Source organism: Pedobacter nyackensis (genome assembly GCF_032678475.1).
Classification (GTDB): Bacteria; Bacteroidota; Bacteroidia; order Sphingobacteriales; family Sphingobacteriaceae; genus Pedobacter; species Pedobacter nyackensis_A.
The window spans coordinates 1,787,818-1,845,488 of the sequence record NZ_JAVTSF010000001.1; the positions used below are offsets into that span (position 1 = coordinate 1,787,818).

The 57,671-nt window shown below is 39.9% G+C and carries 42 protein-coding genes (2 of these 42 only partly in view); 12 read left to right on the plus strand and 30 right to left on the minus strand.

Annotated features, from left to right (window positions below):
- From R2Q84_RS07145 to R2Q84_RS07165, 5 genes are all read right to left on the minus strand, one after another.
- Positions 1–423, minus strand: partial view of a hypothetical protein gene (locus R2Q84_RS07145; RefSeq protein WP_316815847.1) — the start only. The gene continues 2,010 nt to the left of window position 1, outside the view; the window shows 423 of its 2,433 coding nt (coding positions 1–423); the start codon lies at positions 421–423; the stop codon falls past the left edge of the window.
- A gap of 45 nt (positions 424–468) precedes the next feature.
- Positions 469–2,547 (minus strand): hypothetical protein, encoded by a 2,079-nt coding sequence (locus tag R2Q84_RS07150; RefSeq protein WP_316815848.1) that lies wholly within the window; start codon positions 2,545–2,547, stop codon positions 469–471.
- 45 nt (positions 2,548–2,592) lie between these two features.
- Positions 2,593–5,061: a hypothetical protein gene (locus R2Q84_RS07155; RefSeq protein ID WP_316815849.1), complete on the minus strand. Its 2,469-nt coding sequence runs from the start codon at positions 5,059–5,061 to the stop codon at positions 2,593–2,595.
- A 535-nt stretch (positions 5,062–5,596) separates the two neighbouring features.
- A complete protein-coding gene (locus R2Q84_RS07160; protein ID WP_316815850.1) occupies positions 5,597–6,586 on the minus strand; it encodes a helix-turn-helix transcriptional regulator in 990 nt (329 codons plus the stop codon).
- Between the two features lie 119 nt (positions 6,587–6,705).
- A complete protein-coding gene (locus tag R2Q84_RS07165) occupies positions 6,706–6,888 on the minus strand; it encodes a hypothetical protein (RefSeq protein ID WP_316815851.1) in 183 nt (60 codons plus the stop codon).
- A gap of 578 nt (positions 6,889–7,466) precedes the next feature.
- Between R2Q84_RS07165 and R2Q84_RS07170 the strand changes: the two genes are divergently transcribed.
- The 6 genes from R2Q84_RS07170 (at position 7,467) to R2Q84_RS07195 (ending at position 11,677) form a co-directional block, all read left to right on the plus strand.
- Positions 7,467–8,108 carry a DUF6266 family protein gene (locus R2Q84_RS07170; RefSeq protein WP_316815852.1) on the plus strand — a complete coding sequence of 214 codons (642 nt, stop codon included), beginning with the start codon at positions 7,467–7,469 and terminating at the stop codon, positions 8,106–8,108.
- Entirely contained in the window at positions 8,105–9,280 is a 1,176-nt protein-coding gene (locus R2Q84_RS07175) for a hypothetical protein (protein WP_316815853.1), read from the plus strand. The genes R2Q84_RS07170 and R2Q84_RS07175 overlap by 4 nt, the downstream gene beginning before the upstream one ends.
- Before the next feature lie 206 nt (positions 9,281–9,486).
- A complete protein-coding gene (locus R2Q84_RS07180) occupies positions 9,487–10,134 on the plus strand; it encodes a DUF6266 family protein (protein ID WP_316815854.1) in 648 nt (215 codons plus the stop codon).
- A gap of 158 nt (positions 10,135–10,292) precedes the next feature.
- Positions 10,293–10,700: a hypothetical protein gene (locus tag R2Q84_RS07185; protein ID WP_316815855.1), complete on the plus strand. Its 408-nt coding sequence runs from the start codon at positions 10,293–10,295 to the stop codon at positions 10,698–10,700.
- Entirely contained in the window at positions 10,619–11,227 is a 609-nt protein-coding gene (locus R2Q84_RS07190; protein WP_316815856.1) for a peptidoglycan-binding protein, read from the plus strand. The genes R2Q84_RS07185 and R2Q84_RS07190 overlap by 82 nt, the downstream gene beginning before the upstream one ends.
- A 72-nt stretch (positions 11,228–11,299) precedes the next feature.
- Complete coding sequence (locus tag R2Q84_RS07195; protein ID WP_316815857.1) at positions 11,300–11,677, plus strand: hypothetical protein; 378 nt, start codon at positions 11,300–11,302, stop codon at positions 11,675–11,677.
- Between the two features lie 5 nt (positions 11,678–11,682).
- Here R2Q84_RS07195 and R2Q84_RS07200 read toward each other — a convergent pair whose 3' ends face one another.
- The 14 genes from R2Q84_RS07200 to R2Q84_RS07265 form a co-directional block, all read right to left on the minus strand.
- Positions 11,683–11,982 carry a hypothetical protein gene (locus R2Q84_RS07200; protein ID WP_316815858.1) on the minus strand — a complete coding sequence of 100 codons (300 nt, stop codon included), beginning with the start codon at positions 11,980–11,982 and terminating at the stop codon, positions 11,683–11,685.
- Positions 11,983–12,231: 249 nt separating this feature from the next.
- A complete protein-coding gene (locus R2Q84_RS07205) occupies positions 12,232–12,447 on the minus strand; it encodes a hypothetical protein (protein ID WP_316815859.1) in 216 nt (71 codons plus the stop codon).
- 55 nt (positions 12,448–12,502) lie between these two features.
- Positions 12,503–12,931 carry a hypothetical protein gene (locus R2Q84_RS07210; RefSeq protein WP_316815860.1) on the minus strand — a complete coding sequence of 143 codons (429 nt, stop codon included), beginning with the start codon at positions 12,929–12,931 and terminating at the stop codon, positions 12,503–12,505.
- Between the two features lies 1 nt (position 12,932).
- On the minus strand, positions 12,933–15,779 hold the full coding sequence (locus R2Q84_RS07215) for an RHS repeat-associated core domain-containing protein (RefSeq protein ID WP_316815861.1): 2,847 nt from the start codon (positions 15,777–15,779) through the stop codon (positions 12,933–12,935).
- Between the two features lie 151 nt (positions 15,780–15,930).
- Positions 15,931–16,230, minus strand: coding sequence for a hypothetical protein (locus R2Q84_RS07220; RefSeq protein WP_316815862.1), 300 nt, complete (start codon positions 16,228–16,230; stop codon positions 15,931–15,933).
- A 231-nt stretch (positions 16,231–16,461) separates the two neighbouring features.
- On the minus strand, positions 16,462–16,776 hold the full coding sequence (locus R2Q84_RS07225) for a hypothetical protein (RefSeq protein WP_316815863.1): 315 nt from the start codon (positions 16,774–16,776) through the stop codon (positions 16,462–16,464).
- A 197-nt stretch (positions 16,777–16,973) separates the two neighbouring features.
- Positions 16,974–17,660 carry an Imm52 family immunity protein gene (locus tag R2Q84_RS07230; protein ID WP_316815864.1) on the minus strand — a complete coding sequence of 229 codons (687 nt, stop codon included), beginning with the start codon at positions 17,658–17,660 and terminating at the stop codon, positions 16,974–16,976.
- Positions 17,650–26,676 (minus strand): RHS repeat-associated core domain-containing protein, encoded by a 9,027-nt coding sequence (locus R2Q84_RS07235; RefSeq protein ID WP_316815865.1) that lies wholly within the window; start codon positions 26,674–26,676, stop codon positions 17,650–17,652. Before R2Q84_RS07235 ends, R2Q84_RS07230 begins: the two co-directional genes overlap by 11 nt.
- 10 nt (positions 26,677–26,686) lie before the next feature.
- Positions 26,687–27,475: a hypothetical protein gene (locus R2Q84_RS07240; RefSeq protein WP_316815866.1), complete on the minus strand. Its 789-nt coding sequence runs from the start codon at positions 27,473–27,475 to the stop codon at positions 26,687–26,689.
- 14 nt (positions 27,476–27,489) lie between these two features.
- Entirely contained in the window at positions 27,490–33,942 is a 6,453-nt protein-coding gene (locus R2Q84_RS07245; RefSeq protein WP_316815867.1) for a hypothetical protein, read from the minus strand.
- 1 nt (position 33,943) lies between these two features.
- Positions 33,944–34,360 carry a hypothetical protein gene (locus R2Q84_RS07250; RefSeq protein WP_316815868.1) on the minus strand — a complete coding sequence of 139 codons (417 nt, stop codon included), beginning with the start codon at positions 34,358–34,360 and terminating at the stop codon, positions 33,944–33,946.
- A complete protein-coding gene (locus R2Q84_RS07255) occupies positions 34,357–35,451 on the minus strand; it encodes a DUF928 domain-containing protein (RefSeq protein WP_316815869.1) in 1,095 nt (364 codons plus the stop codon). Before R2Q84_RS07255 ends, R2Q84_RS07250 begins: the two co-directional genes overlap by 4 nt.
- 1 nt (position 35,452) lies before the next feature.
- Positions 35,453–37,903, minus strand: a complete 2,451-nt coding sequence (locus R2Q84_RS07260; RefSeq protein ID WP_316815870.1) for a hypothetical protein — start codon at positions 37,901–37,903, stop codon at positions 35,453–35,455.
- Positions 37,904–38,122: 219 nt separating this feature from the next.
- A complete protein-coding gene (locus tag R2Q84_RS07265; protein WP_316815871.1) occupies positions 38,123–39,412 on the minus strand; it encodes a DEAD/DEAH box helicase in 1,290 nt (429 codons plus the stop codon).
- 128 nt (positions 39,413–39,540) lie between these two features.
- Here R2Q84_RS07265 and R2Q84_RS07270 point away from each other — a divergent pair, with 128 nt between their 5' ends.
- Both R2Q84_RS07270 and R2Q84_RS07275 read left to right on the plus strand, forming a co-directional pair.
- A complete protein-coding gene (locus tag R2Q84_RS07270) occupies positions 39,541–39,945 on the plus strand; it encodes a hypothetical protein (RefSeq protein ID WP_316815872.1) in 405 nt (134 codons plus the stop codon).
- Between the two features lie 143 nt (positions 39,946–40,088).
- Complete coding sequence (locus R2Q84_RS07275; RefSeq protein WP_316815873.1) at positions 40,089–40,517, plus strand: VOC family protein; 429 nt, start codon at positions 40,089–40,091, stop codon at positions 40,515–40,517.
- A gap of 110 nt (positions 40,518–40,627) precedes the next feature.
- Here the strand turns inward: R2Q84_RS07275 and R2Q84_RS07280 are convergent, their stop codons facing one another.
- From R2Q84_RS07280 to R2Q84_RS07315, 8 genes are all read right to left on the minus strand, one after another.
- The gene (locus tag R2Q84_RS07280; protein ID WP_316815874.1) at positions 40,628–41,848 is read right to left on the minus strand and encodes an ABC transporter permease; all 1,221 of its coding nucleotides are present in this window, start codon (positions 41,846–41,848) and stop codon (positions 40,628–40,630) included.
- 153 nt (positions 41,849–42,001) lie between these two features.
- Entirely contained in the window at positions 42,002–43,756 is a 1,755-nt protein-coding gene (locus R2Q84_RS07285; protein ID WP_316815875.1) for an ATP-binding protein, read from the minus strand.
- Between the two features lie 20 nt (positions 43,757–43,776).
- A complete protein-coding gene (locus tag R2Q84_RS07290; protein ID WP_316815876.1) occupies positions 43,777–44,907 on the minus strand; it encodes a sensor protein KdpD in 1,131 nt (376 codons plus the stop codon).
- 138 nt (positions 44,908–45,045) lie between these two features.
- The gene (locus tag R2Q84_RS07295) at positions 45,046–46,122 is read right to left on the minus strand and encodes a porin (RefSeq protein WP_316815877.1); all 1,077 of its coding nucleotides are present in this window, start codon (positions 46,120–46,122) and stop codon (positions 45,046–45,048) included.
- Between the two features lie 118 nt (positions 46,123–46,240).
- Positions 46,241–46,807, minus strand: coding sequence for a K(+)-transporting ATPase subunit C (locus R2Q84_RS07300; RefSeq protein ID WP_316815878.1), 567 nt, complete (start codon positions 46,805–46,807; stop codon positions 46,241–46,243).
- A 19-nt stretch (positions 46,808–46,826) separates the two neighbouring features.
- Positions 46,827–48,857 carry a potassium-transporting ATPase subunit KdpB gene (kdpB, locus tag R2Q84_RS07305; RefSeq protein ID WP_316815879.1) on the minus strand — a complete coding sequence of 677 codons (2,031 nt, stop codon included), beginning with the start codon at positions 48,855–48,857 and terminating at the stop codon, positions 46,827–46,829.
- A 6-nt stretch (positions 48,858–48,863) separates the two neighbouring features.
- Positions 48,864–50,582: a potassium-transporting ATPase subunit KdpA gene (gene kdpA, locus R2Q84_RS07310; RefSeq protein ID WP_316815880.1), complete on the minus strand. Its 1,719-nt coding sequence runs from the start codon at positions 50,580–50,582 to the stop codon at positions 48,864–48,866.
- Positions 50,583–50,591: 9 nt separating this feature from the next.
- Positions 50,592–50,669 carry a potassium-transporting ATPase subunit F gene (locus R2Q84_RS07315; protein ID WP_084498241.1) on the minus strand — a complete coding sequence of 26 codons (78 nt, stop codon included), beginning with the start codon at positions 50,667–50,669 and terminating at the stop codon, positions 50,592–50,594.
- A gap of 481 nt (positions 50,670–51,150) precedes the next feature.
- On the opposite strand from R2Q84_RS07315, the gene R2Q84_RS07320 reads away from it, so the two are divergent.
- Positions 51,151–52,425 (plus strand): DUF1343 domain-containing protein, encoded by a 1,275-nt coding sequence (locus tag R2Q84_RS07320; RefSeq protein ID WP_316815881.1) that lies wholly within the window; start codon positions 51,151–51,153, stop codon positions 52,423–52,425.
- A gap of 77 nt (positions 52,426–52,502) precedes the next feature.
- Positions 52,503–52,718, plus strand: a complete 216-nt coding sequence (locus R2Q84_RS07325; RefSeq protein ID WP_316815882.1) for a hypothetical protein — start codon at positions 52,503–52,505, stop codon at positions 52,716–52,718.
- A 12-nt stretch (positions 52,719–52,730) separates the two neighbouring features.
- Here R2Q84_RS07325 and R2Q84_RS07330 read toward each other — a convergent pair whose 3' ends face one another.
- The gene (locus R2Q84_RS07330) at positions 52,731–53,786 is read right to left on the minus strand and encodes a DNA topoisomerase IB (RefSeq protein ID WP_316815883.1); all 1,056 of its coding nucleotides are present in this window, start codon (positions 53,784–53,786) and stop codon (positions 52,731–52,733) included.
- An 89-nt stretch (positions 53,787–53,875) separates the two neighbouring features.
- On the opposite strand from R2Q84_RS07330, the gene fmt reads away from it, so the two are divergent.
- Complete coding sequence (gene fmt, locus R2Q84_RS07335; protein WP_316815884.1) at positions 53,876–54,784, plus strand: methionyl-tRNA formyltransferase; 909 nt, start codon at positions 53,876–53,878, stop codon at positions 54,782–54,784.
- A gap of 65 nt (positions 54,785–54,849) precedes the next feature.
- Here the strand turns inward: fmt and R2Q84_RS07340 are convergent, their stop codons facing one another.
- Entirely contained in the window at positions 54,850–55,689 is an 840-nt protein-coding gene (locus R2Q84_RS07340; RefSeq protein ID WP_316815885.1) for an aminotransferase class IV, read from the minus strand.
- A 17-nt stretch (positions 55,690–55,706) separates the two neighbouring features.
- Positions 55,707–56,744, minus strand: a complete 1,038-nt coding sequence (locus R2Q84_RS07345) for an RluA family pseudouridine synthase (protein WP_410478410.1) — start codon at positions 56,742–56,744, stop codon at positions 55,707–55,709.
- Between the two features lie 295 nt (positions 56,745–57,039).
- On the opposite strand from R2Q84_RS07345, the gene R2Q84_RS07350 reads away from it, so the two are divergent.
- A protein-coding gene (locus R2Q84_RS07350; RefSeq protein WP_316815887.1) for a 1-aminocyclopropane-1-carboxylate deaminase/D-cysteine desulfhydrase crosses the window boundary here: on the plus strand, positions 57,040–57,671 show its 5' portion. The gene runs 265 nt beyond the window's last position; the window shows 632 of its 897 coding nt (coding positions 1–632); the start codon lies at positions 57,040–57,042; the stop codon falls past the right edge of the window.

Sequence of the window (57,671 nt, forward strand, 5' to 3'; positions counted from 1 at the left end):
TAGATTCATTACCTGAAAATTAACTCCATCATAATAAACCGCATATACTTTATTAGCCAATAGGTCACCAGCAACCAAAGCTGTACTGGCATCTTTAACTAAAGCCTTTGCCCCTAACCCATTCAAATTTAAAGTAGAAGCACCCGTATTGGCGGTTGTTATTTTAATGTAAAACACCTGCCCCATACTATAAGCAGTTATTGCAGGAGTGATACTGGCAATATAAGTGTTGGCACCCGCAGCAGTTACCGCAGATACTTTGCCCCCATTCTGATCTAAATATTTTGATCCCTGCAATGCCAAAGCAGTTGCAAATTTATCATCATCTGTACCTGTACTGATTTCGGAAGAAGTTGCTTTGACCTGTGCATAACTAATATTTACAATAAGCAGGGCGAAAATGGTAAGAAAGAGCTGTTTCATGAGGTTAACCTAGACTGTGATCAGTTATTTTTATAATTATAATTTCTATTTATTCTTTAATAAGTTCATTTCAGCACTTAGTCCTTCAACCGCCTTTGATAATCTTAGTTCGTTTGTTTTTAAACTCTTTATCTCCTTTTGCTGGTCTATGATATAAAGTGTTAACTCCTCAATTTTCTGAAGTAGTTTCGCATTCATTTCACCAACGTCGATTCCGTCTTTTTTTACCTCAGCTGCATTTGGCACATTAGGTAAATGTTTGTTTTTCGAAACAAATTTTTCCAGTTCATTTAAGGGAAGGATGGGATAATCTTTTTCGAACACATAATCAGGCCATTCCCCTTGCGGTTTAACCTTTACACTTTCTGCAATAATACCACCACCTACAGCTAATTTATAAGTATGCACATTAGTTGTTCCAATGCCGACACTAGTGCTAAAGAGTTTTATTCCAGCTATTGTTTCATTTCCGGTTTTATGAACGGCATTGGCATCCACCGTAGTAACTGAAGCCTGAGTCGCGGCATCAGTAATGCCATAACCTGTAAGCGTTGTGGGCTTACCAGTAACACCAGGCCAGGCCACAGCAGAAGCAGAGGAAGCATTGCCTGTTAAAGCACCTATAAAGGTTGCAGCTGTGACTGTTCCACCAAATATTGCATTACCAGTTTGCCTGGCGATTGATAAAGCTGATCCTAGCATTGTTCCATCATCCGAATGTCTGGTAATAACAAAATTTGAACCTAGGTTACTTCCAGTTTCAGCAATTCCCGTAGTGAGTAATCCCCATCTGTTAACACCTGCTGTTTGTGTATAAAGACCTCTGGTTTGTGGAGTGCTCGTATTAGAAGTAAAGATCGGAGCTGAAGCTGATCCCGAAAAAGTAGCAGATGTTCCGTTAAATGGAACTATAGCTTGTATGTCACTTTGCGCCAGAGTTAATTTAGTAGTGTTATTACTTCCCAGCATTAAACTATTCCCTACGTAAGCTGTCACATTAATATTACTACCTAAAGAGGCTCCCACTCCTATATACCCTTCCCGAACACCTGACTCATCCTGAAACTCCAGAAAGTTAGTTTGGCCAGAAGCTGATTTCTTTAATACCAGTTTATTTCCAACCGCAGATTGCAAAACACCTCCAGTTAAAGGTAAATAACCACTTTTTGTAGCATTAATCTGTGCCTGGGCCTTACCAAATGCTTGTGCAATATTATCGGTGTTAGCAATAGCAGTATTGGTACCCAACACATATTTAGCTATCGGATCTAAGTCAGTGTAACTTACTACCGGTGTAACCGTTACTAACCTTGTAACTCCTGTTGAAGGTATGGCCGCATTAGTTATAGATGTGACTCTGTTGGTCACTACAGGTGAGCCTGTCGAAGCATATGCAGTAGCTATAATTGTTTCTGAAGCACTACCTTGGGGGATCCAAAAACAAATGAAGCCGTTATATAAGAACATGCTTACAGTTTTCGTAATTCCTGTAGAAGTTGCCTTAGCATTTAATATAACATTACCAGCATCATAATTATACCCTTGCGCATCAATGTTAAATGCTGTACTATTAGTGGTATAGTAACCATTACCCTTTATATGGAGCGTGAACATTACATTCGATCCGGACATATCTGTCTGGATAAATGCTCCATTTGTATAATTATATAGGCTATAAGGTTCTGCACTTTGAGCCGCACCTGCATTCATCACCTGAAAATTAACCCCGTCGTAATAAACAGTATACACCTTATTAGCCAACAGATCACCAGCAACCAAAGCTGTACTGGCATCCTTCACTAATGCCTTTGCCCCTAACCCATTCAAATTTAAAGTAGAGGCACCCGTATTAGCAGTTGTTATTTTAATGTAAAACACCTGTCCTAAACTATAAGCCGTTATTGCAGGAGCTATACTGGCGATATAAGTGTTGGCTCCCGCAGCAGTTACCGCAGATACCTTGCCGCCATTCTGGTCTAAATATTTTGATCCTTGCAATGCCAAAGCTGTTGCAAATTTATCATCATCTGTACCCGTACTGATTTCGGAAGAAGTTGCTTTAACCTGTGCATAACTAATATTTAAAATAAGCAGGGCGAAAATGGTAAGAAAGAGCTGTTTCATGAGGTTAACCTAGACTGTAATCAGTTATTTTTATAATTGTAACTTCTATTTGTTCTTTAATAAATTCATTTCAGCACTTAGTCCTTCAACTGTCTTTGATAATCTTAATTCATTTGATTTCAAATCCTTTATCTCCTTTTGCTGGTTTAAAATATTCTTTTGCTGGTCTATGATATAAAGCGTCAACTCTTCAATTTTCTGAAGTAGTTTCGCATTCATTTCACCAACGTCGATTCCGTCTTTTTTTACCTCAGCTGCATTTGGCACATTAGGTAAATGTTTGTTTTTCGAAACAAATTTTTCCAGTTCATTTAAGGGAAGGATGGGATAATCTTTTTCGAACACATAATCAGGCCATTCCCCTTGCGGTTTAACCTTTACACTTTCTGCAATCATGCCCCCACCTACAGCTAATTTGTAAGTATGCACATTAGTTGTTCCAATGCCGACACTGGTGCTAAAGAGTTTTATTCCAGCTATCGTTTCATTTCCGGTTTTATGAACGGCATTGGCATCCAGCGTAGTAACTGAAGCCTGAGTAGCGGCATCAGTAATGCCATAACCTGTAAGCGTTGTGGGCTTACCACTAACACCCGTCCAGGCCACAGCAGAAGCAGTTGAAGCATTTCCGGTCAAAGAGCCTACAAAAGGAACAAAAGCTGTTACAGCTGTAGGTGAAGCTGACAACACTGTAGCATTATTTGGCGCTAATCCAACATTACCAGTTACTGAAGCTAGGAATATGTTATTACTAGCAGGTACACTCTTGCCAACAAATCCTATAGATGTTCCTGATTCGTCAAGAAAATCAATATAGTTTGATTGACTGGCGACTGATTGCTGTAACATTAGCTTACCACCTGCGGTACTGGTTATTTTAACATTACCTGCTACATCTAATTTTTGTGTGGGTACAATGACACCTAATCCTAAGTTGCCATTCATGTAGTTTTGAGCTGTACCACCCATATACAAATTCCATCTACCCGTACCTGCAGCTAAAGTGCCGTAAAAACCATAGTTATTAATGGCTCCAGTTAGCGAATTCTCAGCTAGGAAACCATATTGACTGTTTACTGTTGATCCTGCGCCAAAAGCCCCTTGACTGGCACTATAGTGAGCCAACCCGGTTAATGTGAAGGAGGCAGCCTGTGTGGTTGGTAGTGTCCTGTAGACATAAGCCGTTGCAGTTACACTTGACTGAATTTGGCCGGATGAATAGTTTGCATATGAGGTAGTACCGCCAACTATAGGTGAATTATTATAAAAACCAACGGAATTTGAAAGCGTGCCTACTGCTAATCTTGCTACTGAAGTATTTCCGCTAAAATTAGCAGATGTTCCGTTCAAATTACCCGTTAAAGTTCCACCTGTTAAAGGAAGATAGGCACCACCTGATATAGGAGCAAACTGACTTGTTGCCCAGTCCCGATCAGCTACAGTTTTCCAAGCGCCCCATGCCGATTGTGAAGTAGCACTCTGAAAATACATATTACCTTGACTATGAGCCATCCTATATGCGACAGAACCATTACCACTAACATCAACATAGGGTACGAACGTAGTAGTAGCAGCCCAGGATCCGGCTCCAGAAAGTCCTAATGTAGATGTACCTTTAAAGTCAAATGATATACTAGAACTGAATTCACTCGGTAGTTCATTAACAGATCTTGTATCTAATACCCTAACTGAATTTACACTGGATAAAGTACCTCTACCTCTTTGAGTAAAGTTCAAACCAGCCCATTCTTGCGAAGCAATAGTTTCCCAGGGAGAGAATGTTGTCGCTGTTATACCTGATCTAAATTTAACTGTATTACCATCGCTTGAATTTGCTTTCCAAAAATCTACCTGACCTACAGCAGATGAAGAGCCATTCCTACTTAATGTCCATCCAGCACCGAGGGCTGAAGGAAAATTCAAACTACCTGTAGTATTAGTCCATGGTCTAAATCCAACCACTCCTAAATTGTTGGCATCGGTGTTATTACTGTAACCTAAAGATGATAAAGTCACATTATTACCTTCACTAAGCGCAATATTTCCAGATGCAGCACCCAATGATAATGTTTGAGCTGCCCTTGCCACACCTGCATTCATCACCTGAAAATTAACCCCATCATAATAAACAGTATACACCTTATTCGCCAACAGATCACCGGCAACCAAAGCTGTACTGGCATCCTTCACTAATGCCTTTGCACCTAACCCATTCAAATTTAAAGTAGAAGCACCCGTATTAGCTGTAGTTATTTTAATATAAAACACCTGGCCCATACTATAAGCCGTTATTGCAGGAATGATACTGGCAATATAAGCGTTGGCACCAGCAGCAGTTACCGCAGATACCTTGCCGCCATTCTGGTCTAAATATTTCGAACCCTGCAACGCCAATGCCGTTGCAAACTTATCATCATCTGTACCAGTATTGATTTCGGCGGAAGTCGCTTTTACTTGTCCATAAGAAACATTAAAAATAATTAAGAAAAAACCAAGAAGAAAGAGTCGTTTCATGAGGGGCAATTTAGAAGCTTAATTTTATGAAAATCAATGCCGCACAAGATTAAAAGAAAGAATACACCTCCCCCTTCTAACACTTTAGCAGACAAATGATTGAATTGATAATTTAACTGACTGCGGATCAGTCCGGAACAGACAAAACCCGATAAAAGAAAGAATATTAATGAGACGAAAATTTTCACATTTGAGAGCGTTTCAGTTATTTAATTAAGAAAATCTATATAGATATTTTTATACTATAGGTACATAAAGTCAATCTTAAATTAAAGATATATAAAAATTACTTTAAATGGTAAATTATTTCAATAAATACACCTCCTTCCTTTAGTGGTGTACCGCCCTTTCCGACTAGCATCGTCCGGAAGAAGTGCATATCTTTATTAAAAAAATCGAAGTCATCCTGTATTTTGATCTGGTTTTACCCAAATCTCAGTACATATGGCAAGGGAAATGTCGACTTTTTGGCCAAAATAAGGAATCGTTAAACCCGATTTTGACCAAAAAATCCACCTGTTTGTTGGGAAAAAAACTATTTAAGCGAACAGCGGATGTCGCCCGGACTACATTTATAGTGCTTTTTAAAAGCCCGGCTAAAATAACGGGCATCGTTGTAACCAACATCAAAGGCTATTTCCTGAATAGACTTGCTCGTAGTTTTCAATTCCTGCATCGCTAAACCCATTCGTAGCGCAATGATCTGTTTGCGCATCGGCTGACCAAAAGCAACAGCGGATAAACGGCGAAGCCCCTTTTCAGATACGCCGAAATGTTTGGTTAACCGGTGTACATCATCAACAATCTGATCTGTAAAGTTTTCAGTTATAAAATTGGAGATCATCACCGCTTTTTTACTGCGTGCTGTCTTAGTGGTATAATTGCGATATACCAGCATTTGCTGGTACCGTTCAAGCAGCCAGCTTACAAATGCATTTATAGCAAGATGATATTCGTTACGGTTTGCATATCGAGTTGAAAATGTTCGTTTCAAGGGTTTTAGGATGCTCTTGTTTAACGGACAAGAGGCCAGCGCAAAATATCCAGGCTTTTTATTTAAGTAATGTATCGTAAGCGTTTTAAACTCCCTCAGATGTTCTGCACTTTGAATAAACCATTCAGCACGCAGGGTTAAAAATAAAAACTTATGATCGCCCGCATTTAATTTTACGGTGTAACTGCCTTTTCCAAAATAGGCAAGGTAAAAACAACTACCCTCCATTTCGGCAATCTGCTGTTGTCGTTCATCGTATAAAACGGAACGCCCCCGCAACAAAATCAGCATCACTATCGTTGCTTCTTTTTTAATAAAGTTAAAAGTCAAATCTTCCTTAAGCAGAAAGTTGAACAAATCTGTATGGGCCAGGTAATTGCTAAAAGACTGTTGTAAAATTTGACCTTTAGACAAGGTAAATAAATGAATAAGCGCATATGGGATATGCCAGTTGCAAAAATTGGGGAGCCGGTGTGTGTGGAGAATTTCGGTAAAGGCATTTACCAACTGGAGAATCAGTTGAGATTTCATGAGCGTTAATGAGTTAATTTTTAGGTTTCTATCAAATGTAGAATTATTTTTTAAATTAAAAAGCAGATACAGGATATTGTGAAATAACACCCCGTACCTGCTAAAAATAACAGCGGAATTTATTTCAGTTTAAACGAATCCGGGTCAATGTCCAGATAATTTGCCAGCTCCTTTTTGGTAATGTATTGATGTTTTTTCTTTTTCAAAATAACCCTGAGGAGCTTTAACAGCTTTTGTGAATATCTGATCCCGCGTCCGGTAATCTTACAAACGTCTGAAGCATAAATGCATATTCGTTCCATGTCGTGGTTTTCTTAGTACCGCAACAGATAAAGTGATGCTAGCATAAGGCCAACTGACCTTTATGGAACCCAACTGGCAGTAGGTTTACATTTGGTTTATTGGCTAAAATAATGATTTTCAACCGAATGTATAGTCAATTCAGAATTAATTCAGACAACTTGTATAACCATATCGGGAGTAAACGCAAAAAACGCCTGAAAGCGCACAAAAGCATTAAAACGCGCATACAGTGTACAATTGCAGGCATAAACGTCTAAAAACGAATAAAGCGTCAATTTGCGCCCCAGTCGGTTTTTATAGCTTATATATTCGGCTATGAAACAAAAACAAGCAATCAGGAACAAACTAAAAACCCAATGTAACTCCGGGCAGCCCCTGGTTACTGCTCGGATACGGTTAAGGTCTGGTAGGACTTAGGTAGGACTCTCCTAGGAGTCTGGTAGGACTCTGTTAGGACCCAAAGTCCTTGCAAACTCCTAAACAAGTCCTTCAAAGCTCCTTGCAGTTATACAGTGATAAGCATGAACTCAGTAATCAATAAATAATTAATCAATATTAACCTTTAAAAATCAAAATTATGGCAAAGCTAAAGAAAGGGATTTTCGGCCCGTTATCCGGAAAATTAGGTAATGTGATAGGATCAAGCTGGAAGGGTATTGCTTACATCCGTGAGGAAACAGAAAAAAAAGAAAACCCACCACCCAGATCGCCTGCGCAAATTGCAAATGAGCAAAAGATGAATTTTGTCAATACGCTGCTCATGCCTTTTCACACTTACATTGAAGTGGGGTTTCAACACCTGGCTATTCAAAAAACAGCCTTGAGTGCTGCTTATTCGCAAAATTTTCATCATGCTGTAATCGGTGTATACCCAGATTTGAGTGTTGATTATAGTAAATTCATGATCAGTAAAGGAGCACTTCCAGGGTTAATTAGCCCAAACCTGGAATTAACGGCACCCGATACACTGACAATTGATTGGGAGGACAATACAAATCCGGTAGCTTCTTACGATGATTTGCTCATGTTGGTGGTTTATAGTCCGGAGCTTCATTTTTCCGACGGTTTTATTGGCGGTGTTAAAAGAGCATCGAAAATAGCGGACTTCACTTTTGATCCACAGCTAATCGGTAAAGAGCTGGAAGTTTACCTGGGCCTGGTTTCTTCGAACGGGAAAAAAGTAGCCAATAGTGTATACATGGGGAGGATAACGCCATGAAGACAGAAATGACCACAACGCTTCGTAACCTGGTCGTAAACGATTTGCAGCCTGCTACGAAAGCCCTGACACTGCCAAAAATCAATAAGTGGCTGAAAGAACTTCCCGGTATTGCCGATGGGTTGTTTCAGCTCATGTCGACCCTTGTTTTTAGTCCGCTTTCTGAGCAGCTGGTTAACCGGCACATCCGACAGATCCAACATGAAAGTATCTGTTTGATGAACATCCTGCAAAGTTATCAGAAGGTACCTGCAAAGATGTTGCCCCTGCATAAGGCGGTGCTCGGTATCCTCGAAGCTGTACTTGAGCATATTGAGGCACATTATCCGGCCCATTTTAACCTGGACCTGGCTGTTCCCGATACCCATTTTAAGTTAGCCGTAACAGCGGTGGAAGAGAAAATGAGCTTTATGCTGAACCGGTTGAAAAGTAAAAGCAATGATAAAACCCTGCAGAAACTGATACACGATAGCCTGCTTGATTTTACCACAGCTCAAAAATGTAGCTATTATCGCCTGGCTTATATAAAATCATTGCAGGTTTCGGTGACAGAACTGTGTGAGGATATGGAGCGCGAAGAAGGGGATGAAAAGCTAAAGGAGCTTTTGATTTACCTGAACCTGAATACGGCTGCACATGTTAAATATTACAAAAAGAATATCAACACCGAGCTTGCTGGCATTTTCGACCTGCAGGAACAGGATGAGCTGTTGTATGCTTATCAGAAGCAAATTAAATCCATCAATCCGCAAAGGAATACTGGTTTCACTCCTTTTCAGGACAGCATTAAAACAACCTTGTTGAATTATATCCGTGCCGAAATTAAGTACAGGGAAAAGATACGTCCGGCGGCTTCAGCAGATCCTTACCAGCGTATTGGCGGAATATGGCCAATGCCTCCTGATCCTTATAAAATACAGGTGTCGTTTTCTGTAGATGCCCTTGCTTACTTCTTTAAGCTGATGATCAGGGTGGGACTGGTTAATGGTACGCCTAAAACACAATTGCTGCAGTTTATTTCTAAAAGCTTTAAGACTGTGGCCATGGATAGCATATCGACTACCAGTTTAAGCCGCAAATATGACCAGGTAGTGCAAACTACCGCGAAGGCTGTAAGAGTGGTTTTGCTGCGGATGCTTAAGATTCTGGACGAAGAGTTTAAACTTTTTTGATTAAAATTTTATTGCGGTTCCAGCTTCAGGACGCAGTTTTTGCACTGTTTTACCAGGGGGGTGTAACACCCCCTTACACTGCCACAGGTTATTTTTATTTATTCCCTTTGCATCATCATTTGCAAATAGCCGCTGAGGTGACGACTTCTTTGTGGAACTGCAGATGATAGAATTAACAAATTTATTAACCATTAATTTTTTAAAGTATGGGAATTATTAGAAAAGGAATCCTGGGAGGATTCAAAAACAAAGTAGGCGCAGTTGTAGGTTCATCCTGGCGTAACAGGGATGTAATTAAAAGTTTGCCACGTGTAAGCAACAAGCCACCTACGCAGAAACAGGTAGAACAGCGGACCAAGTTTGGTTTGGTAACTAGTTTCTTAAGTAGCATGACTGAATTTATTGAGGAGGGTTTTAAAAGTAAGAATGGCTCTACCTCGGCAATGAACGAAGCGGTTGCTTACCACCTGAAGAATGCTGTTACGGGAGTTGCGCCAAACTTTTTGATGGACTACACCAAAATTAAGTTTAGCAACGGCAAATTGAGGGTACCCTCAATTTCTACCGTGGATACAGCGGCCCCGGCCTCTGTAGATTTTAACTGGAGCCTGGATGGGGCGGATAGCAAATACAAAGATGCTACCGATATGATCAATCTATTGGCTTTTAACCCAACAAAGAAACAGTTTGTGCAATTGATGGCGGCAGCCCCGCGTTCGGCACTCACTTTTTCTTTGCCACTTCCACTGGACTTCGTTGGCGACTCCGTTCACTGTTTTTTCAGCTTCAGTTCTGTAAAGAAGAAAAAGCTGACCTCTGACAGCGTGTACATCGGGTTATTACCGGTGGCCTAACCCGCTGAAATGTTGATTAGAAGGTTGTTCTGGCCTGTGTAGTTGCAAATGGTAAACACCAGTTTGACGCGTTCCGGAGCACAGGAGCTGAACAGCCTTCTTAAATTTTTCGTCTGAAATGCAGGCGGACAAATCAAATGAATATTAAAAAATAAATTATGAAGACTTTGAAAATTTTAAAAGCAGATCCTTTTAGAAAGGAAGCTGCTGTTGAGGGGCCTCATTTTAAAAACGAGGCGAATTATATGGGCTATCTGATCACAGCAATTTTGTTATTGCTGTGGCCGGTGGCGCAACACCTGTTGATCGGGACAGACCCCACGATTGGATTTATCGACCCGAATATCTGGTTGTTGATTTTGCTAAGCCTGATCTGTTTTATGGTAGTTGTTGGATTGTGCTGGTGGGTTTTACAACAGTTTTGGTTGAGTTTAGGTTTGCCTTTGTTAGGCAATATGGTTTTACAGTTTAGAGAATTATCGTTATGGCAGCAGTTAGGTTTTTACTGGGCTTCTTTTGTTTCATTATTACTGGCAGCCGTTGGGGTGCTGACCGCAATTTTATAAGTGATGGCGGTGCGTATCAGCAGCATAATTATGAATGGATCGGCAAGGCCGACCCCGTTAGAAAGAAAATACTCGCTATTGCAGAAAAGGAGGTTGGTGTTCAGGAAAGTGACGAAAATGCTGGTCCGCGAGTGGATGAATACAATGCGTATGTTGGATTCAAGAAAGTGGCTTGGTGTGCAAGTTTTGTGTCCTGGGTTTTTGGGCAAGCTGGGCATCCGCAACCGCGATCGGCTTGGAGTCCTGCAATTTTTCCCGCTGATCGGATTGCCAAGAATCCGGTCGCTGGGATGGTAATGGGAATTTACTTCCCTAAGCTAAAACGAATAGCGCACTGCGGAATTGTAACGCGTGTTAAAGGTGAACTGATATTTTCAATTGAAGGTAATACCAATTTAAGCGGCAGCAGAGAAGGTAATGGTGTTTATCGCCGCATCAGACATGTGAGAAGTATTTACCGCTTTGCGGATTGGCTCCACCTGCCACCCCTTCGAGCCCGTCATCCCGGCGCAGGCCGGGATCTCTAAACCGAGCACTTAAATAGCGTTTGCGAGGTGCCGCCCTGCGGCCAGCATGACATATATCAAATACTTAAAACGATGAACAAAATATTCTTAATTATACTGCTCTGCCTTACAGGTTGTGCAGTTTTCAAAAAAACAAATAAAGAAAATACAATAGCAACAAAATCAACAACTAACCAGCTGGAATCTAGCCAGCTGGTTTTAAAAAATGTGAATAAGGAAACACAGGTTTTCACTTATTGGAACGATAGTGGTTTTTACCAGTTTCAACAGATTAAAGAGCAAATAGATCAGGCTCAATTGACGGCCTTAAAAACTGAAGAAAAACAAGAGGCAAAGCAACGGAGTACAACTAAGCAAACCAAACCTGCTAATACCTGGGTTTACCTTGTCGTATTGTTAGGTTTGTCTGGCGGTTGTTTGATTTTCTGGCGCCTTTATAAATTGCGTTGAAGCGGTTATGCTGTATCCAGATTAATAATTAATTGTCCTTTCTTTTCTATAACAACGATATGTTTTTGATATTCAAATCCTGATTTACGCAACCATTCACCAGCCAGCGTAATAACCGGAACAAGTGTAGATGATCTTACATGGGCAACAATTTTCTGTTGAATTTTAAGGCGTCGCATTCCGGCAGGAAGTTTCGGCTTTGGTGGATCACAAGCTCCACATGTACATGTTTTGTTGGGTTGTTTAACCTGGTCGACCTTTGGCCGGAGGGTTGAAGCAGCAGTTTGATTTTTCTGTGTTCGCATAATAGAAAAATAAAGCCCAGGTCACCGCGAACACAGTCGGAAACCGAAAAGTTACCGGACTTTCACCGGTTTGCCTGGGATATTGTAAATAAATTATTTGCTGGATTTCTCCAACTGTATTCGCATTATAAATATAACGAAAATCTTAAAATTAACCACAAAAATAGGGTTGATAAAATTACATAGATTTATCGAATTTTAGTTCCGTAAAACTTTTGTATATCCTATTTTAACTCATACTTTGAAAACTCAAGAACATACACGTACCATTAGATTATACTTTTCTAAATTTCTACCTATAAACTCTTTCGAACTTGCTTCTAGCAAAGAAGCATATTCTTCTTTAGAAAGTACTTTACAAGCAACACTTACCTCATTGCTCAAGTTAATTTTATCCATATCTCGTTTAGCATTTCCGCTACAATCTACAACCAAAAGTAGCATCATAGCAATAACTTTTTCCAAGTTGAAGGAACCTACAACGGTAAAGAGCTAAACTGAATCATCTCCCTCGCGATATCTAATCACATTTATTTAATACTTCAATAAAGACTCTCTTAACATCTAAATAATCGTCCTTTAAACTGTAATCCAATTTATCTTTAAATTGAGGAAGATAATGAGTTCGTTTATCATTTCTTTTATTAGGGATAAAAGAAAGGTTATCATTGTCAAGTATAACCATAAAACTCTTTGCTACCTTTTCTATTTTGGTTCCTTTTTTTAAACCTAAAAGATTATAAAAATCAGGGGTTGATAATGCATCCTTTTCTTTTAATTTATTATTCGATGCATTTAGAATCTTTAACAATTTTTCAAAATAGCTAAATGTAGCCTCTTCCTTCCAAATAGTATCAATACTACTAGTTGCAGACCAAATTCCAGACGGCAATTGAGAATAGGTTACTATTTTATATTTATCATTTAGTTCATAAATCACGCTTCTCATATTATTTAACTTGATTAAATTCTACTTTTATTTTTTTCTCTTCGGCATACTTTTTAATTCTCTCAAAAACACCTAGTTGCGCCTTTGAAGCGGTACCTTTTTGATATCCAACATCCAATGCTTTTGAACTATAATCGAGTTCCGTTACGAGTTTCCCTCCACTTGTGCCGGATTCAAACTTATCAAGCGCATCAACATACTTTCTTAATGTGTTATAAAGAATACTATTATTTTTATACGACTTTGCCGTTAAATCAATGCTCTTAATACTAGTCACTTCGCGTCCATATAACCTATCAATTGTAGGGAAATTATTAGGTGAGTTTCCTCCCCTAGCTTTTTCATAAGCAAATCCTCGGTTTGACGCATCCAACTTATAAATTGATATATTTTCTTTAAATGTCCCTCTAAAAAGTAAGGCGGTAGCAGCTAATTGTCCCCATTTTTCAGCATCTTCCGGATAGTAAATTACATCTCCAATAGACCTTACAGGTCCTTCAACAGCTCCTAAAGCAAGAGTTCCAAAATCCTGTCCGTAAGTTAACGGAAATGCATTTTGTTTTGCTGGTTCAGACATTCCTTTTTGATGTACCTGTAAAGGTATCTCTAATATAGCTCCAATTGTAGCTGCCATGAACTTCGCTCCACCTCTAATAAAATCTGATATAATAGCATTTTGAGAGTGCATCATATCAAGTGTAGTTTTATTATCTGGCACATACTGCCCAGTTTTAGCGTCTTTTTTCATAGCGGGATACCATTCTAGTCCATCTAAATCGATCCCATCAATAGGTCGATTAGAAGCAAACTGATATGGTGTTAATTCGGGATACTTTGATGTTAAAGGATCCACACTCAAGAACTTCGCAATCCTCGGATCATAGATCCGCATCCCGTAATCCTGCTGGTTACCTGTCCCTTTTACCTCATTGTCATTCTCCTTACCATTAAACCCGTAACGATATTTAGCAGAACTGAATGATCTTCCCGGCTGGATCATCCCAAAGGGGTAATAATCCTGTCCGCTCACAACCTCAGGAATAGAATTGATCGCCTTATCGGAAATTACTGCAAGTACATTCCCCAGATGATTGTTTAACTCAAAGAACTTCAGTCCGGTGGAATTCCATTTAACCCTCGCACTATCTTTAGCTAAGTTAAAGTTTGGTTTCCACATCCCCAAACGGCTACTGCCATAAAGCTGCTGCTCTTTCCAGTTTGTCACACTCCCTGCATTATCGTAAACACCAAGTGAATTCCCCTGAGCGTCGCGCACATACCAGGTTGTTAAAGTCCCTAGCTTCTTACTAACTCTGTTCCCTGCAGCATCGTATGTATAATCAAGAACGCTATTATTACGCAAGGTAACTTTCTTAATCTTACCATAAACATTCCATTCTATTACACTGGTAGTATCAGCGTACTTATCAGTGATCAGGTTCCCTATAGCATCGTAAGTATAATTTCTTAATCCATTTAACAATTCGCCAGACTGGTTACTTGAATTGCTATCATCTTTTAGCTGCGACAATTTATTGTTCTGCAACTTACCATTGACCTTATTATACGTATAGCTCAGATTATCCATCAAGGTACCTCCTGAACCATTACGCTGTAGCGTCAGGATATTGCCATTTCCGTCATAGGTATAGTTTTCTTTGTATTTTTCTGTACCATTACCACCCCAGACGGTTGTGCTATTACTTAAATCGTGTTGGCGCATCTTTGTCAGTCTGTTCAGCTGATCATATGCGTAGGTATATCCGGTAGGATTATCACCATTGATCCCTTTTATGGCTACCGTACTATTACTGATGTTACCATTAAACAGCGCCTTACCTGTTTCGCCACCAGGTTGCCATTTCATACTATAGGCTGAACCCGAACCGATAGGCATATAGTCATTTGGATAATACCCCAGGCTGTAGGCCATCGCATCTTTGGCTATACCATTGTTACCGTCTCCCCCCTGGTCATTGGCAGGTAACAATGTATTACCATTTACTCCTTTTAACCAGCCCTGCAAAGTATAGGCATAATCCAGCCCTTGTACTTTACCGCCCAAAGGACCTAAATCTACCCTTGCCAATGGGCCATGAAGATAATAACGATAGCTCGCATCCTGTTTCTGGGTAGCCAGGTTCAGTTTGCTGCCGATACCATAAGGTACCATGTTAGCTTCTACCCCACTCCAGGCTTCAGTCAAGCGGTTTTCCTGGTCATATTTATAAGCATAGTAAAACTGATCAAACTGACCCGGTTGATAAGCTACGAAGTTCACTTTTCCACTGGCAAGATCATATTCATAATTTATCTTTTTTACCCCAAGGCCATGTACCTGCTGATACAAGGTTTTCACGTTCCCGGAAAGGTCGTAATCATAATAACTTGCATTGATGCTGGTATCACTGTCATTTTCTCTATAAATACTTGCGGTTACACGTTTACGCAAATTATCTTTCAAGAGGATATTCGGTATACCATTTCCTACCGGAGGCTTTGCATCATAAAAAGTTTGGGTAAGCTGGCTATTGGTACCCGAAGACAAAAAGCTTAAGTAACTACTTTGCGGCAAATAATCTGGAAGATCTTGCAAAGCAAGATTTCCATTTAACTTTTCACCAACTTCTGTAATACGCCCCAATGAATCATATTTAGTGTAACTGTGTTTATTTAAGGGCGCTTGTTTCGCATTTTGCGAGATCACCAACCGGCTCTGTAAATCATACCAGAACCTACTTACTCCTGCATCCGGAGTTTCCTGTTTGATAACTTGATTGGCACTATTGTAGGCGTAGGTAGTGGTTAAATCATTTAAAAGGAACATAGGATTAAATTGCGTTTCCACATTAGTACCTTCTGCAAGTGTAATACCTCCGGCAAGTGGTACATTGAGACGATATTTATTTGTGACGATATTATCAAAGAAGACTAGAAAAGAAAAAAGGCTACTTTATAAAAAATAGCCTTATGATTCCATGGATGAGAAATCAAAACACTTAGGCCGTATCCAGATTAATAATTAACTGTCCTTTCTTTTCTATAACAACGATATGTTTTTGATATTCAAATCCTGATTTACGCAACCATTCACCTGCCAACGTAATAACCGGAACAAGTGTAGACGACCTTACATGGGCTACAATTTTCTGTTGAATTTTAAGGCTTCGCATTCCGGCAGGAAGTTTTGGCTTTGGTGGATCACAAGCTCCACATGTACATGTTTTGTTGGGTTGTTTAACCTGGTCGACCTTTGGCCGGAAGGTTGAAGCAGCAGTTTGATTTTTCGGGTTTCGCATAATTGAAAAGTTTCAAAAAGCCCAGGTCGCTGCGAAACCCGCCGGATACCGGAAGAATTGCAGTACTTTCAGCTGCTCGCCTGGGATATTGTAAATAAATTATTTGTTAGATTACTCCAACGGATTTCGCATTATAAAGATAACGAAAATCTTAAAATTAACCACAAAAATAGGGTTGATAAAATTACATATAGTTAACGAAGAGGGATCAGCTTATAGTCGTTTATCCAGTTATGCAAACTGCTTCGTTATATTTCTTTTGTTATAGGTGGGCAAAATATCATTCTCAAAATAAAAATAACTAAATAATTCTAAGGCTTCATCAACATTTAACACCTCATGACCAAGCACTCTTATTGGCCCAACTTTACATTCAATTGTATGCCAAACATTACTCATCTCTTTTTTCCCTATAATAAAATGCTTAAATGAATCTCCCTCATAAAATCTTGCTTCGACCACTAGACTTTTAATACCTCCGGCACATTGTATAAAATCATTGTTATTAAGAGAAAATATTACATAAGGACTTACATTAGACTCCAAATTTATTATACTGTTTCTAATAATATCAATCGTTACCCTTTTAATATTTTTTTTTCTCCTTGATCTTCAAAGTTTAGTTCCATCAGTTTGTTTTTATTTCCTTTGTTCTATTTAAATGTTTCTATTCAAAGAACTTTTTTCTGCCACATGAAGTTAGCATCACTTCGGGATACTATGGATTTCATTCACGATAAGAACTATCTAAACATACCAGCTTTTCTAAAGGCGGTCACAAGAGCTTTCGCTTTATTTGAATGTTCAATAATTTGCGGATTAAATGGTTCATGAGAAGTGATTAATAACTTGCCACCAGTTGAAAGCTCTTCAGTAATTATGTTTTGTGGAATTTCTGGCAACCTAATTGTTTTAGAAAAGTAGGTCATCCAACCAAACCAATATTCATCTATAGTTTGACCAAGTTCTTCTTCTATGTAGTCAATTTGTGTAATTACTCCCCAATCTGGCTTAAAATAATTTATACTGGTTTTAAAAAGCTCTGGAACATCTAATAAATGCAGATTTCGACCTTCAATAATTATATTGTTTGAGGCATTTTCCTGACAACCTCCAATTGCGATTCTAAAACTAAGGCCTTCAGATCGAAATGAGACACGGCTACTTACCTTTTCAGTAAAATCATCAGGAATATCTTTTTCCTTATAATGTTTTCTAATCTCTCGTTTTATTTGTTCAAGAATAATAGAAACAGTCTCAGATGAAGATTCCATTTTAACTTCTTTACCTTTTTTACCGTCAGCAATCTTCAGTTTTGCAACCGGCAAAAAACTTGCGATTGACTTCAAATAACCACTTATATCTATTGCCCGATCAATTAAACTTAGTTCATTACAAGCCCAATACAAATATATTTTATTAATTCCCACTTTTTTCAAATTTTATTGGTGTATGCTTAACGTCTATTCCTTCAATTTTATTTTCCCTTAATACCCTTGAAAAGTCATCTGCAGCTTCCTTTTCCGCAAAATGCCACTCAAGCTTTTTACCCTTAGCTGCATCTACCTGTCTCTCTGCTTGGTTCAGCAAATTATCCAAAACATTATCTCTAGTCTTCTCATTCTTCAAAAGTTTTTTATAACCTAAACCCTTTGCTTCCAGCAAAACCCCATCCTTCATACCATCAAAATGGACTTTATTCAATCTATAATCAATATCTCCCGCTAATCCACTAATTTGACTTTGGTATCTCTTTGCAATATCAGACATATAATGCGCCTTTTTCACAAATCCATCTAATAGATTCTTTGCCGCTTTTGTGCTCTGTGCCTTACCCTCAGTCTTCACGGAAAGGAAATCTGTTGCATCTATTTTTGATCTTCCAGCAATATTTACAAGATCTAGTGCCGTCTCCAGGCCTTCAACCAAAACTCCTTGTCTAGGAACTAGTTTGAATACCGTCTCAAATATTGGGTCTCCATTTTTGTTGACTTTATAAGTTGCAAGCCATTTTTTACCAGGATCTTTTGGAGTATAAAACTTATTCAATACTATATTCTCAATAGAATGTTTAGTATCATACCAAGTTGTAAGAACTAATTTTCCAATAAAAAATGGATCTTCACCTGGATTATATTCTTCTGCCCCATCCAAATCAACAAATTTAATGGGATTGTTTCCCGCAAATTGATAAGGAGTATACCAAGGGTACTCTTTAGTTAAAGGATCCACACTCAAGAACTTCGCTATCCTCGGATCATAGATCCGCATCCCGTAATCCTGCTGGTTCCCTGTCCCCTTCACCTCATTATCATTCTCCTTACCATTAAACCCGTAACGATAAGCAGAAGAACTGCCAAGCGTATGCGTTCTGCCAGGCATCATACTACCAAAAGCATAATAATCCTGTGCATTGATCACAATAGGAGCATAATTCCCACTACCTCCGGTACGGTCGTCGTTAATTACCGACATCACGTTACCCAGGTGGTTATTCAATTCAAAGAACTTCAGGCCGGTAGAATTCCACTTGAACCTGATACTATCTTTAGCTAAGTTAAAGTTTGGTTTCCACATCCCCAAACGACTGCTGCCATACAATTGCTGTTCGCGCCAGTTAACCCCTCCAGATTTGTTGTCATATACCGCAAGTGAATTACCCTGTGCATCCCGAACATACCAGGTGGTGATATTGTTGATCGTTTTACTAACCCTGTTACCTGTCGGATCATAACCATAAACGATGTTTTCTGCTGGATTGGTTTTATTGACCTTAGCAATCTTTCCATAAACCGTCCAGTCGAAACCCGCAACCAAAGCACCATCTTTTTTCTCCTCAATTAGGTTACCAATTTCATCATAACGATAGTTGTTTGTCCCTTTTAACTCATCAGTAGTATTACTACTAGCTCCATCAGTTAAAACACCTAACTTATTGTTCAACAGCTTCAAGTTTGCATCTCTGTTGTAACCATAAGCCAATTGATCCATGGTAGAGCCTGCACCATTTCGCTTCAGCGCAAGTATGTTTCCATTTCCATCATAATCAAAATCTTCACTGTAATTATTAAGGCTAATGGTGCCCGCAGCCCAGGTGCCAGTGGCACTACTTAAATTATGCTGACGCAACTTTTTCAATCTGTTCAGTTGATCATATTTGTAAGTATAACCAACGGTATTACCAGCGCCAACACTCTCTATTGCATAAGTACTGCTACTAATGTTACCATTGTAAAGACTTTGCCCGGTAATATCTCCTGCACCTGGCTGATAATTCATATTAAATGCGGTGGAACCTGCTCCGCCAATCGGAACATAGTCACCCGGGTAATAGCCTAAACTATAAGCCAAAGCATCTTTTGCTATAGTAGCCTTATCATTCCCAACATCTATGATTCCTGCTCCGGAGAGTTTATTCCCGTTTACACCTTTTAACCAGCCTTGTAGCGTATAAACATAGTCAACTCCTTGTACTTTCTGTTCCTCGCGACCAAGCTCCATCCTGGCCAATGGACCATGTAAGTAATATTCATATTTAGCATCCAAACGTTCATGTCCGGTGAAAATAGTACTTCGGAAACCATAGGGATCCAGATGTACGGAATCGCTGGTATAAGCAGCAATCAACCTGTTTTCAGCATCGTAATTATATTTGTAATAAAACCGGTCTCTTTTACCATGTTGATAAGCCAGTAAATTTACTTTTCCACTAACCAGGTCATACTCATAGTTCAGCGTTCTTGTGCTGTCTAAACCTGCAAGCTGCTGATAAAGCGTTTTTACATTACCCGATAAATCATAATTGTAATAACTGGCATTGATACTGGTACTGGTTCGTGTTGGCCTGTACACAGATGCTGCTACGCGTTTACGAAGATTACTTTGCGCCACACTGACGTCAATCCCCGGGCCAACGGCCGGAACATCGTAAATGGTTTGCGTAAGCTCGGTATCGTTACCTCTGGTTAGAAAACCTCTGTAAAAAACATCAGTTAAATATCCCGGAGTTGCCTGCTGTTCAGGTGTAGTTAAGGTCGCATCAGTAACGGTTTTCTCTCCGACTTCTCTAATCCGTCCTAGATTATCGTAATCCGTATAGCTATACTTTCCTCCTATTGTTTGTTTCGCGTTCTGAGAGATCACCAACCTGCTCAGTTCATCGTACCAAAAACGACTTGTGCCACCATCAGGGCTTGCCTGTCTGATTACCTGGTTGGTGCTGTTATATGCATAAGTAGTGGTTAAACCATTTAAAGGGAAAGTAGGATTAAATTGCGTTTCCACATTAGTACCTTCTGCAAGCGTGATACCTCCGGCAAGAGGTACATTGAAACGGTATTTATTTGTGATGATATTATCAAATATCCGGAAACAACCACTCTCTGCATTTTCCTTGATCTCATTGGCCGTCAGTAGACGACCGTTGTACATCCGCAGATGCTTTAAGTTTGCAATATTTTCGGGCAATTGTAAGGAAGGCAAACTCGTTATAGTCCAGGTACTGCCAGAACCAGGCGAGGTTGCTACTACCGGGTAGCGTTTCCCGTTGACCCATAATTCCAATGAACCGGAGGCGAGTTTATTTCCCTGTACAACAATATGGGTCCAGGGCACTAAAGGTAGAAGTGAAGCAATATTTACCTGTGCATGATTAGAATGAATAATACTCACAGATGTGGCATCATCCTTACGCAGCGTGTAAATATCAATGCTCAGCAGTTTATCGTTAATAGAGGCCTGGAACATATACTTCGTGTCCGTCGTAGTCACAAGCATCTGCCTGCTCAGGTTATCATTTTGGTGAAGCCACATTTCCACCGCAGCATTTCCATCATATGCTAATGTATTCGACAAGCTTTGAAAAGCATCCGTCTTAATTGCATTAGCCGTCGGACCATTGTATGTGCATAAATCAGGTTCAAATTGTCTCGCTTTATCTACCAATGCCGTTTCAATATCCGACAATGGGTTTACACCCTCCGGAGGTACTGTACGGATGAGGTTTCCAGCCAGATCGTAATAGTACAGAGTATAGTGGTATATCTTTTCTTTAGCAGTAAGGTCGACCGATGGTTTTGCCGCAGCACAATCACTTACATAGGCATTTCTAAACTTATCACGTTCTTCATTAATGTAGGCCAGATATTCCCGGGTAGCTTGTCCATGTGCCACTTCAATGGCAGTTTTAATGCAAGCGTAGGGATCTTCTTCGAAGCTTGTAAAGAGCGCCTCATTACATAATTTCTGTCTGGTTGGAGTGTTTGCAAAATCCTGATATTGATCGTAGCTAAAGGAGAAACCCCACTTAAAATTCAAATAGTTTGTTACAATAGTTTCGTAGTCGTACCAGGTTGCACTTGGCACATCAGAGAAGTGAAACGATAATGAATCCATCGCGTTTGTATACTCTGTTCTGGTGATACATCCTTTACCTCCGGGGATTAAAAACTGGGGCAATTGGATATCTTTCTTCAGTAAAAACTTACAATTACCACAGCCAGCTAAAAGCGCATCGAAATCATCAAAATTCAGCGTCATTGCAGCACCGTATTCTGTCTTTAGGTGGTTGTAAAACTGCAGGTTTGTTGCCCCGTTCGGTTTTAACTGGTTTATCGCAGTGCAAAGTTCATTACTCGTACTTGAAATTATTTTCTCGGTAGCATGTTGGACGGGTGTGTACGGATAAGGAGACTCAATTAACCAGGGGTTTACGTGCCTGGTAAATTTTTGTATCCCAAAAATGACCTTAATGATCTCCCCAAAGCTACTGCATCGAATACCGTTTACCAGAATTGATCCTGATTTTAAACTACTTGCTCCGAATGGGTGGCTTGCATCTCCTCCCATCGAACATAGTTCAATCAGTTTCAATCGTAACAATGCAGTATCTACTTGTGAATTATTAATCACTGCTGTATCCAATCGCTTCATCCACATATCAGCATTATTTTTGCAGAACGAAGCAATCGAATCTTGTAATTCCGACTCAGCATTATTGAAAACTTCTAAAGCATCTATATTTGACGAAGGAGTAGTTCTGTTTACCGAAGTAAAATGGGACTTCTTTGTTGATAACACTGCGGGGCAAGGAGCCTGAAGCGCATTAGGAGTAAAAGGCAATGCCGCTTCCTCTATGTTCTCAGCTTTTAAATTTTCAGGGCTTAAATAGGTTGCTACCCAGACATTTTTCAATTTTCTAAAAGCTTTATGGGCTATTTCTATAAGGAAGGTAGACTTATATTCATACGGGGAAAAGCTTATTTTAGATACCGGCTTTGCATATGGCAAAACGGTTGTTGTATTGATAGAATCGGCATTTATTATACTATAAATTTGATTATTGTGTATATTAGTAATTATAGTTTCATGTGCTTTTTTATCAGCATCGACAAAATTATTACTCTGAAAAATTTGAGTCGGTAACTGAGTATTAGCTGTTATCGTGTCTAATGAATCTGGACTAATTGAGCTTCGATTAAAACTTCTATCACATGTTAAAAGCCAAACGTTTGTGTGATCTTTCAACAATTGGCCGTAAAGATTGTAAAAGCTTAAACAAGAGTAAAAATTTATTGTTGGAAACCTGCCATTGCAACTAGATGTAGATGGATATACCTTAGATACAAAATAATCAACGTTAATAACAGAATTCGTATATTGATAATTACCCGCACCATCATGATAGTAGTTATGATCAACATGATAGGTCAAAGGCTCTTCGCAATTAGGAATATCATAACAAACATGAATCCATACATCTCTATAACTAGCTAACTCATTACCAATATTATCATAAACAGTATAACAGTTGTAAAAATATAAATCAGAAGAATCATCGCAAGACTCAACATTCGGCCGATTATTTTGGCTATATCCAGAAATGATAGTATAATGATCTCTATTAAAATTACCATAAGGTCTAATTACATAAAATTTATTATTAGTAATCGGACTACTTGAAAAGACGGAACCTTCATTGGCACAAGGTGGTGGAATCGTTTCTGTACAGATAAACCGCCAAACATTAGTAAATTTCCTATAAGTTCCATTCGGCATGAGAATAGATAGGCAAGGATAAAATATGGGAGTACCATTACTCCCGCTACAAACATTTGGCACACCAGGAGTTACACCGGGTGTTCCTTTTACAAGCGTGTATGTATTTCTTGTAGTACCAGACTCAGCAACAAATTGATTTGCATTCAATTGTTTTCCAGCGGCGCCCAAAGTTAAAACAGTACTACATTCATTAACCGTATTTCCTTTGGGAGGTAAGCTTACCGGAGTACCAACCACACAAATGTTTTTACATGTACTATCACTCCTCGACTGTTCAAAATACTTCTGTTTTAAATCCAGGTACAGATCTCTATACAACTGCCATTCCCTATCCCTTACACGACACTCAACTTTAGGTGCACAATTTGTCCAGCGATCGGATGTGGTCTGATAAGTAGTCGCCGTTGAATCTGCACAATACAACTGATAATCGACAAACTGGCTTAAGCCCTTACCGACAGCTTTAGCTAAACTCAGACCTAGAACATTGCTGCTATAATTATTCAGATCAGCCCTCATCGCTGGCAGATAAGGTGCGCCTTTAACAGTCTTAAAAAATGGATCGGCGGTAAGTAACCAATCACTCAGTGTATTGCTAAAAACGGCTGGACTTGCAACCGAAGGGATATCAGCATGGGCATCGGTATTTCTTAATTTTTCATCCCAATTCATCGATACCGCATTCTCATTACAGAATAATAGCTTACAATATTCCGGATGAAAAGGTAAAAATAGTTCAGCCCATTCCGGCCGCCAGTACTTTTTAAGATCTTCAATGCTAAAATTACTATCGTATGGTGTAGCAGTGGTACCATTATCTTTTGTAACTATATATATAGAATCTGTAGTTGTAGTCCCATTATTAAATACCCCATTCTTAAAATAACTGGTAATTACATTAACTTCTGGTTCGATAAAATTGCCCAATGCATCCATTAAAGCATATTGTCCACCGGGAGAAACATCAGCAAGCATTGGAGTGCGGTAAATTTCACAGGGAGATACCGGAGCCGAAATACATTTCATTTCCAGTGTATCTACCTTTCTGGATAAACTTTGATGAAGCTCACTTATATAAGATGTATAACTATTAGGTTCTTCCTCTCCCAGATCAATCAGTTTGTTCTTAAACATTGTAGAAAAATCAGTCAATGTTCCTAATTTCTTTCTGGCCGTTTTACAATCAGCAAAACAATCTATAAAACTTGCATCCCTGAAATGCTTTACAATAAATTCCTGTTTTTTCTTAATTACACCTGCATCTTGTGCACTTGTTATGTAAGTGTCCGTAAAATTTTCAATTACGGTTTTGTCCAGCGCAAATTCAAAGGTGATGTAGTAAGATCCGATTGATGTAAAATTCACAACCAGCGTTTCTTCAGCAAGTCCATTATCATTACAATTTGCGGTGTCAGAGCCTATACTGATGGGCATCACTTTGTTAAGTGCTATAGGGTTTCCACAATCATCATTAACCGTAATGGTGAGTTTATAATGGCAGTTGCTGCAAGGTTTAAAATTCCCCTGCTGTCCATAAAGACTAATCAGTTTTTTTACACTATACTGCAAAGTATCAGAGCCTGTTACTGCAGCCATATAGGTAGTAGTTGCACTAAGCTTAAGTGAACTTCCATCAAAACGAAATTGTTCTGGCTTTAAGATTCTTGTTTTTCTTCTCTTTTCGCCCGCAATAGTGCTTAATGAATCTACATTATCGGGGCTTGATCCAGTCAAAGCAGTTGCTATTGTTTTGCCCCCGGCATTAAGATAACTAATGCTAATCTGCCCGTTAGGATCAACCACCATGTTCTTTAGATAATGTTCTGCATAGCCTACATCATTACCAAACAAACGATCGATCTCCCATTGTTCTGGTTTGCCATAAAAATATTTCGTAGTACGGCTTTGACCTGGGGTTCCAGGTTGAAACACTGGTCCCACCCCACCCTGGATCTTGATTCTACCTGTATTGTCTGCAGTATATTGGGTAACACTTAGTGGATAACCTTGCGCATCTGGAATATACATATTGTAAGGACGAAGCGCTTTGAAATCATTCCCACTGGAATAATACTTAGCGGCCCCTGAAGTAACTTTTAGCACCTTGGGATTAGGTTCGCAAAGCGCAGAATTCAAGTCAAGAAAATTATAAGTACTATCCTTGCTATTTAAGTTGAGGTTATGAAAATATTGTAAGCTCGGGACACCGCTTCCCTTTACAGGGGCTGGTAAAATACTAGCCGCGGCACGTCCAAACTGGTCATAAATATTCTCCTGAACCACAGCCACAGTTTTATCGCCATCAACTACATCGACTCCACTATTGCTTAAAGTTACCGTTTGACGTCCACGCAGGGATCCATCAAAATAACTGACAACCTCTTTCTTTTTTCCTCCTTCGGCATAAGATGCGGAATACTGCCAGTTGAGTTTTTCTTCATGCCATGTTGAAAGTTCCCAGATAGCATATTTATTGTCTGTTTTCTTATAAAACCAGTCGCCCGGAATCCTAATCCCATCCACATAATGCGCTTGTCGCATGCGCACAGCAATATAATTTGCATTATAAATTAGTGAGATGAGATAGCTATGCTCCGTGGTGGTGATCCTTGCTGCATTATTCCGAAACATCTGCCCAATTCGAGCATCATAGGAACCTAGCTTATTCGTATTCATAGAGTCTGCGAGCAGCGACCATTCGGAACCTTGATCTATAGTAACCCACTCCACATCGAACTCTTCATCACCCACAGCTCCAGCCCAGGTTAAAGACAAATTATTGCCATTTACAGTTCCGGTACTCACACTCCTTAAGCCGGCATTTGTTCCACTACCCGAAAGCTCACCGTTTAATTCGAGAGGCAAAAATGGTCTAAAGACGTACTTTCTATCTATGACAATCTGACTGCTAAGCTCTAAAACCGGTGGTATTTCGGAACCAAACTCTGGCGAATTAATGTCAATTACTGTAATCTTTACGGCATAACCATTTATGAACTTATAAACGTCTTTCCCCTGGTAAACTGCCCCGGCTTCCTTATTATAGTTAACGTTTAAGCTTACAGAATCTATTAATGTTGCTTTTACTTGTTCGGGATCAGAGAAATATTCGATTTTGAGTTTTAGTTTGCAACTAAAAGAACGACTAATTGCCTCTTCATCCAGAATCCTCAGGGCAATGGAATTCTGTACAGAAATATTAGTGATATCTGCCCAGTTGAATTGCGGATTTTTGAACTTTTCATCTTTAACCTGCAAAGAATCATTCTTACGAATTTGTCCTTTTATAAAGTTTTCATAAGGTTCTACACCGGCAAAACATTCGCCAGCAAAAAGTAACATCAAACAAAACAAACTGAGTATACTGCGGAAAGCGTTTGGCATCATATGATCTTTATTAAAGCGTATTGATTAATTCGTAATTTTTAAATGCAGGGCCTAACGACCATGATTTATTTCCTTTTATGACGATATTTTGGGCGATATATCTGGCTATTTCTGAATCGGTGGAAGAGCGTTGAATCCTGAAGTCGATCACGTTATCTTTTTTGTTGTTTTCAGGCTCTTCACCATCGCTCAACCGCACATAAAGTTTACTGGGCGCTAAACTTTGTTTGTTAAAAGTAACCGAATATTCTTTGCAACTCAGATGATCAGGATTTGTGAAACTGATCCGCTCGTTTTCACCATTGATTGTACTATTTAACCTAAATCCCTCTTCAGTAACTGTTTTTAAAACTGTGGATAATTCGGGCATAGCAAAACCTGACACTACCTGTTTCTCTTTTGCCAGCAACACTTTTTTCATCCCATGATCAACATAGAGATAAATGCCATTGGCATTAAAGGTTTCTGTAGCACCCATTTTAAAGTAAAAGGAAGTTCCTTTTCTGCTAAAAACATATTGCGCATTTTTTAAACGATCTGTGGTATCCGCACCGTTTTTTGCACTCATACTTCCCGTAATCAAGAACTCACTTTTATTTAAGTTGAGCTTACTGTAAACACGCTTTAACAAAGCTACTTTTGCAGTATCTATTTTGTAGGTGGCTACAGAATCTACGACAGCAGACTTCCCTGTAGCTTTAACAAATGAAGTTTTATATTTTGCCCATCCCAGAAAACTGATACTCGCAAGTACCAATACAAGCGCAACAAGACCGGCTTTTTTATTTGCTTTAATCATAATTCATTCTTTTATTAAATACCATTTTTCTTGTAGGAAGATCTACTCTCCTTTATGGTCATGATTCCTCTTTCCGTTTCTTTTTTCACCCTGACCAATGAGCCTTCATCATCATATTCATAGAAGGTAGCAAAGGCATTTTCATCAAGTTCGGCCATGAGTTTAAAGTTCTTATCATCGTATGCATAAGTTTTCATATGGGCTGCTTTTGGATGAATACGGACATCGTCGATGTTAACTATCCCACTGTTGGATTTCATGGTCAACTGCAACTTATTTCCCGAGGTAATGTCTCCGGTGTTGAACTCACCCTCCAACAACTTCCAGCCCTCAACAATTGCTTTGCATGTAAGAGAAACCGTTTTAGAAGACCCATTTTCTCCTTTTATGGCAACCGCAATATTGATACTGCGATTACCTGGATATGCGTCTTTTACCCATGTGCTGATAATATACTTTTCGGCAGGTAAAGGAGCAAAGCCTTTTGGATATAGACCCAGGGTGTCTTTCAGTTTATAGCCTGTAGCATCAGAAGTGAGATAACTTATTGTTTTGTGGCGTAGGCTATGAATATTGGTATTCAACAAAATACCATTTGAATTTAAATTGAGGCAATAATTCCCAGAGTGTGACAGGCTTGAATTGGCTAAAGAAACCATATTGCTACCTGCTGAAGCATTGCGGAATTCACCAACTACAGTTGAATCATTAGCCAATCTAAATTTAGTATCTTCAAAACTGTTTACATAAATCTCCCGATTCATTGCATTAGAAGCAACTGCAGAAGGAAGTTGCCCGTTAAAATCAAAATTTGCTGCACTGTACCGACCTAACGCATCTTTATTCTCCAATTCCTGTCCGTATTTATCATATAATGTCACTGTATTCGCAGTTGCCCATTTGACAGATGGATTTTCAATCCATAATCCATTTTGGTATCTCCACCATGGATTGAAACTGTTTAAATACCCAGCGGTTTTAGTATCCATGCTTTTACTGGCATGGTTAAAAATATCAGCATATTTACGAGTCTCTTGGTATACTTTAGTTTGAGAAGGACGCCAGTTACCAAGGTAACCGTGAAAGTATGGATTTATAATATTAGCGGTAGCCGAAATGGGGGGAGTGCATATATCGATAGGACCACCAGAGAATGAATAGTGTCGATATATAAGAGGATTATCTCGCCAACTAAATAGATCCGTTTTACCTTTTATTTGCGCAGTACTAAATATTCTGTTTATACCGGTTCCGTTTCCATCGACATTTATTAGTTCATTGACTGTATTTCTATAAACCTCGACCCCTCCTTTTCCATTGAAAAAATCAATCTGAAGTTTATGTTTACCGGCTGAAAGAAATATCTCAGGGTATAAATTCCAAGTATAAAAATCGCGAGTTGGCGGAAAATAATAATTGCTATAACCTGCCAAAAAATTATCATCTATTTTCACAAATGCTTGACAGGCTCCTACAGAATAATATCCATCTTGAGGTATAGTTAGGCAAAAATCAAACCCAGTACGTGAATGTGAAATATTTGAAGTAACTACTACGCTGTCAAAAAAGTTCTTATTCTTCCAAAACTCATTTTCTATAAAACCATCAGGACCTTGGGGTTTATTAGTAAATTTGAAATTTGAGCCATTTGGAAACTCTACTCCAACATATACAAAAAATGGAACAGTTTCAATTAGGCCGTTCTCAATTTGAGCATTTTTGTATATAGCCCACTTCTCATCAAACAAATTCGTTGACGTACTGATCACCTTCAAACTGCTCAAGTCGCCATTACCTGCTAATTTAAACTGACTTGCCTCTATCGGATTTTCCATACAAACCAAAGTTGAAGTTGGTGGTTGCAGCATATTCCTATAACCAGACCTGATCACTTTTGCCATTTCAATACTCACAGTCTTAACTTTTCCTTCCCTATCTATCAATCGCTTTGCTCCGGCTGTTTCAATCACCCAATAGTGCCCACCCAAACTAACATCGACCAGCTCATCCCCAGCCATTAAATAACCAGAATATGTGCTGTTTGTAATTACGCCATTGGCTCCTGTATTTAAGTTTTGTAACAGGCCTCCCAATGTCTGATAGGCTGGCCCCATCCCTTTATAAGCCCAATAAGCTGGCAGATTTACAGAATAATAACTCTTCTTAAATTCATTCTGGGTTTTAGTCACTAAAGCTTCTCCGGTTACCCCATCATAAGCTACGTTTTCAACGGCAATAGATGAGCCGTTCTCTGTTTTCACCACTTTACTAATCAGCCCGGTTGTTTGAATTACCTTTACCGCACAAGCCGAGCGAAAGAGTTTGTACTCATTGTTTCCATTTACAGGCCAATGTGGTAAAGGGATAGGAAACCAAAAAGCTGGGATAACATCGAGACCAATGTTAATTGCGTCTCCGCTATTGCTTGTTTCCTGCTCCCTAAAATCTGTGAAAAACTCAATATCTCTACCAATTATCTTATTCTCCACCTGACCCGACGGGCTGATCACTTTAACCCGATTGTTTAAAATCGGCTCTTCTGTGTTTAAACCATCAGCCTTATAAAAATATTCGGTAGACGAGATCTCGGATCCTGATCTGTTATAAATACGATTGGCTTTTGCTTTGCCATGCATATCATTCAATTCAATGCTATAACCTTGCGATAGGATCATCTCCTCCACACTTTGCGTTTTAATCAGCGAATAGGTACTTGACGGCCTTGGGTTATGTCGCTGCATAGGTGAAACCTTTATACGAACAGGAAAGTCTTTTGCTGTATAAAACTCATTAACAATAAAACCTGTATTTGGCGTTTCTTTTCCGATAGGATCAAGGTCACGAACAGTAACTTTACTATAACCAACCGCGGGAGCAGGGTAAAAAGATTCTCCAATTGGCTCTTCCAGCTCAAAGTAGTTATTGATAGCACCCTTTATTTTTTGAATATATGGGATAGGTTGTTTTAGCGCATTCTCATCATTCCCAATAGAAGGTTCATAAGTGGCTACACCGCTACTGATTTTTTTACCATTGTCAATGGTCGTATAATCATAACTTTGACCATAATGCTGTTCCTTACGTAATTTATCACCTGTAAACTCGTCCCAGTTATCTTTTATGATGACATTTTTAACCCGGACCCCACCACCAATTTTAAATCCTGATGTTTTGACAATTTTAGCAAAACTCTTGGTCAGATTTATGGCTGTTGCATACTTCTTTCTATTGGCCTTTTTATAAAAGTTTTCCTTAAGTTCACTTAAATTCCCTGCAGCACTGAAGATTGCTGTTACTGCAGCCTCTAAACCATTAACCCCATCACCCACTTTATTATTATAGCCCGGATAAGCATAACGTGGATATTCGTTTTTTAAACGTTGCCAGGCAGCAAAAAGAATAGGATTTACTTTTACGCCCGCAGCATCAGACTTTTCAAACATGACTTTTGCTACTCCGTTATTCACCGTTACGCAGGATACTTTACAATAAGAAGGGATAAACTCATAATCCATCCCCGAACTCCGCGCATTCTTATTACTGATCTTTACATACGATTTGGTATAAATGTAATCCGATCCGTTTAAATAAGTGCGTTTAAACCATTGGGTTAAATCTGCGTTACACGAACTCAAATTCGTAATTCTTGAAGGGGGAAGCTCATCCAATGCGATTTGTATTCCTTCTGTACCATCTAAAGATTGGCTATTGTTATCCATTGTAAACGGCACCATCACCATTGCCCGCTTATTTTGCACATAAGCGTAATCATCAGCTTCGTAATTCACTTCTATTTTACCGCCTGAAGGCAACTGAATCGATTTAATATGCCATAATGCTGCAGCGGCATCTGCACTGTCTTTAAGCTGGGTACTATAGGGAAATTCTTCATTCGTCAACCCATTCAAATGATTCCCAACGGCCTTGTAAGTTCCCCAGCGATCAGATTTCATGTTGGCATAGCTCACAACCACATTATTGTACTTATTGTTATAAGTAAAACTATAGGGGTGATTGGCTCCTTTTTGGGTCAGTCCATATTCAAACCATACCCTTTTTAAAGTAAGCTTACCTTTTGTTGCCGCATCGGAATTTGGTGTACCTGGACAAAGCTCATAATCATAATCAAACTTCACCACTTTAATTGGTTTAGAGGTATTGAACTTTGAGTATAAACGAATCTCTTTTAAGCGTTTCTGTCGGACACCAGTTTTCATATCTCCATTTAAACCATTTACTCCTATAGCATCCTGACGATCCTCTGTGATAAAATACGCAATCTTAGTTTTCGACTCAATGCTATGCACATAGTAGATTTCTTTTTCACCGTAAACAATACTGCCTTTGTCATCCTCCGGATCCGCCAGCAAACCTCTGTTTAATGCAGCTGTTTTTCTAATCGTTTGGTCATTGAATTTATTGTTGTAAGGTGTTCGCCATTGATAATTCGATATTTTGGAGTAACGAAACCGAATTGCTGTACCCTGATCATCAACGCTGGGGCTGTCTATGTTTTTAGCAGAATGATCTGCTGAGAGAATGCCGGTTAGTAAATAGCTATAAGCATAAGGGGCTTGTGTTTCTTTATGATAATAGTGGTCTATCCCTTTATTTCTCACAATACCGTTTTCACCAATTGCAGCTATTCCGTCTTTACTATCATAACCTTCGCCCATCGCAAAAGAATATTCTTCATGTTTAAGGTTATAAACAGGTAAGCCATAAACGGCCCTTTGTCCGTCACTACCAGTTACTGTGATCTCCGAAATATGGTGTTTTTTCTTTACCGGATCATTTTTCCTGACTATCGAATCGGTTCTTTTAACTGCATGCTTATTCTTTACCTGGAATAATCCAAGTTTATTAAACTCGTAGCTATCAATGGTTTTATTTAGCCCTGCAACTGCAGCTTCATTGGCGGTTAAATAAGAGATTGCCGTACTTTGAACCTGCGGCCGGTCTTTAACAATTTTCTGATTAACAGCCTTGAGGTTGCTACTATAGTTATTTCGGATCAAAAAAGATGAATTTGCAGCATTTCCGGAAGTTGATATGGATAAAAGGGACTGACTATGAAGTTTATTCACATTTAACACCGTATCTTCAATATTCTTCTCGTCTGCTTTTCTGAAATAAACATGCTGTTGCCTTGGATCAGTTTTAGATGCATTTTGAAAATCACCTTTTTCAAGATAACGATTTGAATTACGCCATTTAGATGTTTTGTTACCGGTCTGTTGTTCAAAGTGGCTTATGCCACCATGGGCATAAGCTCCAAAACCGACATCACCGCCAAAAGTTTCCACCGTTGACTTGTCTTCCGCCTTATTATCGAAGAAAATACCTGTTCCACCTCTGTACAATCTAAATTGGCCAGAGCCAGTCTGACTGTTATAAGTAAAAATATCAGGTGTATGAACAGGCAGTGCTAAATTTGGCAATTCCGGAATAACCGGGTTCTCCTTTTCTCTTGTAAAATCCATAACGGCAGCACTATTGTCTTTACCCAGCTCCGCATACAAAAACCCATATCCAGGTTTTTTTTGTATCGGTTTCTCAACCTCACGAATACTTCGATAACCTGTACCGCCAACTCCTCCAAAAATACCAAAAGCCACTCCACCCGCATCAAAACTAAATGATCCGTACTTTGATTTATAGGGTATTTGTATTTTAGGCATTACAGGCTCAGTATTGAAAGACAATGACATACCTGGACTGTTATAGTTACTAAAACTTCCTCCGAAGCTTAAACTCTTTAAACCTGAACGACTATTATACCCCAAAGAAGAAGTGAGGCTGGCAATATTTGTCGTTTTTTCCTTTGAATTTTCCATGATGGAAAGGGATACATTAGGTGAAACATCAACACCGCTTGCCGTATTAGAAAGTACTCCGATCCCTAATCCAGAGGTTAATAAGCCGCTATTAGTTAAGGAAAAAGACATACCGGCATTTGCTCCAATCTCGGCACCAATGCCTGTATAATTATCACTGAAAATCCCAAAGGAAAAAGAACCTCCTATTTTCGCATTACCAAATTTTTCTAATTTGGCAGTAATTCTTCCGCCTACAGTTATTTTCTTTTTTGTATAGTGTTCTGTTTCAATCTCGTCTCCAGCAAAGTCATCGGGAATCCCTCGCAATTGCCTGCTGATAGCACCGACATTTAAATTCCAGCCCAATCCTACCCAGCTTGCCTCGTCGTCCATACCTACCCCCGACTGGTAATTGAGGTTCAACGGATATCCATCCACATCCAGTAAAGGGATATTGTATTTAAAATCTCCGGTACCCAAATCCACCATATCCGTAATTCCCACTGGTTGGAAAGATTGGGATTCTGGTTGCCCCGGACCTGATGTTAGGGCAAAAGCGGTTAAAGGCTGCAACAAATTAATGGTGAGAACGCCAAGCATCATGATGGCTATACGTTTGTTGGTTTTTCTGTTAAATGTACAGTTCATGCTATTTAAAAATCAGTTTGTAGGTTGTAGCATTAATATATTTACTATCGTAAAGCAATTCATTGGGCTCCTTATCATTCGCCTTTCCTGGAAACACGATCAGGTATTCAAAACAGTTTTTAATCCCATTCGGAATTGGGATAACAGTCTCGGGAAATTCCTTTTCCACGCCCCGGATTTTATAAAAACAGCTATCGATCTGATAAGCCATTTGTTCGTTCACTTTCTTATCTACCGACTCTCCATACTTAAGCTCCGGGTAGATCCGCACCTTGTATTCCAGATCTGGCTCAGCTGAAGAACCTTCCTGGCAAGTTGCCTGAATCAATAGGTCTTTATCTTTAATTTCAACTACAGCAACGGATTTGGAACAGGAAATAAAAAATATGGCAACAGCTAGTATTTGTAAATATCTCATTGTACATCTTTAAAAATAAACCTTAAACTTTTCGACATCCCATCAGGCAGCGTGGCCTTTAGGATATAAGAATATCCATCCATAAAAGAAAAATTTGTAGAAAAGTCAAGATTGATCTTGTTCTTTCCTCTTTTAAGTTTAACTTTTGGTAATCGCCTTATTTTTTGCTGAGGATCGGTAACACAAGTAATCGTATACTTTAAAGGTTGCTCATCATAAGAGTTAACCACTGCAAACTTCACCACCCCATGCGCTATATAGAAATTGCCTTTAAACAAATCTTCAATATCCCGATAGCCATTGTCATCTTCTACAGGTGCCTCTTCTTCTTTACAGTCCAGCTTAAACGACCAAACCTCCGACCTGTTGATAACCGTCTGGTCTTTATAAGCCGTTACCTGCCATGCATATTGTTTACCCTCAACAAGATCTTTAGATGATGGTGGGTATAACAACATAGGCGTCATGATTCCTTTTTGTTTTACAATAGGCAGGTTATAGTTTAGCGCCTCAACAGGACTTTGCCTGTCTTTTATTTCGACCATCAACAGTTCGTACATTGTACCAAGAATGGTAGGCATAGATGGTTGCCAGGTTAGTAAAGGTCTTTTTTCGCAGATTTTATCTTCGTTATATGGCTCAATCAAATCCAGTGGTGCCGGAGGTAATACCTCCTGTTCAAAAATCTGTTCAATAATCACTTCTTCTACAACAGAGATCGCTGAAACAACACTGTAATTATACTCGTAATTCCCTTGTGGCAGGTAACCGTTCCTGCGCACATAATTTGCAACAGGGCTATTCCCCATTTGCACACTGGCCGACCGCACTGCTGTTACCGGAACAGGGTTATTACCGGGAACAATGGTAAAAGGCTGAGTAATGATGCTAACTACTTTACCAGATTTTTCTTCCTTAACAGTAACGGAAAGCCTTACTGATCTTTTTTCAGCCGCATTTATGATATTTGCCGTAAGCAGGCCATCCATGCTTCGTCCATAAACTTCGGGGATAAAATGAATACTTACCTGGGCAGATACCTTGCACGTAAAAGCAATACATGCCATTAATATTAAAACTCTATGTAGCATCTTATTTATTTAAAAAATATCTTATAGACAACTCTCCTCTTCCTGTTGCAAACAACTCTGGATAAAGTGGATCGATCAGGTTTTTCCTGAAGTCGAAAAATGCACTGACATCAAAATTTTTGAGCATAGACACTTGTACGTTTTGCCGGATACCGACTTGCTTTGCGATGTTCTGATTATCGAGATAAGTTACCGCTGAAGAAACACTGAAGTTTTTTAACAAGGTATACTGGCACCCCACATCGGCATTGAGCATGTCGCCCAAAATACGAACACCGTTGAGCTCTTTATTGTAGAAAGCATTACCTGATAAAGAGATGTTTTTCATCATCAGATTTTGGGAGTAAACGATGGTCATAAAACCTATTTTGGTTAACAGTGATGGGTTTAGCATTTCTTGCCGGCCAACGGATAAACGGCTAAAACCGTAATGTGTGCCCATTTTGTAATTGGCATTCATATCTACCTGTAACTTTTGCGACGAATAAACTGCATTACTGCCTCCGTCAACCTTGTCCACACCGTTCTCGGCATATTTCAGGCTAAAGTTATATTGCTTTGTTAATTTGATCCTGCTGTCCAATTGCAGGTTGTAGTTTCTCCAGTGTGCTCCGGAAACCGCACTCATTGGTGTATTTTTAATATCTGTACGTGCGTTTAAAACAACTTTGTTTTTTAAAAAGCTCTTTTTCACATTCCCTCCAAGGCGCATTCCCATATTACTATAGCCTTGCTGTCCTGGATTCTGATAGCCTAAGCCTGAATAACTGAAAAAAGTATTTCCGGACAGCCCCATTTTCTTAAGCTCAATGCCATGTTTTAGTCCGATGGAAACGGTCTCTAAAAAATCATCCCTGAAATAGTTCCCCATTTTTAGGTCGTTGTTAAGTACCAGCTTATCGGTCTCGTTTCTGGAAAGGTTTTTATATTGTGTACTGGACTTAGACAACTCCACTGTAAATCGGCCGAAGTTGTTCATGTTCATATCCTGGCTCACCATAAATGCGAGGTTATTTTTGGGCAGGGGATTGAGCTGAGTAAAACCACTTGTAGCCTGTTTATCAAACGAGCCAACCCAGGATAGTTTACCCCTCCCGAAAGCAAAATTGGTAGTCGGAATACTTACATAGGTTAACAATTTAGGGGAATCGTATAATGATGTACTGAAACCGGCATCCTTAGGCATCCCTATATCTTTGTTTAACCCAAAACCTACATTTACCGGCCCTCTGTCAGTTCTGACTACAAAATTGGCTCCTTTCATCAAGAGGTCCTTATTCATAATACCGGGCACACGCTGACCAAAACTACCGGTTTGAAAACCTTTTATTTTGGAATAGAATTTACCCACCTGGCTTTGATTTCCTCCCTGGTTCATTTCGTTTTCAAAAACGGCTTCTAAATCTTTTAAACTTCCTTTGTTGGCAACAAATTTCTGTAGCAGCAAAAGTTGCTGTTGATCCAGTCCATTTTCTTCAATCTTTTGTTTAAGCGAAACGATAACTTCGGTAACTTCCGCTTTCTTTAATTCTACCTGATCCTCTACCTGCTTCTTTTTACTCGCCAGCAAGCTGTCGGCTTTGTAGGTAAGAGACTCCTTATTAGGAACTATACCCACTGTTTTATTGGATATGCTATCTGCTTTTCTTTGCGCAAACCGCTTCTGATCTGACAGGAGGTCACTCACTTTTTCTTTAATCTGGTCTTTGTTTAATTTGAGTAATCCTGCCAGCTGCTCCTTATTGTTCAACAAGGTATTTAAACGCTGAAACCTGGATGGGTCAATAAGTGTGGCAGCGTTCAGCTTACTGGATATATCCTTTTTTAAATAAGAGCCTACATCCATTCCCGACAATTCCATTTTTTGAAACCGCGTTACTTTTTCTATATCGGTTTTGTAAACCTGCGTGAGCTGGGATTTGTCGAGGTTTACCTTAAACAGTGCATCTCGTAAAGGGTCCAAACTAGGGAAATCACTCGAATTGTTTGAAAGATCTATTGCAAAAGGGAACTTAAAAACCTGGACCTGACCATAAAAACTGGTATTATTGAGTAGCGGCTGTTTTTTGAAAGAGCGGTTAATGCCATTGACCATTGTGGAATTTTCAATAGCCAGGTTGGTTAAACTAAATGCTTTATTCTTTTTGATAGAATCAAGAACAGCCTGTTTTTTATTGTTGAGTTCGGCTAGTTTTTTACTTCCAAATGCTTGTGTTGCAGACTTCCTATTCGCAGTATCTGTAAATTTAGAGGTTTGTTCTTTTAGCTTGTTTTTGAAGTCCTGCTTCTTATCCTGAACAATAGATTTGAGCATCTGCTTACCCGCAGAATCAACTGACTTAATTATAGGTTTTTCCTGAGCTGACGAAACATGAGCTAAGATACTTCCTGTAAAAAAAACGGCAAACGCAATACGGCGATTAAAGGAGAAAAGAGCTTGTGTTAATTTCATGTGGAGCAGCATTAAAACTGCTTCTTAAAACATCCACTATCCGACCACGTCTATACAATTTTGAGAAGCGTTTTTAGGTATAAATTTCTAATTTTAATTGAAGGTAAAGTTTAAGAATTAAAAAAGCAAATCTGCGCTACATTTTAATTACTATTTCTCAATTATTTCTGCATATACGCAATAAAAACCGCCCTATTGTATCGTTAATAGGGCGGTTTTTTAACCATGCTTTTTCTTCATGGTCATTTTGGCCTTTTGCCCAATACCGTAATTATAGGTTTTAGAATTACTTTCTTTCTTTTCATGAAATGCACCACCGCCCTTCGGGCCTTCGTCAACCACTTTCTTAACTTTAACGGCAGTAGGTTTAACAGCCTTATCAATCACCAGGTCTTCAGGTAAATCTATCACCTCGATTTTTTTACCCATAGATTGTTCAATCTTCCGCACTTCTGCAAGCTCAAGATCGGTCGCAAAGGTAATGGCCACCACCTCTTCTTCCCCCTCTTTCACTACCCTGCTTAAAAATGTTTCTTTTTCTTCAGGGACTTCAAAATGGAACATGAAATTGATTCCGGAAAGGTCTAAACCTGAGAAACCTTCATTGGCTATGATTAAAACACGGGCCTCTGGTGTTTCTTTAAAATCATCGATATGATCAAAACCTTCTTCGTCAAAAAACAAAGGGTTCAGTACTGAGATTGCTCCTGGTTTTCCTGAATGAAGATTTTTAGACAGTTTTTGTGCCGTTAACCTGGTATTTACAAAAACAACCACCTTATCAAATACCTCATCGTCTCTCAACATCAGGTTCAGCAGGTTCACTTTGGTTTTAAAATTAGGTACCTGGTACAACAAAAGCTCATGAGTTTCAGCTGTACTTTCGCCAAGCTCTTCCACTTCAATCGTAACCGGGAAGTTCATAAACTGATCGATCATCAGGTTCAGCTTATCGTGGACTACCGTAGTAAATATAAGATGTTGCACTTTACCTGCACTTCTGGCAAGTTCGGCCACTGGCAACTGCATGCCCTGTTTTACGATAACTTCGGCATCATCAACAATTAAAGTTTGCAGCCTGTTTAAGTTTAAACCTAGTTTAAGATAAACTGCACGTGCCCTTGTAGGGGTTGCAACTACAATATCGATCCCGTCGAGCAGTTCATTAATCTCTTCTTCCATGCCTCCGGTACCATACAGACCTATAATGCGCAAGTTCCTGTTTTTACTCAACAGCATAAATTCGGCGATCACCGCTTCTACGCGTTCTCCATCAGGTACTAGGATCAATACCTTGGGTGCTTCGTCGGTACTGTATTTTAGCTTCATTAAAACGCCTAGTACGTAAGTAGTAGTTTTACCGCAGCCCTCCGGGCCTACCGCAATAATGTCCTGCCCGCCAATAATGCGTGACATTATTTTTGCCTGAATTTCTTTTGCAGAGATGTATCCGGCATCATTCATTGCGGCTACCAGCGACTTGCTTAGTTTTAATTTATCTAACGACACAGTATCTTTATTTTTTATGTTGCTGCAAATTTACTGATTTTAGTATGGACTAAGGCTTTCTGTAAAAAAAACATATCAAATTGTAGCATTTAATCATAAACCTACGTATTGGCTTCAAAACCAAAGCTATGAATAAAACTATACTAATGCTCCTGTTGCTGGCTGGACTGGCGGGGTGCAAAAAAAACAACACCAAACCAGTTTTTAATGGAACTTACAGCGGCAAGTTTACACATGGGATGGAAAAAAACCGAGCTACTACAGACTCAGAAATTAATTTCAGTGGCAACAGCTACACCTCTACACTGGGCTCAGGTACCTTTACTGTACAAAAAAACAACGTTATTTCGTTCGAGGATAAGAACTTTTACACAACAGAATTTGACTGGAACATGATCCTAAAACAGGATTACACTTATCAAATTAAAGGAGATAGCTTAATTCTAACCAAAAAATTTCCTCAGGTTGCTAAGCCGGGAGAGGTCAAGGTAACGGATTGGCTTTATCAGTACAGATTAAAAAAGAAAAATTGATCCATGGCTGGTCCTATTGGGTTGGTCTTTGTAAAGATGTCGCAGACAACCCCTGATATTGGCGTATTGACACCCGCGTAAATCAGGTAATACAGGCTAAATTTGAATAAGAATTTTAAGTCTAACCATTAAAAACTTACAAAATGATAGCGATTAACCCTTATTTAAACTTTCCCGGAACCAGCGAAGCTGCCTTTAATTTTTACAAATCAACAATTGGTGGAGAGATCACAATGATGATGCGTTTCGGCGATATGCCGGATGACCAGACGCCGGGAGCGGATAAAGACAAGATGTGTCACATCTCTCTACAGCTTCCTAACGGCACTATACTGATGGCCACCGATGCATTAGAATGCCATGGACAAAAACTTGTTTCAGGAAACAATTTCCACCTGTCCCTGGGAGTAGAAAGTAAAGCTGAGGCCGACCGTCTGTTTGCTGATTTATCGGCTAAAGGAACTGTTCAAATGCCTATGGAAAACATGTTCTGGGGAGATTATTTCGGCATGGTTACCGATCAGTTTGGCACCCAGTGGATGATCAGTTACAATTCTGATCAGCAACAGTAAAGCCATTTTTCGGAAACCACCGCAGCGGTAATTTTGCAAAAAGATCAGCACATCCTGCTGGTCTTTTTCTGTATAAAAAGTGTTAACTGCCAGGTTCTGCCTTTCCAGGTTTATTTAAACCTGATGGCCTTTAACGGGCTAATCCGGGTAACCAGCATAGAAGGTACGATCAGCACCACTACACAAATCACAATGGTAGCCACGTTCAGAATCAGTACATCCACAAAGTGAAATTCTATAGGTACGTAGGATAAATAATAAGATGTCTGATCCAGCTTATAGATATGTGTATATTTCTGTAGAAAGCCCAGTCCAAGTCCCAGTACATTTCCCAGTAACAAACCAAAACCAACCAGATAAAGTGCATTGTAAAGAAATATTTTCATTACGCTCCTGTCCGGCATACCAAAAGCTTTCAATATGCCAATCATGTTTGTGCGTTCCAGGATCATAATCAGCAATGCGGTAACCATATTAATTACCCCTACCAGCATCATCAACACCAGTAATACCTTCGTATTCACATCAAGAAGCGACAACCAGGTAAAAATAGCGGGAAAGTAGTCGGCCACAGATTCAGATTTCAGGTTCAACTCCATATCGTTGTAGATCCCGTCCGACACAACTTTTAACTTAGAAAAGTCCTTGATCCTGATTTCTATTCCTCCTACTTCATCTGCTTTCCAGTTGTTTAATCTCCGGATAAGGTTCAGGTCTCCGATTACAAAACCTTTATCTATTTCTTCTACACCGATATCATAAATACCAACTATTTTAAATGGTCTTTTTCGTGGGGGATTCTGAACAAAATACATGATAAAATCATCCCCTACCTTAAGCTTTAATCGATTTGCCGTAAACTGAGAGATCAGGATTTGTCGGGTTGCTTTGGCACTATCAGCAAAGTCAATAACGTTTCCACTCACCAGGTGTTTACGGATATAGTCCCAGTTAAAGCTTTTATCTATGCCCTTGAAATTAATACCTTCTACCTCGTCGTTTGCCGAAATGATAGCCGGTTTAGTGGCATATGGTTGAAAGAATTCTATTTCAGGGTTATTCTTAAGTTTGTTTATAGTCTCCGTACCAGGTACAAAGGGCGTAAGTTCAAAAGAGTTATTGAGGCCGTATTTAAAGATCCTCACATCACCGATATACCCTCTTACTTTTTCCCTTATTTCAGTTTTAAATCCTTTTATGATGGCTACAGAAAGCATCATTACCGCAAGACTGAGCATCACCCCCGCTATAGCGATCCTGACAATCAACTTCGAAAAAGTACGTTCAGATTTTATGGCGATCCGCCCTGCTATGAAATATTCTGTATTCAACCTTTGTGCAATAAATTATTTTGTCTCTTTTTTCAATGTGATTTTGCAGCGTAAAAGTGCAACTTTTTAGCAACATATTATCAAAAAAACAGTTTACTGACAAATAACCCAGACTACGATAGTACTAAACAACTTTGGCTTGCAAATAAAAACTTACTCAGCTATCGGCAGCATAAAACAAAATTTGCTTCCTTCACCGATTTCACTTTCCACCCAGATCTTGCCGCCTTCAGCCTCAATAAAATCTTTAGAGATCGCAAGGCCAAGGCCTGAGCCCGATTTGTTGTTACCATCGGTAGGTACCTGGAAATATCGTTCAAACAGGCGTTTCTGATATTGTTCGTCTATGCCCTTCCCAAAATCCCTAACCGAAAATTCGATGTTACTCCCTATTTCAATAATCTGAATAACTACTTTTGATTTCTGTGAACTATAGCGCAAAGCATTCGACAAAAAGTTAACCAGTACCCAGGCAGTTTTTTCGGTGTCTACATTTACCTTGGGTAAATCATTTCTTGAGATCAGTTCCAATTCGATTTCTTTTTGTTCAGCCTGTAAGCGTACGGTATCCATCGCGTAAACAGCTACCTTTCTGGGATCTGATTTCACAAAATTCAGCTGCAGGTTTCCAGTTTCCACCTGCGAGAGGTCCAACAGTTCACCGGTGATTTTTAGCAGACGTCCACAATCTTCCTTAATGTGCTGCACCAGTTCTTTTTGCTCGTCGTTCATATTACCGATCCGCTCATCATCCAGCAGTTTAAGGCTCATTTTGATAGAAGATATCGGGGTTTTTAGCTCGTGCGATACCGTAGCGATGAAATTAGTTTTGGCTTCGTCCAACTCCTTATACTCGGTCACATTTTTAAGGACATAGACCTCCCCTGCAGTTTTTCCGGATTCCCTGATCACCTTATCGAGCTGGTCATCGAGCACTGGCACAATGATCTCCCGACGTTCCAGTTTGAAATAAGACTCTTTGCCATCGGCATAGATCTTCATCGGCTTAGTGTTTCCCTTTGATTGGATTATGCTGCTCAACAGGTCATTCTTTTTCATCAGTCCCAGTGCTCCCGCCCCCACCACATCCTTTTCGTTCATATTCAACAATTGCCCTGCAACCTGATTTAAGAACAGAATTTCTTTTTTCTCATTCAGGCCGATAATCGCATCCTGCATCTGACCGATGATCGCTTCTATTCTTAATTTTTCCGATTGCAGCTTGGCCAGGTTGCTGTTTTCCCATTTATTGAGCTGTGCAGTCATGGCATTGAACTCTTCAGCCAGTTCAGAGAACTCATCATTTCCCTTAAATTCCAGGCGCTGTTTATAATTCTTACGACCGATGGCTTTAATGGCTTCCGAAAATTCCTTTAAAGGATTGGCCACAAAACCAGGAAAGTTTATACTGAAAGAAAATAAGACGATAAAACACAGTGAAGCTGCAAATATCAGATAGGTTGCAGCTTTTTCAACACTCAGCTGCGCGGCATCATTCTTCCTTACAATAGCCTGCATATTCACATCGTCGATAACTCTAAGCTGCAGATGTACCTTTTTTAAAGCCAGTCTTTGACTGGCCAGGTCAGCTCCGGGGGCTGTAAGTTGTCCATATGCTGCTGCCAGTGCAGCTACCGCTACTCCTTCGCCTTTCTCTGTCACATTCTTCTTTTCCAGGTCGAGTTGCGTAGCAAACTTTGCAGTTATTTTTTCAGAAAGTGGCAGCTCATTGTCATCGAGTATCGTTCGCATCTCCCGCGCATACCTCAGGCTTTCATAATTGTCCTTTAAAATGACTTTAGAGCTTACCGAGATCTTGTTCATATAATATAGGGAAATTGCCCCAAAGAAGATGACCACCACGAATAGAAAGCCGAATCCAAGGCGTAGTTTTGTTTTTATTTTCATGATTTCATGGCATTAATTATTTAGGAGAGAATAACCAGATCAGTTTCTGTTTTTGCTATGTTTTTTAAAAGTTTATTAAATATGGCTGTCCGCATAATTAACTGGAACAAATTCAGGTGCGGCTTGCCAATACAGATCGTGGTCACCTCTTTTTCTGCTGCAATCCTGGTAATCGTTCCGGTTACGTCTTCACTTTTTACCTTCAGTACTTCGGCCCCAAGCTCTGTGGCAAGTTTGAAATTATTAATCAGGTGGCGCTGCAGGTCGAGTTTGATCCGGTCTCCGCCTTCATGGCTCCGTTGCACATACAACACAATCCAGGGCGATCGGTAATAAGAGGCCAGTCGGGCAGTTTTGCGGATGATGATCTTCGCGGTTTTGTGGTTGGTCGATATACAGGCCATGAATTTTTCGGGCCGGAGTTTGATCTGTTTCGGCACTTCCATATTGATCTTTCGTTCCAGGTGGTGTGCGACCTCTTTCAGTGCCATTTCCCTCAATTGTAATATCCGTTCAGGCTGAAAAAAATTGTCCAGTGCACGTTTGATCTTGGTCTGATCATAGATTTTCCCTGCTTTCAGCCTATCTATCAGCTCATCGGCTGTTAAATCTATATTAACAATTTCATCCGCTGTCTCCAATATCTTATCTGGTATCCTTTCGTTGATCGGTATTCCTGTAATGGTCTCAATCTCTTCGTTCATGCTCTCCAGATGCTGGATATTCACGGCAGAGATCACACTGATCCCCGCATCCAGGATATCGGCCACATCCTGCCATCGCTTGCCATTCTTACTACCTTCAACATTGGTATGCGCCAACTCATCAACAATAACAACCTCAGGATGCAGATTGATGATGGCCTGCACATCCATTTCTTCCAGCTCCTTACCTTTATAAAAGATTTTTCGTCTTGGAATTAATGGGACCCCTGCCAGGAGCGCATGGGTTTCTGCCCGGTTATGGGTTTCAATATAGCCGATCTGTATGTCAATACCGTTCTTTAACAGCTCATGGGCTTCCAGTAGCATGCGGTAGGTCTTGCCCACACCCGCGCTCATGCCAATGTACACTTTAAATTTACCCCGCCTGGATTTTTTAACCAGGTCGAGGAATTTTTTTACAGATCCCGCTTTATCGTCTTCTTCCATAATTTATTACTACCATTCTAAAATAACATATCCTTTTTCTACCAGGTACCAGATAGTTGCAAAGACTAATCCTGCGATTGCACACAGGATTAATCTAGCGAAAGGGTTCTTTGAAAATTCAGATGCCATTCTGATTACTTAAAATGAAACCGCAATACTTGCGGTCAATGCCGCATTGTTATCTACCGGGTTCAGATTTCTTACAAAGATCTTATCCTTACTATTGTACATTTTACCTTCCAGCCTTACTACTGCATTGCTGATTGGCGCATAATCTAAATTTAATGAATATCCGGTGGTTTTAAAGCCATTTGGAGTTCCGGTGGCAATCAGCACCCCGTTCCTGTCTTCATAATATTCAACTCTACCGGCAACAGCCCATTTGCTGTCAATCTTATACTGGGCAATGGCTACTGGAGAAAACACTTCATTTTTACTATTGTTTCCTTTTGCCTGCTGCTGTGTTCCATAATCAAAACCTAAGGTTAAGCCAAACTGATCTGTAACCTGGAATACACCGTATACATTATGATAAAACCGTTTTACACGTACCGAATCTACCCCCTCTGTCCCAAGGTAATTGCTATAATTGACAGTAATCTTTGACGTTGGCTTCCAGGTCAGCTGCAAACCACCCGCGGGCTGACTGTTCCCATTCTGACGGGTTATCCTCTGCCAGCCGTTCAGATACAATGCAGTGGCGGTAAATTTCCCGTCAGTAGTACCATAAGTCAACTTTGCTCCTGATTCATAATATGGTGTATTTTCCGAAGAAATGTTCCTGGTCAGCACCCAGCAGTCTTTAGAGATTGCACTTTCAAAGCCAATATGAGAAGCAAATACTCCGGCATCCAGCCAAAGGTTAGCAGTTTTGGAAAGTTTCACTCCGGCATTAGCTTCAAAAATATTTTTCAGCACACCAGGTTCTGCTGCAAGATTGGCATTGGTATAAGTTCCTGCCATAACAGCCAGATTCGCCCTGATCATTCCACTTTCATAACTTCCCTTAATAAAGCCCAGGTTTAGATTGGCCTCATTGTGGCGGTTATGGGAATAGATAAAGCCTGGTCTGTTGTTATCAGCCGGTTTATTAAAATCGTATCCAAAGTAAGTTTCCAGGTAACCGCTTATTTTAATTTTTGGCTGTTCATCCTGGGCATGAGCATACAATCCTGTTGACAATGCTGCTGCGAATACTAATAGTTTTTTTTTCATATATTTATTGTAATTATTTATTCTGTAAATAAGATTCCGCTGAGCTGCCTGTTCCTGAAGGTCGGCAAACGCAAATGGTCCAGGCAGCGGTTCGGAATTTTGTATAGAGGTTAATTGGTTATTTTTTCAGTTCGTCGAGCGCAAGATTGAGTTTCAACACGTTTACCTTTGAAGGCCCAAACATACCTAACAAAGGTCCTTCAGTGTTTTTGACCAGCAGTTCGGCTACGGTCCTTTCATCCAGTTTACGGTAAGCCGCAACTCTTTTGATCTGGATAATAGCTCCCTGCTCAGAAATATTCGGGTCAATACCACTGGCCGAGGCCGTTACCATATCAGCTGGAACATCCGCTTTTTTAAGGTATGGATGATATTTCAATAAAGTATCGATCCGATCAGACACCTGTTTTAAATAATCGGCATTAGAAGCACCTTTATTGGATCCACCTGATCCGGCGGCATTGTAGCCGGTAGCCGATGGTCTTCCCCAGAAATATTCCGGCCTGGTAAAAGACTGACCTATCAGGGCATAACCTTTTACTTGTCCATTCTTTTCGATCTTTTCTCCTCCTCCATTTCCTTTGGAAAAACCTCCGGCAAAGGCAACAATTAATGGATAGATAACGCACAGCAGTACCAATAAGACTGCCGTTAAGCGGATAGATTGTAAGATGTATTTTTTCATGATCTTTTATTTTTAATGCTTATACAAATAAGCCTACCATTAAATCAATTATTTTAATCCCAATGAACGGAGCTATCACACCACCCAATCCATAGATGAGCAGATTCCTTCGCAATAAAGCGCTGGCCCCGATTGGTTTATACTCCACGCCCTTTAAGGCTAGAGGGATCAGAATAGGTATAATGATCGCATTGAAGATTATTGCTGATAAGATTGCACTTTCCGGACTATGCAACCCCATAATGTTCAGGCTCTGCAACGCAGGAATAGAGGCGATAAATAACGCCGGTACAATTGCAAAGTATTTGGCTACGTCGTTGGCAATAGAAAAGGTGGTTAGCGTGCCGCGCGTAATTAATAGCTGCTTACCAATCTCCACAATCTCAATCAGCTTGGTCGGGTCATTATCCAGGTCTACCATGTTACCAGCTTCTTTCGCCGCCTGGGTACCACTGTTCATCGCTACACCTACATCGGCCTGGGCCAGTGCCGGAGCATCATTGGTCCCGTCACCCATCATAGCCACTAGCCTACCCTGTGCCTGTTCTTCTTTGATGTAGTTCATTTTATCTTCCGGCTTGGCTTCAGCAATAAAATCATCCACACCAGCTTTCCGGGCAATAAATTTTGCAGTAAGCGGGTTATCGCCTGTTACCATTACCGTTTTCACACCCATTTTACGCAAGCGCTCAAAACGTTCGCTGATGCCCGGTTTAATAATATCCTGTAGTTCTATTACACCCATGGCCTTTTCATTTTCGCAAACCACCAGGGGCGTACCGCCATTTCCGGCAATTGCTTTCACATGATCTTCAATATCCATAGGAAACGGGTTCCCTGCTGTTAAAACAATATTGCGAATGGCATCAAAGGCACCTTTACGGACTCTCTTTCCATCAGTTGTATCCATCCCACTCGACCTGGTTTCAGCTGTAAATTTGATAAACTTAGATCCTTCCGGTGCGGCTAACAATTTATTGTCCTGCGCAATGGCCAGTTCTATAATTGATTTTCCTTCAGGGGTCTCATCTGCAAGTGAACTCAGCACACAGGCATCCACAAAAGCTTTTGGATCGGTTCCCAAAGTTGGATAAAAACTGGTTGCCTTACGGTTACCAATGGTAATGGTACCTGTTTTGTCCAAAAGCAGTACATCAATATCACCTGCAGTCTCTACTGCTTTACCCGATTTGGTGATCACATTGGCCCTAAGCGCCCTGTCCATACCTGCAATACCAATGGCCGAGAGCAGACCACCAATAGTTGTGGGGATCAGGCATACAAACAAAGAGATAAGTGCTGCGATTGTAATCGGGGTATTTGCGTAGTCTGCAAAGGGCTTTAGGGTTACGCAGACGATAATGAATACTAAGGTAAAACTGGCCAGCAAAATAGTCAGCGCAATTTCATTCGGCGTTTTCTGACGTGATGCCCCTTCTACCAAGGCAATCATTTTATCCAGGAAGCTTTCACCCGGCTGGGTATTCACCTGTACCTTAATCTGGTCCGACAATACTTTGGTACCACCGGTTACAGAGGATTTATCACCTCCCGATTCCCTGATCACGGGAGCAGATTCTCCTGTTATAGCCGATTCATCGATAGTAGCAATACCTTCAATGATCTCTCCGTCTGCCGGAATGGTATCGCCAGCCTCGCAGACAAACACGTCTCCTTTTTTTAACAGTGCAGAGGAGCGTACTTCTGTTTTTCCATTGTCAAGGAGAACTTTGGCGGGAGTTTCCTCACGTGTTTTTCTTAAAGAATCAGCCTGTGCTTTACCCCTGGCCTCTGCAATAGCTTCCGCAAAGTTGGCAAAAAGAACAGTAAGCAGCAGGATCAAAAAGATAAGGAAATTGTAAGCGGGTGAACCTTGTCCCGGATTACTCATGGAATATATGGTCACATAAGCCATAATCAAGGTTCCGATCTCCACGGTAAACATCACCGGGTTTTTGATCATAACCCTTGGGTTAAGTTTGATGAAAGATTGTTTTAGCGCAGTCTGCACTAAGGCAGGTTCAAATAATTTATTTGATGAGTGTTTCATTATAATCTATTTAAGCATGGTAAAGTACTCTGCCAAGGGCCCCAGGGTCAAAGCAGGGAAATAAGAAAGTGCATTCAGGACAATGATTACCGCAAAGGTCATCAGGCTGAACGTCAAAGTATCTGTTTTCAATGTACCTGCCGATTCAGGGATGTATTTCTTCGCGCCCAATAAACCTGCAATGGCAACGGGGCCAATGATGGGCAGGAAACGGCCCAGGAATAAAACAAAGCCAGTCGAGACATTCCAGAAAACGTTATTATCACCCAGGCCTTCGAAACCAGAACCGTTATTGGCATTGGATGAGGTCATCTCATAAAGCATCTCTGAGAAACCATGAAAGCCCGGGTTATTTAACCAGTTCTTCGGCATTACAGACCAGGCTGCATCACCGTGATAAGTAATTACATAACTGGCAAGTGCTGTTCCCGATAGGATCAGAAAAGGACTAAGCAGGGTAATCATTGCAGCAATTTTCACCTCCCTTGCTTCTACCTTATGGCCAAGAAATTCGGGGGTACGGCCAACCATCAGGCCGGAAATAAATACGGCAATAATCAGGTAAATAAAGTAATTCAGTACCCCCACTCCACAGCCGCCATAAAATGAATTGATCATCATGCCCAATAGCTGCCATCCGCCGGTAAGCGGCATACTGCTGTCATGCCAGCTGTTTACGGAACCTGTAGAAATAATGGTCGTTACCGTACTCCAGTATGCACTCGCCGTAGGCCCAAACCGAACCTCCTTGCCTTCCATAGCTCCTGTAGCTTGTGAGATTCCCATTTTTGCGATTGCCGGATTCCCGCCCAGCTCGGAACTTATGGTCGGGATCAGCAGCAGCAGCATACCTACAGTCATTACCCCAAAGATCATCCAACCTAGTTTTTTGCGCCTGATGAAAATACCAAAGGCAATCACCATGGCAATAGGAATGATGACCTGGGCTACCATCTCTGTCATATTGGTAATGTAGTTCGGATTTTCAAGCGGATGGCTGGAGTTAGCGCCAAAATATCCACCACCGTTAGTACCTAAGTGCTTAATGGCCACAAATCCGGCGGCAGGTCCTCTGGATACATTTACCGTATCACCCTGTACAGAAATGAACTGGTCTTTGCCTTCGTAACTGGTTGGTGTACCATTAAAAGCAAGAATGATTGCTATTACTAACGAAAGAGGTAATAGTAAACGGGTAATCGATTTTACAAAGAACTCCCAGAAATTACCAAGTTTAGTGCTGGTTTTATCACGAAAAGCCTTAAAGAATACCACTGCAGCGGCTATACCCGTGGCGCAGCTTACAAATTGCAGAAACATCAGGACAAAGTGCTGTGTCAGGTAGGTAACGCCTGTTTCTCCTGAATAATGCTGAAGATTACAGTTCACCACAAAACTGATGATGGTATTAAAAGAAAGATCAGGTGTCATCCCGGGGTTTCCATCAGGATTTAAGGGCAGTTTATCCTGGTACATCAACACAAAGAAGCCGTAAACCAGCCAGACCAGGTTAATGGTCAGCAACGCTTTCATGTGCTGCTTCCAGTTCATCTCTTCTTTAGGGTTAATTCCCGAGAGCTTATATATCCCGGATTCAATTGGTTTTAAAAAGTCTGTCCAGACCTTTTCTCCGGCAAATACCTTGGCCAGGTATTTACCCAGTGGAATAGCGATCACCAGCGTAAGCCCATAGGTGGCTATAATTCCAAGTAATTCTGTGTTCATTTTGTTTGATTAAAATTTTTCGGGTTTGATCAGCACGTAGATCATATAGATGAATACGGCGATGGCGATAATGAATAGTGCGGTCATAATTTCTAGATTTTTTCGAACCAGTCAATCGATTTGTAACATACCCTGCTTAAGATCAGCAGGGCGAGAAATAGTACGGTTATTAACATGATGTTTTTATTTTTTGTTTTGCCTATTCCAATAGGAATGCCATTTTCACAAAACCAAACACAACAAACTACAAACCAACATCTTACAGACAAAAACACTAAAAACACTTCTTTTTTAAACATAAATACCCTTCCATAATGGAAGGGTATTTATCATATTGGAATGTTTACTGCTTAGATTTTTATTTTATTCCTCAATCTTAATATTCCTATTTTATTTCTACGAATATATTGCAGGTTTAATTTACAATACTTCCAGGATTAATGGCTTAAAAATTAACCATTTTTTGGTTACCTTTAGCCCTGTAGATGTATGGCGGATCAAGTGTGAAGAAAATTAAAATGCTCATTTGATTTTGACTTAAAGTATATAAAGTAAAAAAGGTTCTTAAATGATACGATCCCTGATACACATGTTAAATACAGTATTAATTGCTTTCGTCCTTCAGGCTTGTAGTCCTTCGACCACAATCGCCTTCAACCCGGGTGTACCAAATCCATATAAAGTGAAAGCTGAGGACATCGATAAGCCTAAAAATGAAAAATTACTTACCGGTGCCGAACAAACTGATCTGTACGTCCCCTACCTGAAAGGGAAACGCGTGGGTATGGTAGTGAACCCAACATCCATTATTGGCAAAGAAACAACTGTGGACAGTTTACTTAAGCTAGGCGTAAACATTGTTAAAATATTTGGACCGGAGCATGGTTTTAGAGGAAATGCCAGCAATGGAACACATGTAAATGATGAAATCGATACTAAAACGGGCATCAAGGCTATCTCATTATATGGCAAAAATTCGACACCAACTAAAACGCAGTTAGCTGATGTGGATGTAATGGTGTTTGACATCCAGGATGTAGGCGTACGCTTTTATACTTATATCAATACTTTGCAGCATGTGATGGAAGCTTGTGCAGCCAACAATAAGGAAGTATTGATACTAGACAGGCCAAACCCTAATGGCTTTTACATTGATGGACCTATATTAGACCCTAAGTTTAAATCGGGTATTGGACTAAAGCCTATTCCAGCGGTACATGGCTTAACCGTTGGTGAATATGCACAGATGTTAAATGGTGAAAACTGGCTGGATAATAAACTGCAATGCAAAATCAAAATCATTAAGGTTGCGAACTATACACATGATACGCCTTATGAACTTCCTGTAAGTCCTTCACCAAACTTAAATACCGCACAATCTATTTTATTATACCCAACCATGTGCTTGTTTGAAGGAACTTACCTGAACTATGGCCGTGGTACGCAATTCCCTTTCACTATTGTAGGTGCACCTGCGTTAAAAGGCAAGTATAGCTTTTCTTTTACACCCATAAGTATTAAGGGAATGTCTGAAAGCCCTTTGTTTATGAACCAGGTTTGTTATGGTTTAGACCTTAGAGATTACGACACTGATAATTTCAGAAAAACAAAGCAGATTAACCTGGCCTGGATGATCGAACTATATAAAAACTCACCCAATAAAGCAGATTTCTTTAATTCCAGCCTGAGTAAACAAATGGGCGTAATTGAAAGGCTGATTGGTGTTGCCGATTTCAGACAACAGATCATTGCTGGCAAATCTGAAAAAGAAATCAGAGCGAGCTGGGAACCTGGATTGAGTAAGTACAAAACAATGCGCAAAAAATATTTGTTATATCCATAGTAGATTGTGTGGGATTCCGGCCTTCGCCGGAATAACGAAGCTTAAAAATCTGCCAGAGTTAAACTCAAGGATATAAGATGATGAATAGCGAACCTAAAAAGAAGAACGAAAGTCCCGGTAGTAATTATATGGAAGAAGTCCCAAAGGATAGAATTCCTGAAGGTGATAAAGTCGTAAAAAAGCCGGAAGACAAAGATTACAACCAGGAGGAGGCACATTTTAAAAACCCTGCTAAAAAAAGGGAAGAAGGCGAGCAACCAGTACATCCTGTAAAAAAAGCACCTGAAGAATAATAAAGGAGGCATCTAAACTTTGTTTTGCTTATGCGCTGCCTTTAAAAACTGCATAAGAACCTTTTCGTCGTTTTCCAATGCTTTAATGGTATCTGACTGATCTTTACTAACCTTTTTGAGGTATTTACCAAGTTGGTCAGCTTCAAATGCCTGCAATAACAAGGGATATACGTATGAACTTTTGCAGACGGACCGGGTATTACCTAGTCTGCTGGCAACGCAATCGAGTACCTCTACAATGACTCTCTTTTTAGATTTATTGTTGTCGGTACTATCCTGACAAAGCGCAAACTGTCTCAAGGCTTCCAGTGTACCTCCCCATGTACGGAAATCCTTGGCGGTGAAGTCGCCACCGGTAATCTCTTTAATATAGTTATTTATCCTTCCTGAATCGATAGGACGGTGTTCTGTACCATTTATATAAAACTGGAACAAATCCTGGCCGGGAATATCTCTGCATTTTTTGACGAGTCTGGCCAGGGTTTTATCATTCAGGACAACTTCGTGCTTCACCCCTTTTTTACCTATAAAACTCAGCATCATTCTATGCCCGTTAATTTTTACATGCTTATCTTTTAATGTACTTAAGCCATAGCTTCCATAAAGCTGTTTATACGCTTCATTTCCTATACGAATTAAAGTTTTTTGCATGAGCTGAACGCTAATGGCCAGCACTTTTCGTTCATCCAGTTCTTTTCGACGCAGATCTTTAGCGATTGTTCTGCGGGCCTGAGGTAGTACCTTACCAAATTCCAGTAATCTGAAATATTTACTGTCCGACCTGCGGGATGTCCATTCATTATGATATCTATATTGCTTGCGTCCGGCAGCATCAATTCCCGTTGCCTGCAAATGTGCCATTTTCTTTGGTGCGATCCATACGTTAGTCCAGGCCGGAGGTAACACCAGGGCTTTAATGCGATCCAGCTGTGCGCCATCAGTGATCCGGGCACCATCTTTATCTACGTAATAAAACTTTCCGGGCTTACCTTTTCTGTATATACCTGGATGGCTATCGGTTAAGTAAACTAACCCGCTTTCTTTTAGTTCTTCTAAGGCCGGAGTCATATACATTGAATGAAATATCCGTTAAATTTTTAGTTATTTTGTGACTCAGCTCTTAACGCTCAATTACCGTTACACATAAACATATACCGATGAAAATAGTTTTTATGGGAACCCCCGATTTTGCAGTTGCTTCTTTAAATGCACTTGTGGAAGCTGGATTTGAGGTGGTAGGCGTAGTCACCGCTGCCGACAAGCCTGCCGGACGTGGGCAAAAACTTCAGGAAAGTGCTGTAAAACAATATGCAGTAGCTAAAGGCTTAAAAGTATTGCAGCCACTAAAACTTAAAGATCCTGAATTTATTGAGGAGTTAAAGGCTTTAGGGGCCGACCTACAGGTTGTTGTAGCCTTTAGAATGTTACCAGAGATGGTATGGAACATGCCTGCAAAGGGAACCATTAACTTACATGCTTCTTTATTACCTCAGTATCGGGGTGCTGCTCCTATTAACCATGCGATTATTAATGGCGAAAAGGAAAGTGGGGTAACAACCTTTTTCTTAAAACATGAGATAGATACCGGAGATGTTATATTTTCCGAAAAGGTAAACATTGCAGCTGATGATACCGCCGGAGACCTGCATGATAAATTAATGAACGTTGGTGCAGGCTTACTGGTGAAAACTGTACAGGCCATTGCCGACGGCAATTACACCGAACAACCACAGATTCAAAGCGATGAGCTTAAACATGCACCCAAAATATTTAAAGAGCATTGTTTAATAGACTGGAACCAGTCTGCCACCTCAATTTACAACCTGATTCGTGGCTTAAGTCCATACCCTACTGCTTTTACCAAACTGAACGACAAAACGCTTAAAGTTTTCAAAGCAGAACTGGAAGAAAAGGAAACGGGTTTAGCTGCGGGTGCATTTTTATCTGACGGCAAGACTTACTTAAAATTTGCGGCGAAAGACGGTTTTATTAAGCTTACCGACTTACAGTACGAAGGTAAAAAACGGATGCAGGTTGATGAGTTCTTACGAGGAATGCGGTTGTAGAGATTAATCGATATTTCCGGGGCTTTTGCCAGAACAAAGGCCCCGGAAATGATAAACGGATACAGTTATATCGTATTTAGTTTTGCACTTAGCAACTTTGTAACTTCGTTAAAATAGCGTTTTCGGCCATAGCCCATAACCCAGCGAATTCCGCTAATGGCATTGGTAATAAACACCTCTTCTGCTGCCTTGAGTATTTCAGGATTAATCTGTGCTTCAATTACGTCAATGTCGTGTGCCCTCGCCATACTCATCACTACGTTACGCATTACGCCAGCCACACAGCCTTCGGATAACGCAGGTGTATAGATCTTTTTGTCGTAAACCACAAATATGTTGGAACTAATACTCTCACACAAGAATCCATTTTGGTTCAATATAAATGCATCATCCAGACGGTGTTGCTTTTTATATAAACCGGCCATTACATACAATAGGGAATTACTTGTTTTATAGTTGGAAAGGCTATTTACCTGCTTGGTCAGTTCATCAAATACATCAATGATCAACCCTTTCTTGTTCAATTCATAGTTATCTTCTTCAAGCGCCGAAGCCTCTAAAACATAACCTGATTTGTTACTGTTTGGGGTGTACAATCCGTCGCCCGCGCGGTAAACTGAAAGTCTGAAACGGACATTATCTTTTAATTTGTTCTTTTTACAAAGCTCTGCGGTTTTTTGCTTAAAAAAATACTCATCAAGCAAAGTACTACCATCTATTTTCAGGGCTTTCATTCCTGCTTTTAATCTATCCGCATGCAGTTCGGCAAATTTAAGCTTGCCGTTACTCATGCGCATCGTCTCAAAGAGTCCGTCGCCATATTTAAATCCCCGGTTAGCGGCCGTTAGGATCGGATGATTGATGATGACAAATTCATCATTATGTAATATATATTCGTGCTGCATTTATCTTAGCCAAAGCGTTAGGACGGTTGTACAATGTAATTTCTCCATTTATTCAATGCCGAGTCGAAATCGGAAGGCAAAGGTGCTTCAAATTCCATATATTTTTTAGTCCTCGGATGAATAAATCCTAAAGTTTGTGCATGAAGTGCCTGACGGGGCAAAAGTTCGAAGCAATTTTGAACAAATTGCTTGTATTTGGTAAAAGTGGTCCCTTTTAAAATTTTATCACCCCCATAATTGGCATCATTAAATAAGGGATGTCCGATATGCTTCATGTGTGCTCTGATTTGATGTGTACGACCAGTTTCAAGCTGGCAGCTAATTAAGGTTACATAACCTAAACGCTCCAGCACACTATAATGTGTTACCGACCACTTACCTTTTTCTTCATCATCATAAACATCCATTACGATACGGTTCTTCGCACTACGTCCAATATAACCTGTTACGGTACCATCCTGTTCAATATCACCCCATGCCAGAGCCACATATTTACGGGTAATGGTATGGTCAAAGAATTGCTTGGCCAGCTTGGTCATCGTCATCTCGTTCTTGCTGATCAACAACAGTCCGGAAGTGTCTTTGTCAATACGGTGCACCAAACCCGGTCGGCCTTCGTTGCCTGGCAATTGTGGCAATTGCTCAAAATGAAAAGCAAGTGCATTAACCAAAGTTCCTGTGTAATTATTAAAGCCCGGATGTACAACCATACCGGCGACTTTATTTACCACCAACAGGTCTTCATCTTCATATACGATATCCAGGGGAATATCTTCAGGATAAACTTCGGTATCCCTTGGCGGGTGTGGAAATACAATTGAAATTTCATCTGCCGGTTTTACCTTATAACTGGACTTAACTGTTTTCTGATTAACCAGTACATTTCCGGCATCTATTGCATTTTGGATACGGTTACGTGATGCATTTTCCATGCGATGCATCAGGAATTTATCTACGCGCAATAAAGACTGTCCTTTATCCACAACAATATTAAAATGCTCGTATAAATCCTGTTCCTCTAGTTCTACCCCTGTATAACTGTTTTCCGTCTGCATGTTTTCCATCCTACAAAACTAATCTTTAACAATTACATATTTAAAAAGAAATTGGTCTGCTTTTTGTTAAGTTACAGCGCATACCTAAAATAAAAATGATGAGGCTGTTAGAATTTTTATCCGTATTACGGAATAACGAACCGCTAACAAACTCATAACTAATGAAAAACACAAGAATACGCTTATGAAAAATTTTACTCAAAATGTTAAAATCATCCTGAACTTCTTCCCTTACCTACTTAAAAAGATTTATTTTAAACATTAATTGACGGGTAAGGCATCTATATTTGCATAGATGTTTACAGATATAGATAGTCCACTACAGCAATTAAAAGGTTTTCCGTCGCACCAGGTTCTGGTGAAAAGAGACGATTTAATTGACCCCTATATATCAGGAAACAAATGGCGTAAGTTAAAATATATTTTAGCTTACGCCGTTTTGCATTATAAAAACCACCTGGTAACATTTGGCGGAGCTTATTCTAATCATTTAGTCGCTACAGCTGCAGCATGTGCAAAGAAAGGTCTAAAAAGCACCGCTTTCGTAAGGGGTGATGCAGCAGAATGTTGGAACAACGAGATGTTGATGTTATGCAAACTGTTTGGCATGCAACTGATTTTTACGGACCGGCTCAGCTATAAAAACAAACCTGCGCTATTTGAATCCCATTTTGGAGAGGATAATAATACCTTATTTGTAGATGAAGGTGGGGCAAGCCACGAGGCTGTTAAGGGATGTGCCGAGATTATAGCCGAACTTCCTGCTGATGTAGATCATTTGTTTTGTGCTGCGGGCACGGGTACTACCGCTGCAGGCTTACTGACAGGTATTCATCAACAAAAATTAAAAACCCAGTTACATGTTATCCCTGTTTTAAAAGGTGGAGCATTTATTGCCGACGAGATCAATAAATATACAGGCAATAC

Coding starts and splice junctions, on each gene's coding strand:
- R2Q84_RS07150 (WP_316815848.1), bottom strand. CDS start 2,547: ATGAAACAGCTCTTTCTTACCATTTTCGCCCTGCTTATTTTAAATATT.
- R2Q84_RS07155 (WP_316815849.1), bottom strand. CDS start 5,061: ATGAAACGACTCTTTCTTCTTGGTTTTTTCTTAATTATTTTTAATGTT.
- R2Q84_RS07160 (WP_316815850.1), bottom strand. CDS start 6,586: ATGAAATCTCAACTGATTCTCCAGTTGGTAAATGCCTTTACCGAAATT.
- R2Q84_RS07165 (WP_316815851.1), bottom strand. CDS start 6,888: ATGGAACGAATATGCATTTATGCTTCAGACGTTTGTAAGATTACCGGA.
- R2Q84_RS07170 (WP_316815852.1), top strand. CDS start 7,467: ATGGCAAAGCTAAAGAAAGGGATTTTCGGCCCGTTATCCGGAAAATTA.
- R2Q84_RS07175 (WP_316815853.1), top strand. CDS start 8,105: ATGAAGACAGAAATGACCACAACGCTTCGTAACCTGGTCGTAAACGAT.
- R2Q84_RS07180 (WP_316815854.1), top strand. CDS start 9,487: ATGGGAATTATTAGAAAAGGAATCCTGGGAGGATTCAAAAACAAAGTA.
- R2Q84_RS07185 (WP_316815855.1), top strand. CDS start 10,293: ATGAAGACTTTGAAAATTTTAAAAGCAGATCCTTTTAGAAAGGAAGCT.
- R2Q84_RS07190 (WP_316815856.1), top strand. CDS start 10,619: ATGGCAGCAGTTAGGTTTTTACTGGGCTTCTTTTGTTTCATTATTACT.
- R2Q84_RS07195 (WP_316815857.1), top strand. CDS start 11,300: ATGAACAAAATATTCTTAATTATACTGCTCTGCCTTACAGGTTGTGCA.
- R2Q84_RS07200 (WP_316815858.1), bottom strand. CDS start 11,982: ATGCGAACACAGAAAAATCAAACTGCTGCTTCAACCCTCCGGCCAAAG.
- R2Q84_RS07210 (WP_316815860.1), bottom strand. CDS start 12,931: ATGAGAAGCGTGATTTATGAACTAAATGATAAATATAAAATAGTAACC.
- R2Q84_RS07220 (WP_316815862.1), bottom strand. CDS start 16,230: ATGCGAAACCCGAAAAATCAAACTGCTGCTTCAACCTTCCGGCCAAAG.
- R2Q84_RS07235 (WP_316815865.1), bottom strand. CDS start 26,676: ATGATGCCAAACGCTTTCCGCAGTATACTCAGTTTGTTTTGTTTGATG.
- R2Q84_RS07240 (WP_316815866.1), bottom strand. CDS start 27,475: ATGATTAAAGCAAATAAAAAAGCCGGTCTTGTTGCGCTTGTATTGGTA.
- R2Q84_RS07245 (WP_316815867.1), bottom strand. CDS start 33,942: ATGAACTGTACATTTAACAGAAAAACCAACAAACGTATAGCCATCATG.
- R2Q84_RS07250 (WP_316815868.1), bottom strand. CDS start 34,360: ATGAGATATTTACAAATACTAGCTGTTGCCATATTTTTTATTTCCTGT.
- R2Q84_RS07255 (WP_316815869.1), bottom strand. CDS start 35,451: ATGCTACATAGAGTTTTAATATTAATGGCATGTATTGCTTTTACGTGC.
- R2Q84_RS07260 (WP_316815870.1), bottom strand. CDS start 37,903: ATGAAATTAACACAAGCTCTTTTCTCCTTTAATCGCCGTATTGCGTTT.
- R2Q84_RS07270 (WP_316815872.1), top strand. CDS start 39,541: ATGAATAAAACTATACTAATGCTCCTGTTGCTGGCTGGACTGGCGGGG.
- R2Q84_RS07275 (WP_316815873.1), top strand. CDS start 40,089: ATGATAGCGATTAACCCTTATTTAAACTTTCCCGGAACCAGCGAAGCT.
- R2Q84_RS07285 (WP_316815875.1), bottom strand. CDS start 43,756: ATGAAAATAAAAACAAAACTACGCCTTGGATTCGGCTTTCTATTCGTG.
- R2Q84_RS07290 (WP_316815876.1), bottom strand. CDS start 44,907: ATGGAAGAAGACGATAAAGCGGGATCTGTAAAAAAATTCCTCGACCTG.
- R2Q84_RS07295 (WP_316815877.1), bottom strand. CDS start 46,122: ATGAAAAAAAAACTATTAGTATTCGCAGCAGCATTGTCAACAGGATTG.
- R2Q84_RS07300 (WP_316815878.1), bottom strand. CDS start 46,807: ATGAAAAAATACATCTTACAATCTATCCGCTTAACGGCAGTCTTATTG.
- kdpB (WP_316815879.1), bottom strand. CDS start 48,857: ATGAAACACTCATCAAATAAATTATTTGAACCTGCCTTAGTGCAGACT.
- kdpA (WP_316815880.1), bottom strand. CDS start 50,582: ATGAACACAGAATTACTTGGAATTATAGCCACCTATGGGCTTACGCTG.
- R2Q84_RS07315 (WP_084498241.1), bottom strand. CDS start 50,669: ATGACCGCACTATTCATTATCGCCATCGCCGTATTCATCTATATGATC.
- R2Q84_RS07320 (WP_316815881.1), top strand. CDS start 51,151: ATGATACGATCCCTGATACACATGTTAAATACAGTATTAATTGCTTTC.
- R2Q84_RS07325 (WP_316815882.1), top strand. CDS start 52,503: ATGATGAATAGCGAACCTAAAAAGAAGAACGAAAGTCCCGGTAGTAAT.
- R2Q84_RS07330 (WP_316815883.1), bottom strand. CDS start 53,786: ATGACTCCGGCCTTAGAAGAACTAAAAGAAAGCGGGTTAGTTTACTTA.
- fmt (WP_316815884.1), top strand. CDS start 53,876: ATGAAAATAGTTTTTATGGGAACCCCCGATTTTGCAGTTGCTTCTTTA.
- R2Q84_RS07340 (WP_316815885.1), bottom strand. CDS start 55,689: ATGCAGCACGAATATATATTACATAATGATGAATTTGTCATCATCAAT.
- R2Q84_RS07345 (WP_410478410.1), bottom strand. CDS start 56,744: ATGCAGACGGAAAACAGTTATACAGGGGTAGAACTAGAGGAACAGGAT.